The 55,979-nt window shown below is 72.9% G+C and carries 52 protein-coding genes, 1 tRNA gene, 1 pseudogene and 1 riboswitch (2 of these 55 cut by a window edge); of the genes and pseudogenes, 22 read left to right on the top strand and 32 right to left on the bottom strand.

Annotated features, from left to right (window positions below):
* A protein-coding gene (locus ACIP37_RS03095) for a transglycosylase domain-containing protein (RefSeq protein WP_363581556.1) crosses the window boundary here: on the top strand, positions 1-744 show its 3' end. The gene continues 1,416 nt to the left of window position 1, outside the view; only the last 744 of its 2,160 coding nucleotides appear in the window; the start codon falls outside the window, past its left edge; its stop codon occupies positions 742-744.
* Positions 745-802: 58 nt separating this feature from the next.
* On the opposite strand, the gene ACIP37_RS03090 is transcribed toward ACIP37_RS03095, so the two are convergent.
* Together ACIP37_RS03090 and ACIP37_RS03085 are read right to left on the bottom strand one after the other, a co-directional pair.
* Positions 803-1,003, bottom strand: coding sequence for a DUF397 domain-containing protein (locus ACIP37_RS03090; protein ID WP_400804386.1), 201 nt, complete (start codon positions 1,001-1,003; stop codon positions 803-805).
* A 1-nt stretch (position 1,004) separates the two neighbouring features.
* Positions 1,005-1,865, bottom strand: a complete 861-nt coding sequence (locus tag ACIP37_RS03085) for a helix-turn-helix transcriptional regulator (RefSeq protein ID WP_363581560.1) — start codon at positions 1,863-1,865, stop codon at positions 1,005-1,007.
* Between the two features lie 240 nt (positions 1,866-2,105).
* Here ACIP37_RS03085 and ACIP37_RS03080 point away from each other — a divergent pair, with 240 nt between their 5' ends.
* Genes ACIP37_RS03080 through ACIP37_RS03070 form a run of 3 tightly spaced genes read left to right on the top strand, consistent with a single transcriptional unit; the run spans position 2,106 to position 2,844 of the window.
* A complete protein-coding gene (locus ACIP37_RS03080; protein WP_363581562.1) occupies positions 2,106-2,468 on the top strand; it encodes an ATP-binding protein in 363 nt (120 codons plus the stop codon).
* Complete coding sequence (locus tag ACIP37_RS03075) at positions 2,465-2,719, top strand: hypothetical protein (RefSeq protein ID WP_363581564.1); 255 nt, start codon at positions 2,465-2,467, stop codon at positions 2,717-2,719. Before ACIP37_RS03080 ends, ACIP37_RS03075 begins: the two co-directional genes overlap by 4 nt.
* Complete coding sequence (locus ACIP37_RS03070) at positions 2,719-2,844, top strand: hypothetical protein (RefSeq protein ID WP_363581566.1); 126 nt, start codon at positions 2,719-2,721, stop codon at positions 2,842-2,844. Before ACIP37_RS03075 ends, ACIP37_RS03070 begins: the two co-directional genes overlap by 1 nt.
* 64 nt (positions 2,845-2,908) lie before the next feature.
* Here the strand turns inward: ACIP37_RS03070 and ACIP37_RS03065 are convergent, their stop codons facing one another.
* The 5 genes from ACIP37_RS03065 to hisC form a co-directional block, all read right to left on the bottom strand.
* Positions 2,909-3,586, bottom strand: a complete 678-nt coding sequence (locus ACIP37_RS03065) for a hypothetical protein (RefSeq protein ID WP_363581568.1) — start codon at positions 3,584-3,586, stop codon at positions 2,909-2,911.
* 7 nt (positions 3,587-3,593) lie between these two features.
* Positions 3,594-4,805 carry an ABC transporter permease gene (locus ACIP37_RS03060; protein ID WP_363581570.1) on the bottom strand — a complete coding sequence of 404 codons (1,212 nt, stop codon included), beginning with the start codon at positions 4,803-4,805 and terminating at the stop codon, positions 3,594-3,596.
* Positions 4,802-5,605 carry an ABC transporter ATP-binding protein gene (locus ACIP37_RS03055; RefSeq protein ID WP_350876857.1) on the bottom strand — a complete coding sequence of 268 codons (804 nt, stop codon included), beginning with the start codon at positions 5,603-5,605 and terminating at the stop codon, positions 4,802-4,804. The genes ACIP37_RS03060 and ACIP37_RS03055 overlap by 4 nt, the downstream gene beginning before the upstream one ends.
* Positions 5,606-5,607: 2 nt before the next feature.
* Entirely contained in the window at positions 5,608-7,014 is a 1,407-nt protein-coding gene (locus tag ACIP37_RS03050; protein WP_400804379.1) for an efflux RND transporter periplasmic adaptor subunit, read from the bottom strand.
* Positions 7,015-7,306: 292 nt separating this feature from the next.
* Positions 7,307-8,383, bottom strand: a complete 1,077-nt coding sequence (hisC, locus tag ACIP37_RS03045; protein WP_371517822.1) for a histidinol-phosphate transaminase — start codon at positions 8,381-8,383, stop codon at positions 7,307-7,309.
* A gap of 383 nt (positions 8,384-8,766) precedes the next feature.
* On the opposite strand from hisC, the gene ACIP37_RS03040 reads away from it, so the two are divergent.
* The 3 genes from ACIP37_RS03040 to ACIP37_RS03030 all read left to right on the top strand — a co-directional run bounded on the left by ACIP37_RS03040 (position 8,767) and on the right by ACIP37_RS03030 (position 12,378).
* Positions 8,767-9,924, top strand: a complete 1,158-nt coding sequence (locus ACIP37_RS03040) for a LacI family DNA-binding transcriptional regulator (RefSeq protein ID WP_387807453.1) — start codon at positions 8,767-8,769, stop codon at positions 9,922-9,924.
* A gap of 114 nt (positions 9,925-10,038) precedes the next feature.
* Positions 10,039-11,304: a metallophosphoesterase gene (locus ACIP37_RS03035; RefSeq protein WP_400804374.1), complete on the top strand. Its 1,266-nt coding sequence runs from the start codon at positions 10,039-10,041 to the stop codon at positions 11,302-11,304.
* Between the two features lie 240 nt (positions 11,305-11,544).
* Entirely contained in the window at positions 11,545-12,378 is an 834-nt protein-coding gene (locus ACIP37_RS03030; protein ID WP_400804371.1) for a hypothetical protein, read from the top strand.
* On the opposite strand, the gene ACIP37_RS03025 is transcribed toward ACIP37_RS03030, so the two are convergent.
* The gene (locus ACIP37_RS03025) at positions 12,336-12,779 is read right to left on the bottom strand and encodes a DUF5994 family protein (RefSeq protein ID WP_400804368.1); all 444 of its coding nucleotides are present in this window, start codon (positions 12,777-12,779) and stop codon (positions 12,336-12,338) included. The two genes, ACIP37_RS03030 and ACIP37_RS03025, sit on opposite strands and share 43 nt — an antisense overlap.
* Positions 12,780-13,098: 319 nt before the next feature.
* On the opposite strand from ACIP37_RS03025, the gene ACIP37_RS03020 reads away from it, so the two are divergent.
* Complete coding sequence (locus ACIP37_RS03020; protein WP_363581584.1) at positions 13,099-13,530, top strand: CBS domain-containing protein; 432 nt, start codon at positions 13,099-13,101, stop codon at positions 13,528-13,530.
* 62 nt (positions 13,531-13,592) lie between these two features.
* Here ACIP37_RS03020 and ACIP37_RS03015 read toward each other — a convergent pair whose 3' ends face one another.
* From ACIP37_RS03015 to ACIP37_RS02980, 8 genes and pseudogenes are all read right to left on the bottom strand, one after another.
* Complete coding sequence (locus ACIP37_RS03015; protein WP_363581586.1) at positions 13,593-14,000, bottom strand: type II toxin-antitoxin system VapC family toxin; 408 nt, start codon at positions 13,998-14,000, stop codon at positions 13,593-13,595.
* Positions 13,997-14,227 (bottom strand): FitA-like ribbon-helix-helix domain-containing protein, encoded by a 231-nt coding sequence (locus tag ACIP37_RS03010; protein ID WP_363581588.1) that lies wholly within the window; start codon positions 14,225-14,227, stop codon positions 13,997-13,999. Before ACIP37_RS03010 ends, ACIP37_RS03015 begins: the two co-directional genes overlap by 4 nt.
* Positions 14,228-14,493: 266 nt before the next feature.
* Positions 14,494-14,676 (bottom strand): annotated as a pseudogene (locus ACIP37_RS03005) (phosphomethylpyrimidine synthase ThiC); the annotation flags it as partial.
* Positions 14,677-14,725: 49 nt separating this feature from the next.
* The gene (locus ACIP37_RS03000; RefSeq protein ID WP_363581590.1) at positions 14,726-15,271 is read right to left on the bottom strand and encodes a Uma2 family endonuclease; all 546 of its coding nucleotides are present in this window, start codon (positions 15,269-15,271) and stop codon (positions 14,726-14,728) included.
* Between the two features lie 107 nt (positions 15,272-15,378).
* Positions 15,379-17,271 carry a phosphomethylpyrimidine synthase ThiC gene (thiC, locus tag ACIP37_RS02995; protein ID WP_400804363.1) on the bottom strand — a complete coding sequence of 631 codons (1,893 nt, stop codon included), beginning with the start codon at positions 17,269-17,271 and terminating at the stop codon, positions 15,379-15,381.
* Positions 17,267-17,401: riboswitch (TPP riboswitch) on the bottom strand. (Overlaps the previous gene by 5 nt.)
* A 138-nt stretch (positions 17,402-17,539) precedes the next feature.
* Complete coding sequence (locus tag ACIP37_RS02990; RefSeq protein WP_063348421.1) at positions 17,540-17,740, bottom strand: DUF5326 family protein; 201 nt, start codon at positions 17,738-17,740, stop codon at positions 17,540-17,542.
* Positions 17,741-17,956: 216 nt separating this feature from the next.
* Positions 17,957-18,625, bottom strand: a complete 669-nt coding sequence (gene tenA, locus ACIP37_RS02985) for a thiaminase II (RefSeq protein WP_063348422.1) — start codon at positions 18,623-18,625, stop codon at positions 17,957-17,959.
* A 33-nt stretch (positions 18,626-18,658) separates the two neighbouring features.
* Positions 18,659-18,976, bottom strand: a complete 318-nt coding sequence (locus tag ACIP37_RS02980) for a cupin domain-containing protein (RefSeq protein WP_363581594.1) — start codon at positions 18,974-18,976, stop codon at positions 18,659-18,661.
* A 153-nt stretch (positions 18,977-19,129) separates the two neighbouring features.
* On the opposite strand from ACIP37_RS02980, the gene ACIP37_RS02975 reads away from it, so the two are divergent.
* Positions 19,130-19,510: a phage holin family protein gene (locus tag ACIP37_RS02975; protein WP_363581596.1), complete on the top strand. Its 381-nt coding sequence runs from the start codon at positions 19,130-19,132 to the stop codon at positions 19,508-19,510.
* Positions 19,511-19,676: 166 nt separating this feature from the next.
* Here the strand turns inward: ACIP37_RS02975 and ACIP37_RS02970 are convergent, their stop codons facing one another.
* On the bottom strand, positions 19,677-20,102 hold the full coding sequence (locus ACIP37_RS02970) for an SsgA family sporulation/cell division regulator (RefSeq protein WP_363581598.1): 426 nt from the start codon (positions 20,100-20,102) through the stop codon (positions 19,677-19,679).
* Positions 20,103-20,359: 257 nt separating this feature from the next.
* Entirely contained in the window at positions 20,360-21,223 is an 864-nt protein-coding gene (locus ACIP37_RS02965) for a helix-turn-helix domain-containing protein (protein ID WP_363628020.1), read from the bottom strand.
* Between the two features lie 327 nt (positions 21,224-21,550).
* On the opposite strand from ACIP37_RS02965, the gene ACIP37_RS02960 reads away from it, so the two are divergent.
* Entirely contained in the window at positions 21,551-22,093 is a 543-nt protein-coding gene (locus ACIP37_RS02960) for an NUDIX domain-containing protein (RefSeq protein ID WP_363581602.1), read from the top strand.
* Between the two features lie 106 nt (positions 22,094-22,199).
* Here the strand turns inward: ACIP37_RS02960 and ACIP37_RS02955 are convergent, their stop codons facing one another.
* The 4 genes from ACIP37_RS02955 to pdhA form a co-directional block, all read right to left on the bottom strand.
* A complete protein-coding gene (locus ACIP37_RS02955; RefSeq protein ID WP_400804356.1) occupies positions 22,200-23,885 on the bottom strand; it encodes a globin domain-containing protein in 1,686 nt (561 codons plus the stop codon).
* Between the two features lie 223 nt (positions 23,886-24,108).
* Complete coding sequence (locus tag ACIP37_RS02950) at positions 24,109-25,452, bottom strand: dihydrolipoamide acetyltransferase family protein (RefSeq protein ID WP_400804585.1); 1,344 nt, start codon at positions 25,450-25,452, stop codon at positions 24,109-24,111.
* Positions 25,452-26,456 (bottom strand): alpha-ketoacid dehydrogenase subunit beta, encoded by a 1,005-nt coding sequence (locus ACIP37_RS02945; RefSeq protein WP_350876812.1) that lies wholly within the window; start codon positions 26,454-26,456, stop codon positions 25,452-25,454. Before ACIP37_RS02945 ends, ACIP37_RS02950 begins: the two co-directional genes overlap by 1 nt.
* Positions 26,456-27,595, bottom strand: coding sequence for a pyruvate dehydrogenase (acetyl-transferring) E1 component subunit alpha (pdhA, locus tag ACIP37_RS02940; protein ID WP_063348428.1), 1,140 nt, complete (start codon positions 27,593-27,595; stop codon positions 26,456-26,458). Before pdhA ends, ACIP37_RS02945 begins: the two co-directional genes overlap by 1 nt.
* A gap of 164 nt (positions 27,596-27,759) precedes the next feature.
* On the opposite strand from pdhA, the gene ACIP37_RS02935 reads away from it, so the two are divergent.
* Entirely contained in the window at positions 27,760-28,206 is a 447-nt protein-coding gene (locus ACIP37_RS02935) for an Lrp/AsnC family transcriptional regulator (RefSeq protein WP_363581606.1), read from the top strand.
* A gap of 49 nt (positions 28,207-28,255) precedes the next feature.
* On the opposite strand, the gene ACIP37_RS02930 is transcribed toward ACIP37_RS02935, so the two are convergent.
* Positions 28,256-28,840 (bottom strand): TetR/AcrR family transcriptional regulator, encoded by a 585-nt coding sequence (locus tag ACIP37_RS02930; RefSeq protein WP_400804351.1) that lies wholly within the window; start codon positions 28,838-28,840, stop codon positions 28,256-28,258.
* Positions 28,841-28,998: 158 nt separating this feature from the next.
* Between ACIP37_RS02930 and ACIP37_RS02925 the strand changes: the two genes are divergently transcribed.
* From ACIP37_RS02925 to ACIP37_RS02900, 6 genes are all read left to right on the top strand, one after another.
* On the top strand, positions 28,999-30,267 hold the full coding sequence (locus ACIP37_RS02925) for a hypothetical protein (protein ID WP_363581610.1): 1,269 nt from the start codon (positions 28,999-29,001) through the stop codon (positions 30,265-30,267).
* 173 nt (positions 30,268-30,440) lie between these two features.
* On the top strand, positions 30,441-32,141 hold the full coding sequence (gene paaN / locus ACIP37_RS02920; protein ID WP_363626233.1) for a phenylacetic acid degradation protein PaaN: 1,701 nt from the start codon (positions 30,441-30,443) through the stop codon (positions 32,139-32,141).
* A gap of 156 nt (positions 32,142-32,297) precedes the next feature.
* Entirely contained in the window at positions 32,298-33,785 is a 1,488-nt protein-coding gene (locus ACIP37_RS02915; RefSeq protein ID WP_400804346.1) for an FAD-dependent monooxygenase, read from the top strand.
* Positions 33,786-34,234: 449 nt separating this feature from the next.
* On the top strand, positions 34,235-36,385 hold the full coding sequence (locus ACIP37_RS02910; protein WP_363588010.1) for a protease pro-enzyme activation domain-containing protein: 2,151 nt from the start codon (positions 34,235-34,237) through the stop codon (positions 36,383-36,385).
* Positions 36,386-36,684: 299 nt separating this feature from the next.
* Complete coding sequence (locus ACIP37_RS02905; protein WP_363588008.1) at positions 36,685-37,698, top strand: XRE family transcriptional regulator; 1,014 nt, start codon at positions 36,685-36,687, stop codon at positions 37,696-37,698.
* A 314-nt stretch (positions 37,699-38,012) separates the two neighbouring features.
* Positions 38,013-39,353 carry a peptidoglycan-binding protein gene (locus tag ACIP37_RS02900; RefSeq protein WP_400804342.1) on the top strand — a complete coding sequence of 447 codons (1,341 nt, stop codon included), beginning with the start codon at positions 38,013-38,015 and terminating at the stop codon, positions 39,351-39,353.
* 43 nt (positions 39,354-39,396) lie between these two features.
* Here the strand turns inward: ACIP37_RS02900 and ACIP37_RS02895 are convergent, their stop codons facing one another.
* Complete coding sequence (locus tag ACIP37_RS02895) at positions 39,397-40,152, bottom strand: RNA methyltransferase (RefSeq protein WP_363588022.1); 756 nt, start codon at positions 40,150-40,152, stop codon at positions 39,397-39,399.
* Positions 40,153-40,166: 14 nt separating this feature from the next.
* Positions 40,167-40,889, bottom strand: coding sequence for a TetR/AcrR family transcriptional regulator (locus ACIP37_RS02890; RefSeq protein WP_400804340.1), 723 nt, complete (start codon positions 40,887-40,889; stop codon positions 40,167-40,169).
* 99 nt (positions 40,890-40,988) lie between these two features.
* Here ACIP37_RS02890 and ACIP37_RS02885 point away from each other — a divergent pair, with 99 nt between their 5' ends.
* Positions 40,989-41,657 carry a hypothetical protein gene (locus tag ACIP37_RS02885; RefSeq protein ID WP_400804337.1) on the top strand — a complete coding sequence of 223 codons (669 nt, stop codon included), beginning with the start codon at positions 40,989-40,991 and terminating at the stop codon, positions 41,655-41,657.
* A 66-nt stretch (positions 41,658-41,723) separates the two neighbouring features.
* Here ACIP37_RS02885 and ACIP37_RS02880 read toward each other — a convergent pair whose 3' ends face one another.
* The 4 genes from ACIP37_RS02880 to ACIP37_RS02865 form a co-directional block, all read right to left on the bottom strand.
* Positions 41,724-43,844, bottom strand: a complete 2,121-nt coding sequence (locus ACIP37_RS02880) for an FUSC family protein (protein WP_363588000.1) — start codon at positions 43,842-43,844, stop codon at positions 41,724-41,726.
* A gap of 10 nt (positions 43,845-43,854) precedes the next feature.
* Positions 43,855-45,180 (bottom strand): HTTM domain-containing protein, encoded by a 1,326-nt coding sequence (locus ACIP37_RS02875; protein WP_400804334.1) that lies wholly within the window; start codon positions 45,178-45,180, stop codon positions 43,855-43,857.
* Complete coding sequence (locus tag ACIP37_RS02870; RefSeq protein WP_400804331.1) at positions 45,177-45,836, bottom strand: DUF5819 family protein; 660 nt, start codon at positions 45,834-45,836, stop codon at positions 45,177-45,179. Before ACIP37_RS02870 ends, ACIP37_RS02875 begins: the two co-directional genes overlap by 4 nt.
* Positions 45,837-45,975: 139 nt before the next feature.
* Positions 45,976-47,166 (bottom strand): rhodanese-like domain-containing protein, encoded by a 1,191-nt coding sequence (locus ACIP37_RS02865; protein ID WP_400804328.1) that lies wholly within the window; start codon positions 47,164-47,166, stop codon positions 45,976-45,978.
* A gap of 356 nt (positions 47,167-47,522) precedes the next feature.
* Here ACIP37_RS02865 and ACIP37_RS02860 point away from each other — a divergent pair, with 356 nt between their 5' ends.
* Positions 47,523-50,345, top strand: coding sequence for a SpoIIE family protein phosphatase (locus ACIP37_RS02860; protein WP_400804325.1), 2,823 nt, complete (start codon positions 47,523-47,525; stop codon positions 50,343-50,345).
* 37 nt (positions 50,346-50,382) lie between these two features.
* On the opposite strand, the gene ACIP37_RS02855 is transcribed toward ACIP37_RS02860, so the two are convergent.
* Entirely contained in the window at positions 50,383-51,180 is a 798-nt protein-coding gene (locus ACIP37_RS02855) for a hypothetical protein (protein ID WP_363587992.1), read from the bottom strand.
* Between the two features lie 172 nt (positions 51,181-51,352).
* Positions 51,353-53,182, bottom strand: a complete 1,830-nt coding sequence (locus ACIP37_RS02850; RefSeq protein ID WP_400327283.1) for a phosphatidylglycerol lysyltransferase domain-containing protein — start codon at positions 53,180-53,182, stop codon at positions 51,353-51,355.
* Positions 53,183-53,503: 321 nt separating this feature from the next.
* Here ACIP37_RS02850 and ACIP37_RS02845 point away from each other — a divergent pair, with 321 nt between their 5' ends.
* Positions 53,504-54,175: a response regulator transcription factor gene (locus tag ACIP37_RS02845; RefSeq protein ID WP_363588016.1), complete on the top strand. Its 672-nt coding sequence runs from the start codon at positions 53,504-53,506 to the stop codon at positions 54,173-54,175.
* On the top strand, positions 54,172-55,320 hold the full coding sequence (locus ACIP37_RS02840; protein WP_363628010.1) for a histidine kinase: 1,149 nt from the start codon (positions 54,172-54,174) through the stop codon (positions 55,318-55,320). Before ACIP37_RS02845 ends, ACIP37_RS02840 begins: the two co-directional genes overlap by 4 nt.
* Positions 55,321-55,371: 51 nt before the next feature.
* On the opposite strand, the gene ACIP37_RS02835 is transcribed toward ACIP37_RS02840, so the two are convergent.
* Positions 55,372-55,455 (bottom strand) — tRNA-Leu (locus ACIP37_RS02835).
* A gap of 418 nt (positions 55,456-55,873) precedes the next feature.
* Here ACIP37_RS02835 and ACIP37_RS02830 point away from each other — a divergent pair.
* Positions 55,874-55,979, top strand: partial view of a DUF3662 and FHA domain-containing protein gene (locus ACIP37_RS02830; RefSeq protein ID WP_363587988.1) — the 5' portion only. 752 nt of this gene lie beyond the right edge of the window; only the first 106 of its 858 coding nucleotides appear in the window; its start codon is at positions 55,874-55,876; its stop codon lies off the right edge, out of view.

The following is a 55,979-nucleotide window of genomic DNA, read 5'->3' as shown; positions in this document are numbered from 1 at the left end:
CCCTACCAGCTGAAGCAGGCGATGGCGCTCTCGGTCAACACCTACTTCGTGCAGATGGAGCAGGAGATCGGCCTCTGCGCGGTCAAGCAGATGGCCAACAAGCTGGGCGTCACCGGCAAGGCCAGCGGCAAGCCGCTGGAGGAGGTCCCCGCGATGGCGCTGGGAGTGGAGGAGATGAGCCCGCTGACCATGGCCAACATCTACGCGACCTTCGCCGCCCAGGGCACGCACTGCGCCCCGATCGCCATCAACAAGATCACCACCGTGGACGGCAAGGACGTCCCCGTCCCGGCCGGCCAGTGCGAGAAGGCGTTCTCCGATGACACGGCGCGGGCGATGAACACCGTCCTGAACGGCGTGACCGAGAACAAGGGCACCGGCGCGGCGCTCAACCTGGACGACAACCGGCAGATCGCCGGCAAGACCGGCACCTCGGACCGCAAGCGGGCCGCCTGGTTCAACGGCTACACCCCGCAGCTCGCCACCGCCGTCTGGCTCGGCGGCCCCAACGGCGGCGTCGAGATGCGCAACATCACCATCAACGGGAAGTACCACAGCGAGGTGTTCGGCGCCGACGGCCCCGGCCCGATCTGGCAGGACGCCATGAACCAGGCCCTGCGCGGCACGCCCAAGAAGTCCCTGCCGATGGCCGACATCCCCGACCCGGCACCCAAGTCCGACCCCAACAACACCGGCACCGGCACGGGCGCCCCCGCCACCACCCCGCCCGGCCCGCAGCACTGACAGCAGTCACCCCGGCGGCCCCTTGCGAGAGCAGCAAGGGGCCGCCGGATCGTTTCGCTCAGGCGTCGGCGGTGAAGTGGTCGAACTCCCCGGCCTTCGCGCCCCGGAGGAACGCGGCGAACTTGAGGGCGGTGGTGCGGACGATGACCTCGCCCTCGTCGGACTCCCGGAGTTCGATCAGTCCGGCGACCGCGCGGACCTCCACACAGTTGTCGCTGGAGCTACTGAAGGACGACTTCTGCCATTGGTCTTGAGACATCTCAGCCTTTCAGGTTCTTGGCCGTGCGATGGATCAGATCTCGCGAATCCTCGCCATTGAGAGCAGCCTTCTCGATGCGGTTGAAGACTTCACGATAGGACTCAAGCTCGCTCGGGGCGTCGAAGAAAATCGGGCCCTGCGATGACTCCACCTCGGCCGTATCAAGCTCGGGTACCTCCCCGGAGGTGTAGATGAGGCTCTCGACCGGTCCGGGATAGGTGTGGGCGGTGAAGGGGATGACGCGGATGCTTATGTCATCCCTGAGGGAGTCATCGATCAGGCTGTGAAGCTGCCCTCGCAGCACGTCGGTGCCACCGAAGCGTGTGAGCAGACTGGACTCATGTAGATAGGCTTCGAGCTTCTTCCGAGGGCCCTGAAGGACCCTTGTTCTGCGCTCCGAACGGAACGCGACATGCAGATCGAGTTCGTCGGCAGGAAGTCGAGGGATCCGTCGACTGAAGATTCCTCGTGTGTAGTCGTCTGTCTGCAGAAGTCCCGGAAGGAACGTCGACGCGCAAACCCTGATCGTCGTTGCCGCGAAGTCCTCGTGCTCGGCGGATTCGAGGAAGACGTCGGGGATGTGGTTGCGGTACTGCTCCCACCAACCCTTGTCTCGCACTGTGATGATGCCGTTGAGGGCGTCGATGAGCGGCTGGTTGTAGCACTCGCAGGCATCGGCGACTGTACGGAGCCGGTCCACACTGACGCTGGTCTTCCCGCTCTCCATCTGCGTCACCTGGGCAGGGCTCACTCCGAGCACGCGAGCAAGTTGGCTGCCCCCGAGGCCCGCTTGCTCTCTCATCTTTCTCAGTTCAGCGCCCAGGCGACGCTGACGAAGGGTTGGGTTGTGGCGACCTGGCATGGCGTCCTCTCAACATCCTGTGGGATCAGTGTGCCGCGTCGGCTACGGCAAGGACCATCCGTCCCCCGGGAGAGGGATCTTCCTCGCAACTACCTAAATTTAAGTTCCGATGCGCTATCGTCAACCCCAGATCGATCCGACGGATCGTCAGCAATGCCTGTTCGCCGGGTAGTAGGCGCCTGCTGCCCGCACGCTGAAGGCATCCCCCCTCCCCACACCAGCAGCCTCGCGGAGGTTCCCGTGTGCACCCTCAACACCCCCTCGCTCGCGCTCGCCCGGCAGTCCCTGCGGGACGCCCTGACCCGCTCCGGGTGGGACGCCGAGACCATCTTCTTCGCCGAACTCGCCCTGGCCGAACTGGTCGTCAACGCGTGGCGACACGGTAAGACCGCCTCCCCCGTCGTCCTCCTCTCCCTCCTCGGCGGCACCCTCCGGGTCTCCGTCTCGGACGAGAGCGACGTCCTCCCCGAGCGACACCAGCTCCCCGACCTGGCCACCGCCGGCCGGGGGCTCCAGCTCATCGAGGGGCTCACGCACCGCTGGGGCGTGGACACCCAGGAGCGCGGCAAAACGGTCTGGTACGAGCTGGACTTCGCCGCGTGAGCGCCGCCCGCGAACCCGTCGCGCCGGACGACCCCCGGATGCGCGACTACACCCCGCCCCAGATCGTCGCCCTGCTCGGCGAGGTGCACCAGCGCGGACGCTCCTACGGTCTCCTCTGGGGCTCCGCCTTCCCCCACGAGACCACCCTCGACGGCCGGATCCTCGTCGACTTCGGCAACGCCCCCGTGAGCACTCTGCTCAACCTCCTCCACCTCCTCCGCGACGTGGAACGGGACGAGGCGTGGGGGTGATGAGCTTCTTCGTCGGCGCGGCCCTGGTCTTCCTCCTCGCGCCCGCGATCGTCATCGTGGCCCTCGGTGCCATCGCGACCCTCAAAACGCCACACCCCGGCGACGAACGCGACAACCAGCGCTGACCACATGCGAAGGCCCTCGCCCCAGGGATGGGCGAGGGCCTCGCGGCGTCCGGGAGCTACGGGGTCAGCCCCCGGACGGGTTCCTGGGAGCACCGCCACCGCCGAAGCCACCGCCGCCGAAGCCACCCGCGCCACCCGCACCGGCGGCCGCGCCTTCGACGAGCTGGCTGGCCGCGTAGCCGCCGTTGGCGTCGGGGGTGCCGACGACGGTCACGCTCTGGCCGGGCTGGAGGTCGGCGACCTTGCCCTCCTTGTTGAGCTGGACCTTCGTCGCGTCGCCGGTGGTGACCTTGACGGTGTTGCCGTTGGCGTCTGTCAGGTAGACGGTGGTGCCGTCGACGGCCTTGACCGTGCCCCGGGTGAGCCCGGCCTGCCCGCCCTGGCTCTGACCAGTGCCCTGGCCCTGACCACCACCCTGACCACCCCGGCGGGAGCCGCCCTGCCCGTACCCGCCACCGCTCGCCCCGGCCGCCCCGGCCGCCCGCTGCTGCGGCACAGCGCCAGAGGCCGTCGCGTGCGAGGAGCCGCTCTTCGTCCCGTGGTTCTGCTGGTACCAGACCCCGCCCGCGAAGGCCCCGCTGGCGATGACGCCCCCCGCCAGCACCAGGCTGAGCCAGGGCAGCTTGCGCCGCGGCGGGGCGGCGAGCTCGGCGGTGACGTCGCGGGCGTCCGGCGGGGTGGCGAGCAGGGCGACCTGCTCGGCCGGCGTGCTGCTGCTGACCGTGGCGATCTCGTTGCTCATGGGAGTCCTACTCGTGCCGGAGGGCGTCGATCGGCCGCAGCGAGGCGGCCCGGTTGGCGGGGTAGCTGCCGAAGAACAGCCCGATGGCGACGGCGATGCCGAACGCGCCGATCACGGATTCGGGGATCACCACCGGTTTGATGCCGACGATGCTGAAGTGCGAGCCGGCGATCCCGGCGGCCACCCCGAGACCGGCGCCTAGCACGGAGAGCAGGGTCGACTCGGTCAGGAACTGCCCGAGGATCACCGCGCGCGGGGCGCCGAGCGCCTTGCGGATGCCGATCTCCCTGGTCCGCTCGGTGACCGTCACCAGCATGATGTTGGTGATCCCGATCCCGCCGACGAGCAGCGAGATCGCCGCCACCGCGCCGAGCAGCACGGTGAAGGTCTTCGTGGTGCTCTCCCTCGCCGTGAGCAGCGAGGACTGGCTGGTGATCCGGAAGTCGGCCTTGGTCGGGTCGGCGATCGCGTGGGTGCCGAGCAGCACCCGGGTGATCTCGGCCTGGGCCGCGGTCGTGCTGTCGGCCGAACTGGCCTGCACCAGGATCTGGTTGACGGCCCCGAAGCCGGTGAAGGCGTTCTGCACGGTCGGCAGCGGGGCGATCACCACGTCGTCCGGGTCGGTGAAGCCACTGCCGCCCTTGGCCTGGAGCACGCCGACCACGGTGAACGGGGTGCCGCCGAGGACGATCTTCTTGCCGACCGGGTCCACGGTGTCGAACAGCTGCTTGGCCGTCGTGGCGCCGAGCACCGCGACCTTGCGCGAGCCGAGCACGTCGTCGTCGGTGAAGTACTCGCCGTGCGCGACCTTCTGGTTGGCGGTCTCGAAGTACGCCGGGTAGGTGCCGACGATCGAGCCGGGGCTGTACGAGATGTCCCCGTACAGCGCCGTCCCGCTGGTGGTGACCACCGGGGCGACCGACCTGATCGCGGTCGAGTCGGTGTCGGCGGCCAGTGCCTTGGCGTCGGCGACCGTCAGCTTCTTCACCGAGGAGGTGGCACGGGCGCCGCCGCTGGCCGAACCGGAGCTGACCGTGAGCGAGTTGGTGCCGAGCGAGGTGATCGACTCCTTCACCGCCACCGACGAACCGTTGCCGACGGCCAGCAGCAGGATCACCGAGGCGACGCCGATCAGCACCCCGAGCATGGTGAGCGCCGAGCGCACCTTGTTGGCGGCCAGGCCGCCGACCGCGAAGCGGAGCATCTGCCAGAGGATCACGCCGACACCCCCAGCTCGCGCAGCAGCGGCGGCGGCCCGTCCACCGGGGCCTGCCGGACGTCGCTGACGATCCGGCCGTCGACCAGCCGGAGCACCCGCTTGGCGTGCCGCGCGACTTCGTCCTCGTGGGTGATCAGGACGACGGTGCGGCCGGTGGCGTTGAGCGCGTCGACGAGGTCGAGGACCTCCTCGGTGGAGCGGCTGTCCAGGTTGCCGGTGGGCTCGTCGGCGAGCAGCATCGCCGGTGCGGTGACCAGTGCCCGGGCGACCGCGACGCGCTGCTGCTGGCCGCCGGAGAGCTGGTTGGGCCGGTGCCCGGCGCGCTCGGCGAGGCCGACCAGGGAGAGCGCGGCCAGGGCTCGGCGGCGCCGCTCCGAGGCCCGGACGCCCGCGTAGGCGAGCGGCAGCTCGACCTGGGCGAGCGCGGTGGTGCGCGGGATCAGGTTGAAGGACTGGAAGACGAAGCCGATCTTGCGGTTGCGGACCAGCGCGAGCTGCCCCTCGTCGAGGTGGCCGACGTCGATGCCGTCCAGCAGGTAGCGGCCGGCGGTCGGGACGTCCAGGCAGCCGAGGATGTTCATCATGGTGGACTTGCCGGAGCCGGAGCTGCCCATCACCGCGACGTAGTCGCCCTGGTGGATGTTCAGGCTGACGCCGAGCGGGCCGCCGGTGTCCGGGTCCTCCGGGCCGTGCAGCGCGTGCACGACGGCGTCGCCGTGCCCGTACGCCTTGGTGATCCGGCGCAGCTGGATGACGGGCGGGGGCGCCGCCGGGACGCGCTTGTCGATGACGTGACGCATGCTCAGCCCTTACCGCCCCGGCCGGCCCCGCCGCCGCCGGCGGCACCGCCGCCACCGCCGACGCCCGCCAGGCCGGCGCCGCCGCCCTGGCCGCCACGACCCTGGCCGCCGCCGATCCCCGGGAAGGAGGCGTTCGGGAAGCCGTTGCCGCCGCTGGTGGTGGGGAGTTCGACCTTGTCGCCCTCCTTCAGCCCGGAGACCACCTGCACCGTGCTGTCGCCCTCGACGCCGACCCCGACGCTGACCCGCTCGCTGGAGCCGTCCGGGTGCACCACGGTCGCGGTGCGGCTGGCGCCGGTGCCGGAGAGCGCGGAGGTCGGCAGTGACAGCGCGCTGTCCGCCTCGCCGGTGATCACCTGGACGGTGGCGCTGAGGCCGGTGCGCAGCGCGCTGGTGTCACCGCTGAGCTGGAGCGTGGCGGCGTACTGGACGGCCGTCGAGCCGGCGCTGCCGCCGCTGCTGCTGGGCAGCGAACTGACGGACAGGACACTGGCGTTGAGCTTGGTGTCGGACTGCGCGTTCAGGGTGACGGTGGCCGCCTCGCCCTTCTTGAGCTTGAGCGAGTCCAGTTCGGAGAAGTTGGCGGTGACCTGCATCCCGGTCGGGTTGGTCAGCACGATGAAGCCGCTCGGCGCGCCGCCCGAGGCGGTGCTGCCGGTGGACGACTTGCCGGTCGACCCGGTCGATCCGGTGGAGCCCGACGAGCCGGACGAGCCGCCGGAGCTCGCGCCCACGGTGTCGCCGACCTTCGCCGAGACGGACGCGACCGTCCCGTCCACCGAGGCGGTCAGGGTGGTGCCGGTCAGCGCCGCCTGGGCGTTGGCGAGGGTGGTCTGCGCGGTGGCGACCTGCTGCTGGGCCTGGGCGACGGCCGCGTCGTCGACCTTGGTGGTGGTGATGGTGGTGGTCTGCGGAGCGGGCGTGCTGTTCGCGCCCGCTCCGCGGTCCCCACCACCGCCGCCGTTGCCGCCGGCGCCGGAGGTCGCACCCGGCAGCGGCTGGGTGGTCGTGGTGGTGACACCGGCCTGCGCCTTGGTGAGGTTGGCGTTGGCCGTGGTGAGGGACGCCTGGGCGGCGTCCACCTGCTGCTGGGCGGCCGTGGTGTCGACGGTGGCGAGCACCTGGCCCTTCTTGACGGCGTCCCCCACCGCGACCTTGACCGAGGTGAGCCGGCCGCCGGTGGCGAAGTCCTGGGCCGCGTCGGTCGGTGAGACCAGGGTGCCGGTTCCGGACACGGTGGCCAGGACCGTTCCCTTGGCCACGGTCGCCGTACGGATCTGGGTCTTGCCGGCGGCGGCACTGGTGCCGCTGTTCACTGTGGCGTACACCAGGGCGGCACCGCCCAGGAGCGCCACGCCGAGCGCGGAGTTGACGAGGACGACGCCTCGCCGTCGCGGGAGCACCTTCATGCCGGACAGCTTTCCTGGGCGCTCTTGCGGAGCCCTGGGCGCGGGCTGGGAGAAGACTGACCGGGCGGATCCGGGCATTCCGGTCACACCGCCCGGTTCGCGCGGGCGCCTTGGCCGTGCCGTGGGCCGTCGTTGGCCGAACTCCCAGCGGGCTCCCAGTGAGTTCCGGTGAGTTCCGGTGATCTCCAGCCATCCGGCAGCGCCCCGGGTCCCACCGCCGACCGGCCCCAGACCCCCGGGAACGCCGTAGGGGCGCACCGTGAACGGCGCGCCCCTACGGAGAAGGGAGGGATCAGAGCGTCTTGCGGAACGCCTCGGCCACCGAGAGGAAGATCGAGTTGCCCTCGGTCTCGCCGATCGAGATCCGGACGCCCTCCGGGAACGGCCGGACGATCACCCCGGCCTCGGCGCACGCGACGGCGAACTCCTGCGAGCGCTCGCCGAGCCCCAGCCAGACGAAGTTGGCCTGCGAGTCCGGGATCTCCCAGCCCTGGGCGCGCAGCCCGGCCACCACCCGGGTGCGCTCCTCGACCAGCGCGTCCACCCGTTCCAGCAGCGCCTGCTCGGCGCGCACCGAGGCGACGGCGGCGTTCTGGGCGAGCTGGCTGACGCCGAACGGGACGGCGGTCTTGCGCAGCGCGTTGGCCACCGGCTCGTGCGCGATCGCGAAGCCGACCCGCATGCCCGCGAGGCCGTACGCCTTGGAGAAGGTGCGCAGCACGCAGACGTTGGGGCGGTCCCGGTAGAGGTCGATGCCGTTGGGCACCTCGGGGTCGCGGATGAACTCGATGTACGCCTCGTCGACGACCACCAGGACGTCGGACGGGACGGCGTCCAGGAAGCGCTCCAGCTCGGCGCGGTGGATCACGTTGCCGGTGGGGTTGTTGGGGTTGCAGACGAACACCAGCCGGGTCTTCGGGGTGATCGCGGCGAGCATCGCGTCCAGGTCGTGGTCGCCGGCCTCGGTGATCGGCACCGGGACGGGGGTCGCGCCGGCGACCTGGGTGATGATCGGGTACGCCTCGAAGGAGCGCCAGGCGAAGACCACCTCGTCGCCGGGGCCCGCCGTGGCGAGGATCAGCGACTGGGCGACGCCGACCGAGCCGGTGCCGGTGGCGATGTGCTCGACGGGCACGCCGAAGCGCTCGGCCAGCACCTCGCTGAGCTCGCCGACGGCCATGTCGGGGTAGCGGTTGAGCGAGCCGGCCGCCGCGACCGCCGCCTCCAGCACGCCGGGCAGCGGGTCGTACGGGTTCTCGTTGGAGGACAGCTTGTACGCGTCGGCGCCGGCCGGCTTGCCGGGCTTGTAGGTGGGGATGCCGTCCAGGGTCGGCCGCAGCCGCGGGCCCTGCGCTGACGTACTCGTCACGGTCCTACTCCTTCTCGATGCTGTCCGCGCGCGTTCGGCACGCGTTCGGCGCGTGTTCGGCGCGTGTTCTCCGGTGCGGTCGCCCCCGCCACCTGTGGGATCGCCACCGTGCCCGGGATCTCGGAACGCGTCCGGGGCACCCCGGTCGGGTGCCTTGAACGATACCGACCGCGCTCACCCGTAGGGGTGAGATGCCCGGTCGGGTGACAGGCGCAGATCAGCCATTCTGCCGGGTTCCTTTGGCACATGTCAGAGGTAAGACGGCTGGTTTCGTGCGGGTATCGAAGGAGCGCACCCCGGCTCACTCTTGGAGAAACGTATCTCCGAGGGCTCCCGATGCGCCGGTCACAGACCCTTGTCAGGAGCCATACGATCGGTCCGCCATGACAGCAGCAGCCAACCAGAGCGGTCGGCGTCCCACCACCTCACGGCGTCTGGAACGGGCCGGCATCCGGGATGTGGCAGCAGCCGCCGGAGTGTCGATCACCACCGTCTCCGACGCGCTGAACGGAAAGGGCCGCCTGCCCGACGAGACCCGCAGCCGGGTGCGCGAGGTCGCCGAGCGCCTCGGCTACCGGCCCTCCGCGGCCGCCCGCACCCTGCGCACCGGACGGTCCGGCCTGATCGGGCTGACCGTCACGACCTACGGTGAAGAACCGTTCACCTTCACGGAGTTCGCGTACTTCGCCGAGATGGCCCGGGCCGCCACCAGCGCCGCCCTCGGCCGCGGCTACGCGCTGGTGGTGCTGCCCGCCTCCTCCCGCCACGACGTCTGGGGCAACATCGCCCTGGACGGCACCGTGGTGATCGACCCGCCCGACCAGGACCCCCTGGTCAGCGAGCTGTACCGGTCCGGCGTCCCGGTCGTCAGCGACGGCAAGCCCGGCAACTGCCCGGTCACCGCCTGGGTCGACAACGACCACGAGGCCGCCGTGCTCGGCATCCTCGACCACCTCTCCGAGGCCGGTGCCCGCCGCATCGGCCTGCTCACCGGCACCAGCACCGACACCTACACCCGGCTCTCCACCGAGGCCTACCTCGGCTGGTGCGCCAAGGTCGGCCAGGAGCCCGTCTACGAGGCCTACCCCGCGCACGACCCGGCCGCCGGCGCCGTCGCCGCCGACCGGCTGCTCGCCCGCCCCGACCGGCCCGACGCCGTCTACGGCCTGTTCGACCCCAACGGCACCGACCTGCTCGCCGCCGCCCGCCGCTACGGCCTGCGGGTCCCCGACGACCTGCTGCTGGTCTGCTGCAGCGAGAGCGACGTCTACGCCACCACCGAACCGCCGATCACCACGCTCTCCCTCAAGCCCCGCCGGATCGGCACCACCGTGGTCAACCTGCTCATCGACGCCATCGAGGGCGTCGACTCCGGGACGGGCGTCGACATCGCCCGGCTCTTCCCGCCGCGCTTCCGCACCGCCGGCACCGGCCCGCCACCGGGCACCCTGATGCCGACCGAGCTGATCGTCCGCGCGTCCTCCCAGCGCCGGAGCCCGCGCACCACCGTCAGCCCTCCCCGACTCCCGGGCGAGGTCTAGACCATACCGAGCCGGGACAAAACGGACCTTGCGGGACGGCCCGGCTGACGCTCCGGAGGATTGGATACCCACCAGGTGACGACGCCGGGAGAGTGGTCTTCCTATGATGGGCGAATGACACCCGAGGACCGCTTCCCCGGGCCTGAACACCCCGACTCAGGCCCCCGCCACCAGCCGGACCTCGACGTGCTGCCGTACGGCACCTACTACGAACCGGAGCCCGCCACCGGCTACCCCGGCACGCCGTACGAAGCGGAGACCTACAGCGGCTACGGCGGAGCCCGCTACCTGGAGCAGCACTGGCCCGCCGACGGGCAGGACCACACCGTGCACGCCCCGGAGAACGCCCCGCTCTTCTCCCACCAGGACCACCCCGGTTCCCACCAGGACCACCCCGGCTACGAGCCGACCCTGCCCGACCAGCAGTCCCCCGCCCACCAGGACCACGCCCACCAGGACCACGCCCACCAGGCCCCCGGCCGCGACGACCCGCCGACCATCGAACTCGGCCCGCCGCTGCCCGACCCCTCCGCGCCCAGCTACCCGTACCCCGCCCCCGGCCCCGGCGAGCCCCCCGGCCCGCTCTACGTCGTCGGCGACGTGCACGGCTACCTGGAGGAGCTGCGCGCCGAGCTGCGCCACCAGGGCCTGATCGACGCCGAAGGCCACTGGTCCGCCGGCCGCTCCCGGATCTGGTTCCTCGGCGACTTCACCGACCGCGGCCCCGACGGCATCGGCGTCATCGACCTCGTGATGCAGCTCGCCGCCGAAGCCGCCGCCGCCGGCGGCTACTGCCGCGCCCTGATGGGCAATCACGAGCTGCTCTTCCTCGGCGCCGCCCGGTACGGCGACGAACCCGTCCAGTCCACCGCCGGCACCGCCTCCTTCCTCGCCGCCTGGCGGCTCAACGGCGGCCAGCAGCACGACCTGGACCGGCTGGAGGGCCACCACATCAGCTGGCTCTCCCGGCTGCCCGCCATCGCGCTGGAGGACGGCCACCTGCTGCTGCACTCCGACACCACCGCGTACCTGGAGTACGGCGAGTCCATCCCCGACGTCAACGACGCCGTCCACAGCCTGCTCGCCGACGAGGGCGTCGACGAGTGGTGGGACTGCTTCCGCCGCTTCACCAAGCGCTTCGCCTTCCGCGGCGACGCCGGCCCGACGGCCGTCCACGAACTCCTCGACACCTACGGCGGCACCCGCATCGTGCACGGGCACAGCCCCATCCCGTACCTCACCGGCGCGGTGCACGCCGACGACGGCCAGCCGCCGCACATCCCCGGCCCCTACGTCTACGCCGACGACCTCGCGGTGGCCATGGACGGCGGCGTCACCATGGAAGGGCGCCTGCTCGTCGCCCGACTCCCCGTCAGCTGAGGCCCGCGGACCGGGGCCGGTCGAACGGGCGTTCCCGGCGCCCGGGCCACCGCACGCGCGCGGGCCGGGGCGCGAAATTCCGGAAACCGACTGTCAGCACGGCCGCGCCCGCCCCTAACATGAGGCACACCACACCCGGCCGCCCGTCCGGCGGCCCGCCTCCGCGCCCGTTTCGGCGCCCCTGAGGGTCCCGCGGCCCCTGGGGCGGAGCGAACCGGGGTCCGCATGAACGGGGTCCCCATGACCAACCCCCCGCCGCTGCTCGCCGAGGACCGCCCGGAATACGAGCGCCTCCTCGCCGAAGCCCTGCGCGACCACACCGTCCTCACCGCCCTGCGCGCCCCCGGCGCGCTCACCACCGACCAGCTGCGCGTCCGCGCCCTGCGCGACGCCGACGCCATCGCCGCCGCGGCCGCCACCGAGTACACGCACTACACCCGGCTGCGCGAGACCCTGCGCACCACACCCCCGCCGCCCCCGGGCGCCGAACCCATCGCCCCCGGACTGCTCACCCAACTGCGCTCCGCCAACGGCGGCGCCGGGCTCTTCCCCGTCCTCACCGTGCTCACCCCGGTCCTCGCCTGGACCGCCGCCCTGGTCCTGCTGCTCATCGGCTACCTGCTGCGCGCCGCCAACCCCGACCTCACCCTCGCCCGCAGCCTCGTCACCGCCGGCTGGGTCGCCCTCGCCGCCGGAGTCGCCGCAATGGCCATCGGCATCATCGGACTCGTCCTCACCGCCATACGCGACGGCGGCGCCGCCGCCCCGGCCGGCACCGACCCGGAACTCGCCGCCGAACTCGCCGACGCCCGCCGCGAATGGCGCACCGCGCTGCGCGACCGCGGCCTGCTCCCCTACCTGCACACCCACCTGCCCGCCGTCCCCGCCGGCGCCCTCGAGTTCACCAGCCCGGGGTACACCTCACCCGACTTCTCCAGCCCGGGCCCCGTCCCCACCGCCGACTACACCTCACCCGACTTCACCAGCCCCGGCGCCGTCCCCACCCCGGCCCCCGACTTCACCGCCCCCGGCTACACCAGCCCCGCCTTCACCAGCCCCGACGACGTCACCTGACACCCGAACCCCGGCCAGTCCAGCAGGAGTTCGGCCGCCGGGGTGCGGTTGCCGGTCGCCGACGCCGCCGCCATGGCCGTGGAGGCCGTCTCCGGGTCGGTGCGGGGCGGCACGACCAGGAGGAGGAAGTGGTCCTGGAAGCCGCGGGTGACGCTGATCGTCGCGCTGCTGCTGGTGAGCCAGTTGATCCTGATCAGGAGGCCGTTCACCACGACGGAACGGGGCACGCCGTCCCAGGCCGAGGTGTCCAGGCCCACCCGGATGATGCGCCCCAGGTGGGCGCCGAGCGCGGTGACCAGGTCCGGCAGTTCGGCCAGCACCCGGTTCGAACGCGGCCACCAGGCACCGTCGAACACCCCGCCCCGCGCCATCGTCGGCTCCAGCACCAGACGTGGCAGCAACGGGACTCCGGGCACGGACCACGGCCCGGGAGTGGTGGGAACGGGGAGGGGGATCGGCAGCATCAGAAGCCGCCCGTCCGGTCCGCAAGGACCTGTCATGACCCAGGGCGACACCAGCGCCGGTACCGGTATACGGAATGTCCTCGGTTGTCTCCCAACGGTACTCCGCGGCACCCCCCGGCGGGCCTGCCGTCACAGGAGTAGGCTCGAAGACATCCAGGGCATTCCGCATCCCGGTACCCGTTCCGGCTTCGTTCTGGGTGAAGGGTCGTCCGGGCCGTTCCGGCCGGACACCCGGGGACGGGAAGCGGTGACCACCGTGACCACTCACACCCCGCAGGCGGCACGCACCGGCCACGGCCTCACGGTCGCCGACGCGATGGAGCCCTGCGAGTACCAGATAGCCGACGACAGCACCGTCGACCAGGCCAACGACATCCTGCGCGGCGCCCACGTCGAATACCTGCTCGTCCGCGGCCACGACGGCCGGTGCGAGGGGCTGGTCACCCGCACCGGGCTCCACACCTTCCTGGAGCACCCCCGGACCACCGAGCGGACCTCGATCAGCGCCACGGCGCACCAGCGCGGCCCGTTCGCCTGGCCGGGCCTGGGCCTGGCCCTGGCCGCGATCGCGATGCGGGTCAAGCGCATGGCGGTCTGGCCCGTCGTCGACGACGACGGCTACATCCTCGGCATCCTCACCGCCGACCGCGCCACCGTCCTCCTCGAACCCGCCCCCGCCCTCGCCTGACCCGCCCCGCCCCGCCCCGCCGGGACGCCAGGACGCCGCGCCACTACGAAGAGTTGCGTCGGTCAGGGATGGCTCGCGGCGAAGACCTCAACCTCGCACTTTGCCGCACCGCTGCGTTTGATCCTCGCGTCGCTCGTGACCAGCGGTGCGCCGAGGGCTTCCGCCAGGGCGACGTACTGGGCATCGTAGGAGCTGAGGTTGGCGTGCAGCTTCTTCACCCTGTCCCAGAACGGCAGCGTCTCCCGTTTGGCGATGGGAAGCATCCGGTAGGCGACGACCGCTCTTTCCACCTCCTTCTCGGTCAACTTGCCGCCACGCTGCATGCCGAGCAGGGCCGACTGGATCTCGTAGTCCAGGAGAGTGGGGGCGTAGACGTCCCCCGCCTCGGCCACACGGCTCCGGATGAGCTCTCCGTTCGAGCTGTGGGCCGTGAGGACCAGAACCAGAGCGGAGCAGTCGATGACGATCAACGCCCGGCTCGCCCCTCGTCAATGGCAGAAACGATGTCGGCGGCGCTGACGCGAGCGGTGGTCTCCCGGTTCAGCCGCTCCATCATCTCCGCCATCGTGGGCTTGGACGTTTCTCTTGCGATCAGGTCCTGCATGAATGCCTGGAGCGACTTGCCGGCCTGGGCCGCGCGGACCTTCAGGGTCTGGATCTGGTCGTCCGGGACATCTCGGATGGTGAGTGCCGTCATATCTGCACTCTAGCACCACTAGCTGCAAAATGCAGAACTCCATCCGGCCGGATCACGCCTCTTTCATGGGCTTGATCAGCAACGGCGAGTACGGCATACCGGCTCCTCACTGAGCGTGATTGAACAAGCGCTCAGCGTAGTACGCCGGATGTGCCCGCGTCCGAAGTCCGGACAAGTGTGTTGCCGTCCGCCTTCCGTGCGCGGACACGGTGCCGCCCCGGCAAGCGTCGAAGCTCACCGGGGCGGCAGCGAGGTGCAGCTGGACGTCAGTCGGCCAGCGGGAGATAGACCCGGTTGCCCTGGGCGGCGAACTCGGCGGACTTCTCCGCCATCCCGGCCAGCGCCTCGGCGTCGAACTCGGTCTCCACGGCACTGGAACCGTCACCGTGCTCAGCGCGGATCTTCTGGCTGATCTTCATCGAGCAGAGCTTCAACCCAGAACCAGCACATTCACGCTGGCCAACCACACTGGCGCACCGCCCGGACCGGACGAGACCGTCAGTACGGGAGCAGAACCGTGGTGTCGAGGGTGAAGCCGAACGGCTCGGGGATGTGGATGACCTCCCCGAAATCGGCGTCTTCCCTCATCCGATAGCGACCGGCCTCGGGCTCCCTGAAGAGCGTGACGGTCTTCTGCGCGGCGTCCACCAAGAGGTAGAGCGGGATCTGCATCAGCGGGTAGTCACGGAGCTTGCCGACCCAGTCGTTCTCCGGGTTCGACGGCGAGACGATCTCGACTGCGATGAGAGCCAGCTCGGCCGGAACCCTGTTCTCCGTGGTCGTCATGGCGTCTTCGGGGAGATACGTGAGGTCTGGGTTTCGCAGCTTCGACACCTGAGGAGAGGTCAGGTCCATGTTTCCCGTGGAGAGGTATCCAGCCGGAGCACGGGCCTCGAACTGTCGGCGGACAACGGAGAGGTTCCGCTCGTGGATGGCCGAGGGCGACGCCTGCATGATGACGATGTCACCAGAGAACTCGATCTTGAAGTTCGCCGGGGCGGACCTGCGGAACTCCTCGATCAGGGCGAGGTGCTCAGGGTTCATCTGTCCTCCTGGGGTATGGCCCAGCACCACGCTACCGGCTGATGAGGAGACGCTGCCCCAGGACAGCCTCTTCGGTGTCAAGGGACAGCGCCATCGTCAGACCTTCGTCAGTCGGCCAGCGGGAGGTAGACCTTGTTGCCCTGGGCCTTGAACTCCTCGGACATGGCCTTCATGCCCTCGACGGCTTCCTCGTCGTACTCGGGCGAGGCCGCACCGTTGCCGAACTTCTCATTGATGCTTTTGCTGATCTTCATCGAGCAGAACTTCGGGCCGCACATGGAGCAGAAGTGGGCCGTCTTGGCGGGTTCGGCGGGGAGGGTCTCGTCGTGGAAGGAGCGGGCGGTCTCCGGGTCGAGGGCCAGGTTGAACTGGTCCTCCCAGCGGAACTCGAAGCGGGCGTCGGAGAGGGCGTCGTCCCAGTCCTGGGCGCCGGGGTGGCCCTTGGCGAGGTCGGCGGCGTGGGCGGCGATCTTGTAGGTGATCACGCCGGTCTTGACGTCGTCGCGGTTGGGCAGGCCCAGGTGCTCCTTGGGCGTGACGTAGCAGAGCATCGCGGTGCCCCACCAGGCGATCATCGCGGCGCCGATGCCCGAGGTGATGTGGTCGTAGCCGGGGGCGACGTCGGTGGTGAGCGGGCCGAGGGTGTAGAACGGCGCCTCGTCACAGATCTCCTTCTGGAGATCCATGTTCTCCTTGATCTTGTGCATCGGGACGTGGCCCGGGCCCTCGATCATCACCTGGACGTCGCGCTCGCGGGCGATCCGGCCGAGTTCGCCGAGGGTCTGCAGTTCGGCGAACTGCGCCTCGTCGTTGGCGTCCGCGATGGAGCCGGGGCGCAGGCCGTCGCCGAGCGAGAAGGTGACGTCGTAGCGCGCGAGGATGTCGCAGAGCTCCTCGAAGTTGGTGTAGAGGAAGTTCTCCTGGTGGTGCGCCAGGCACCAGGCGGCCATGATCGAGCCGCCGCGCGAGACGATGCCGGTCTTGCGGCGGGCGGTCAGCGGGACGTACCGGAGCAGGACGCCGGCGTGGACGGTCATGTAGTCGACGCCCTGCTCGCACTGCTCGACGACGGTGTCCCGGTACACCTCCCAGCTCAGGTCCTCGGCCTTGCCGTCGACCTTCTCCAGGGCCTGGTAGAGCGGCACGGTGCCGATCGGCACGGGGGAGTTGCGCAGGATCCACTCGCGGGTGGTGTGGATGTTGCGGCCGGTGGAGAGGTCCATGACGGTGTCGGCGCCCCAACGGGTGGCCCAGGTCATCTTCTCCACCTCCTCCTCGATCGAGGAGGTGACGGCGGAGTTGCCGATGTTGGCGTTGATCTTCACCAGGAAGTTGGTGCCGATGATCGCCGGCTCCACCTCGGGGTGGTTCACGTTGACCGGGATGACGGCCCGGCCGCGGGCCACCTCGGCCCGCACGTACTCGGGGGCGAGGCCCTCGCGCAGCGCCACGAACTCCATCTCGGGGGTGACCACGCCCCGCTTGGCGTAGGCGAGTTGGGTGACGGCGGCACCGCCGCGGCCGCGCAGCGGGCGACGCGGGCGGCCCGGGAAGACGGCGTCCAGGTTGCGCAGGTTTCCGCCGCGCGGCGAGGTGTGCTTGATCCCGTCGTCCTCGGGGCGCGCCTCGCGGCCGTCGTACTCCTCGACGTCGCCGCGCTGGCGGATCCAGGCGTCGCGCAGGGCGGGCAGGCCGCGCCGCACGTCGGGTTCGTAGGCCTGGTCGGTGTACGGGCCGGAGGTGTCGTACAGCGGGACGGTCCTGCCGTTGGTGAGCTGCACCTCGCGGTACGGGACCCGCAGGTCGGGCCGGGACCCTTCGCGGTAGGCCTTGCGCCAGGCCGGGGTGGGGTAGCCGGTGCCGGCGCTGGTGACGGTGGCGGTGACGGTGGCCGTGGCGGTGGCGGTGGCGGTGGCGGTGGCGGCCTCGGTGCTGCCGGCCTCGGTGCCGCTGTTCCCGGTGCTGCGGGCAGGCTGCGGCTGTGCTTCGAACGTGGTCATCTGACCTCATACTCCCTACGCCGGCATTACCCGGTCAGGTTCCTGCGGTCGACGCAGCCGTCGGTCCGTCCGTCGACGTCCCGGTCAGCGCCCTCTCAGCCCGGTGCTCCGAGCTCCCGCGTCGGCAGGCGGTGTTGCCTGCACATGACGCCCAACACCGTAGCGAGCCGATCGCCGCAGGTCCAGCACGCCTCCGGCCGGCCGGACCCCGCGCCAGGAACGCCGAAGGCCCGGCCCCCTGGACGGGGGCCGGGCCTCGGGCGGTTGCTCAGCCCTTGGCGGCCTTCTTCACCAGGACCACCACGGCGGCGGCGATGCCGGCGACGACCAGCACCTTGATCATGATGCTCAGCAGGGCGCCGACGACACCGAAGACGAATCCCACGATGTTCCAGAGCAGCACCAGGACCAGCACCGGGATGACGATGTTCCGCACCCAGGAGGGCAGCGACTTCCAGAGCTCAGCCATGACCGTTCCTTCTCTCCCCGTGGGGTCGGCTGCCGTCCGGTGCCGCATCCCGCTTGCTTTCGGTACTTCGATCGTACGGGGACACGAGTGCCGGAACGAGGCCCGTCGGCCCGGAGAGAACCCCTAGATCACCCCGACCCGGGGCCCCGGGGAGACCCGGGTGCGGACCTCGGGGACGACCCCCGGCAAGGGCCCCGCACCCCCTGCGACCAGCGGTCAGACCGGCCAGCGCTCGCCGCGCCAGGCGGCGTCCCAGAACATCCACTCGTAGCGCGAGGTGGTCGTGAAGTGCTCGACGACCCGGCGCCGTTCGGCCGGGGAGATCTCCTCGCCGAGGCGGTCGGTGAGCGCCAGCACCCGGCGGACGACGGACTGGAACGCCTCGTCGCCGTAGGTGGCGATCCACTTGGCGTACAGCGGGTCGGGGGAGCCCTGGGCGAGCAGCGCCTCGCCGACCCGGGCGTAGATCCAGTAGCAGGGCAGCACCGCGCCGACGGCCTCGGCGAAGGAGCCGCCGTAGACGGTGGCCAGCAGGTAGCTGGTGTAGGCCCGGGTGGTGGGCAGCACCGGTTCGGCGGCGGCCTGCTCGGCGCTGCCGCCGAAGGCGGTCAGGAACTCGGCGTGCATGCCCTGTTCCGCGGCCAGCGCGCCGACCGCGTCGTCGGCGAAGGCCCGCACGTCCTCCTCGCCGGGCGCCTTGGCGGCGCAGACGGCGAGCGCGCGGGCGTAGTCGCGCAGGTAGTGCGAGTCCTGGACGACGAAGTGGCGGAAGGCCGCACGCGGCAGGGTGCCGTCGGTGAGGCCACCGATGAAGGGGTGGGCGAGGATCTCGGCGTACACCGGCTCGATGGCCGCCCAGAGTTCTTCCGTCAGGCTCTTGCTCATGCCCAGGACCCTAGACGGTCGGTCCGCGGGCGGTCAGCCCTCGGGCGGGGAGAACACCACCAGGACCCGCAGCTCCTCGGTGACGTGGTGGAAGCGGTGCGGGGTGCCGGCCGGGACGTAGACGACGGTGCCGCGCCCGACCGTGGCGGTCTCGGCGCCGACGGTCAGTTCGGCGCGACCGCTGATCACCTGGTAGATCTCGTCCTGGTCGTGCGCGGTCTGCGGGTCGGTGTCGCCGGGGGAGAGCGCGTAGAGCCCGGCGGACATCCGCGGTTCGCACAGGAAGCGCAGGTACGCGCCGTCGTTCGCCGCGCGTTCGACGTCCAGTTCGTCCAACCGGAACAGCTTCACCGCTACTCCCCTCCTTCGTCCATCCACCGTGCGGGCCACGGGCATTCAACACCACGGGCACCGGACCGGGGGCGCCAGGATGTCCGGCGGGAGCGCCAACATGTCCGAGGAGAGCTTCCCCCGGGACGGCGGGGCCTGCCAGGCTTGGGCGTCATGAAGGGTTTCCTCATCAAGACAGTGATCAACGCGGTGGCCATCTGGGTCGCCGCCTGGATCGTCAACGGTATCCAACTCGCGAGCGGCAAGGCCGACCTGGGCCACAAGGCCCTGACGGTGGTCGCCGTCGCCCTGGTCTTCGGCCTGGTCAACTTCCTGATCAAGCCGCTGGTCAAGCTGTTCTCGTTCCCGCTGTTCATCCTCACCCTGGGGCTGATCACCTTCGTGATCAACGCCCTGATGCTGTGGCTGACCTCCTGGGCCGCGGGGAAGCTGCACCTGGACTTCAACGTCACGGGCTTCGTGCCGGCGCTGCTCGGCTCGCTGATCATCAGCCTGGTCTCGTGGGGGCTGCACCTGGCCCTGGACGACGACTGACCTCGGCCGTGGCCGGGCACCGACTGGCCGAACCCGACCCGGCCGGTCACGAGGCGGCCGGACACCATCAGGCCGAACACCGTCAGGCCGAACACGAGAGGGGCCCGCGCCCGGGTGGTTCACCCGGCGCGGGCCCCTTCGTCGGTGGCAGCGGCGCGGCCACCGCTCACCCCGCGTTCTCACATCCCCGGAGGATGTCCGCGAGCTCGGCGTCGAGTTCCTGCCCGGTGATCTCCTGGCCCATCGGCACCAGCCGGTCGGTGCGTGCCAGGAAGGCGACCAGCGGCGGCGCCGAGGCCCGCAGCAGGGCGTCCCCCTCGGGGGAGTGCAGCACGATGCAGACCTCGGTGAGCTCCTCGCCGACCGGGTGGATGTGCACGTCGCCCTCGCCGGAGGGCCGGCTGATGCCGTCGAGCAGCAGCTCGCGCGCGAACACCCAGGTGACGGGTTCGTCGCCGGGCAGGTGGAAGGTGAACCGGACGGCGTACGGGTCGTCGGGCTCGTACTCCAGGTCCACCACGATGCGGAAGGAGAGCTCGTGCGAGACCACGAGGTTCATCACCAGGTGTCCCTGGACTGTGCTGTGCTGCATGGCGCCAGTACCTCTCGTGGGGCCGGCCGGGTGGGCCGTGGGGTGGGGGGGGTAGGGGCAGGGCTGGGGGGCGGGGGCAGGGCTGGGGGCTTCGGGCGCGGGGCCGGGGTCGTCAATTGCTGCGTGCGGGGCGTTTTCTGACGGTTTTGTGCAACCAATCCCCGTTAGGTCACCATCGTCCATGTTTGGGGACGTAGTGGACAAGGTGTGCTTTTTCAAATGGTGAACGAACGGGATCCGTGACGGCGCGAGGAGCGTCAGAGGACGAACGACGGGCCCATCGCGCCCACGCTGCGCCGCAGTTGGCCGGCGACGACGGTCAGCCGGTCGGCCTGTTCGACGGGCAGCGAGAGGGCCATGGTGGCGACCATCGGCCCGACGGTGATGGGGACGGCCGCGCAGACGGTGCCGAGCGCGTACTCCTGACGTTCCAGGACGGGCATGGTCGGTCGCAGGGAGGCGAGCCGGCGCAGGACGGCAGCCTCGCCGGTGACGGTGGAGGGGGTGAGCCCGACCGGCGGGTGGCGGGCGAGGTGGTCACGGCGCTCCTCCTCGGACAGTTGGCCGAGCAGGCACTGGCCGATGGCGTGCGCGTGGCCGGTGGCGCGGAGGTCGGCCCAGGGCTGGACGGCGGGGCGGCCGGGGTCGTCGGCGACGTCCACCACGTGGATCTCGCCGTCCCGGTAGAGCGCGAAGTAGACGGGGGCCCCGAGTTCGTCCCGTAACCGCTGCATCCGCGTGCGCAGGTCGTGCCGGTCGGACTGCCGGTCGTCGGCCCGGCCTATGCCGTTGACCGACTCCCCGTAGAAGAACCGGCCGTCGGAGCGCCGGAGGTAGCCCTCGTGGGTGAGGGTGCGCAGCAGGTGGTAGGCGGTGCCGAGCGGCAGTCCGGCGGCGCGGGCCAGTTGTTTGGCGGTGGCGCCCTGCCGGAATCCCCCGACGGCCTCCAGCAGCCGCAGCGCCCGCTGGACGGAGCCGATCAGGGTGGGGCCGCGACCCTTGCCCGGCGAGGTGGACGGCGAGGTGGACGGCGGCGGGCTGCCGGGCGGCGAGGTGGGCGTCGGCGACCTGGTGACGCGCCCGGTGCGGACCGTCCTGGACGGCTCTGCGATCTGATCCATGGCCACGTCCATCCCCCAGCCCGAGTCAATGCACAGAAAGGGCATCCGGAGCGAAGCCCTCCGATCTGCCCGATAGTGGCTCATTGCAGCACAGGGATGACCTCCCTGCAATCACTCTTACACCGATCACTCGGCAAAATCCTTCGATTCGAAGGTGAGAATCAGAATCGACCAATATTTGGAAGATCAGTTCAAGATTCACCTTCGCTATCCAAGATCTATCCGCAGTTACTCCCCGCCCCCGAACGGACGCACCGGTTCGGGCGGGTTTCGGCCGGACCGTCCCGCGGGAGACTCCCGCACAACGCTCCAGCCCCGGAGGTCGCCATGGGCCCCGACAACCGAACCCCGCCGCCCCGCCCGGTGGTGAAGCGCACCGCGCGGGCGATCCTGCTGGAGCTCGACCCGGACGACCCGTACGGCCCGGCCTCGATCGTGCTGATCCGGCGGGTCCGGCCCGGCGCGCCCCAGCCGTACTGGATCACTCCCGGCGGCGGGGTCGAGCGCGGCGACCGCACCGTGGTCGAGGCGCTGCACCGCGAGGTGGACGAGGAACTCGGCGGCAAGATCGTCGACGTGGTGCCCGCCTTCGTCGACACCATCAGCCACACGCACCATGACGACGGCACCCTGCTCCACCCGCACGGGGTCAAGGTGCAGCACTTCTTCGCCTGCCGACTCGCCTCGATGGACCTCAGCCGGCGGCACGGCCCCGAGGTGGACGAGCCCAACGGCGAGTACCAGGTGGTCCGGCTGCCGTTCACCCGCGAGGGGGTGACCTCCGTCAACGTCGTCCCGCCCCGGCTGCGGGCGTACCTGGCGGCCAACATCGAGGGCGTCCGCGCGCTGCTCGCCCCGGACCTCGGCTGACCGGCTGAGCCGCCGACCCGCTGACCAGCTGACCCGCCGACCCGCTGGCCACTCCCGATCCCGGCTGATTCTCCCGCCGGGGCCACCCGATCACCCCGCCGCCCGATCACCCCGCCGCGAGGTCGCCCACCAGGTCGTGCCGGATCCGCTCGGCCGCCACGCCCGAGCGCAGCAGCACCCCGACGCCCCGGCGGACCATCGCGGGCGGCCCGCTGAGGAACGCCTCCCGCCCGGCCCACGGCCCGAACCGGCCCACCACCTCGGGGAGTTCGCCGGTCAGCGCACCCTCGGCCGACCCGGTGCCGGAGAGCACCGGCCGCACCGTGAGCCACGGCAGCCGCCGGGCCAACTCGTCCAGCCCGTCCAGCTCGTACAGGTCGGCGGCGCGGCGGGCCCCGTAGAACACGTCGACGGCGCCGACCGGCGTGCCGCGCTCGGCCACCTCCTCGACCAGCGCGCGGATCGGCGCGATGCCGGTACCGCCGCCGAGGCAGAGCAGGTCCGCGCCGGCGACGTGGTCGGCGGTCATCGTGCCGGCCGCCGGGCCCAGCCGCAGGACGTCCCCGGGCGCGGCCCGGTGGACGAGCGCGTTGCTCACCCAGCCCGCCTGGACGGCCTTCACGTGGAAGGTCAGCAGCCCGTCCGGCCGGGGGGCCGAGGCGAACGAGAAGTGCCGCCAGACCCGCGGCCACCAGGGCGTCTCCAGACTGGTGTACTGCCCGGCCCGGTACGGGTACGCCTGGTCCGGCCGGACGGTGATCACCGCGACGTCCCGGGTGCGGCGCTCGTGCCGGACCACCTCGCCCTGCCACCAGGGCGGCGAGGTGCGGGCGGCGTCCTCGGCGGCCTCGATCATGATCGAGGAGACCAGCCGGTAGACCCTGCGCCAGGCCAGCTCGGTCTCGGCGTCCCACCGGCTGCCCGCGTACCTGGCCAGCGCCTGTACCAGGCACTCGCCGACCGGGCCGTAGTGGCCGGTCAGCGTGCCGTACCGGCGGTGGCCGCGACCGAGCGCGCCGAGGTGGACGCGCAGGCCGGCCGGGTCGTCGGCGGCGCGGGCGGCGGCCAGCAGCGCGCGGAACAGGCGGTCCCGCTGGACGTCCATGGCGGCCGGGAAGAGCGCCCGGACCTCGGGGTGGTGCAGGAAGATCAGCGCGTAGAAGTGCGCGGTGGCGCGGTCGGCGACCGGCTCGACGACCGCCAGGCTGGCCCGGATCAGCTCGACGTCCCGTACGGTGAGCGGCTGTTCGACGGGGGAGGCGCTGCGGTCGGGGGCGCTGCGGTCGGGGGCGGGCAGCGGGACGGGCAGCCGGGCCGACAGTTGGGCCGGACGGCCCTCGGCGGGCTCCTGCACGGCCCAAGCCCTGGTCCAACTGTCCCCGGGGCCCGCCCAGTTGAGGCCGGGAGCATCGGTGAACAGCGGCCGGAACGCGGGGGCGGCAGACGGCACGGCGGGCGACTCGGCCGGCGGCTCCGGGTAGTTGGGCGCGGGGACGGCCGGCGGCCCCACCGGCGGAGCGGGCACCGCCGGGAGGACGGCTGTCGGCGCCTCGGCCGGGATCTGCGGCGGGAGGTCCGGCGGGTCCAGCGGCATCGGCGGCCGTTCGGGCCCCGCCCCGGCCGCCCTCGCGGCTGTCACCCCGGCCGCCATCCCGGCCGCCGTCACCTCGGCCGTCACGTGCGCCATCGTGTCCGCCGCCGCGTCCGCCGGGAGCTCCGGCAGGCCCGGGACGGAGGCGGCACCCGCCGAGCCGTGCCCGGTGCGGACCAGAAGTGTTCTGCGGGACTTCACCGCAACGTTTCGAGTACCCAAGAGAATCGTTTCGCCTCCGGCCGCCCTGCGCCACCACCTGGCTTGTCTCTGCTGACGCCTAGGCAGCGTGGCACGCCCGAACTGCTCATCCGACAAATCACGCGAAGCCCGGACACCCGGGCCCGGGACGCGCTACTCTCCCTCGATTCGCGCCCCGTCGCCCTGGGTGCGGAGCACGCCACCCAGGGCGACCGAGTCGTGCTCAGAGCTGCCGCAGCAGCGTCCCCGGCCGCTCCACGCAGTCCGCGACGAACCGCAGGAAACCGCCCGCCGTCCCGCCGTCGCAGACCCGGTGGTCGAAGGTGAACGACAGCTGCACGACCTCGCGCACCGCCAACTCCCCCTCGTGCACCCAGGGTTTGGCGACGATCCGGCCGACCCCGAGCATCGCCGCCTCGGGGTGGTTCAGGATCGGGGTGGAGCCGTCCACGCCGAACACCCCGTAGTTGTTCAACGTGAAGGTGCCACCGGTCAGTTCGGCCGGGGTGAGCGAGCCGTCGCGCGCCGCCTCGGTCAACCGGCCCAACTCCTCGCCGAGTTGCTCGGTGGTGCGGGCGTGGGCGTCCCGCACCACCGGGACGACCAGACCTCGCTCGCCCTGCGCGGCGAAGCCCAGGTGCACCGCCGAGTGTCGGATGATGCCCGAACCGTCCTCCGTCATACTGGAGTTGAGCTCCGGGAAACGGGCCAGCGCGACCGTGCAGATCCGGGCGAGCAGCGCCAGCACGCTCACCTTCGGGCCCGGGGTAGCATTCAACTGCCGCCGCATCACCATCAGTTCGGTGGCATCGGTGTCCACCCAGCAGGTCACTGCGGGGATCTCCCGGTGGCTGCGGCTGAGCTTCTCGGCCACCGCCTTGCGCAGCCCGCGCAGCGGGACGACGCCCTCCCGCGCCACCGGCGCCGGAGCCGTCGGTGCCGCCGCCTTCGCCGCGACCGCCCGTTCGACGTCCGCGCGCATGATCAGCCCGTCCGGGCCGCTGCCGGAGAGCGCGGCCAGATCGACCCCCTGTTCCCGGGCCAGCCGCCGCACCAGCGGCGAGATCACCGGCACCACGCCCGGAACGGTCCGCACCACCAGCGCGGGAGCCGGAACAACAACCGGAACAGCAGCAGGAACAGGAGCCGGATCAACAGCAGCAACAACAGCAGGAACAGCAGCCGCACCCCCCACCCGGCGCCGCCGCCCGCCCTTCCCCGGCTCGGCGACCCCGTACCCGACCAGCGGCCGCTCCACCTCCGCCGCCGCCTCGACCAGCATCCCGGCCGCCGCCTCGGCCAGCAGCGAAGCCCCTTCCGCCGGAGCCACCGCGACCGTCACCAGCGGCGCGCCCACGGCGATCTCCTCGCCCTCCTCGCCGTACCGGGCGGTGACCACCCCGCCGTACGGGCAGGGCACCTCCACCACGGCCTTGGCGGTCTCCACCTCCACCACCGGCTGGTCGACCGCGATCACCTCGCCGACCTCGACCAGCCACCGCACCACCTCGGCCCCGGTGAGTCCCTCACCGAGGTCGGGCAGCCGGAACTCGCGCACGACGGGCATCATCCTCGGTCCTCCCACTGCAACCGGGCGACCGCGTCCAGGATCCGGTCCACCCCGGGCAGGTGGTGGTGCTCCAGCATCGGCGGCGGGTACGGGATGTCGAAGCCGGTCACCCGCAGCACGGGCGCGGCCAGGTGGTGGAAGCAGCGCTCGGTGACCCGGGCCGCGATCTCCGCGCCGGTGCCGCCGAAGCCGCTCGCCTCGTGCACCACCACGGCCCGGCCGAGCGAGCGCACCACCCGGCAGACCGTCTCGTCGTCGAACGGAACCAGGGTGCGCAGGTCCAGCACCGCGAGGTCCCAGCCCTCGGCCTTCGCCGTCTCGGCCGCCTCCAGGCAGACCGGCAGCGAGGGCCCGTAGGTGATCAGCACGGCGGAGGTGCCGGGCCGCCGCAGCACGGCCCGGCCGATCGGCTCGACCGGCGCGGCCGGGTCGAACCCGTCCTTGCCCCAGTAGAGCCGCTTGGGCTCCAGGAAGACCACCGGGTCGTCGGAGGCGATCGAGGCCCGCAGCAGCCCGTACGCGTCGGCGACCGTCGCCGGGGTGACCACGTGCAGGCCGGGGGTGGCCGCGTAGTACGCCTCGGAGGCGTCGCTGTGGTGCTCGACCCCGCCGATGCCACCGCCGTACGGGATGCGGACGGTGATCGGCAGCGGGAGCCGGCCGGCCGTGCGGTTGCGCATCTTGGCGACGTGCGAGAACAGCTGCTCCAGCGCCGGGTAGGCGAAGGCGTCGAACTGCATCTCGACGACCGGGCGCAGCCCGTACATCGCCATGCCGATCGCGGTGCCGAGGATGCCGGCCTCGGCCAGCGGGGTGTCCAGGCAGCGGTCGGGGCCGAACTCGGCGGTCAGCCCGTCGGTGATCCGGAAGACGCCGCCGAGCGCGCCGACGTCCTCGCCGAGCACGTGCACCGCGGGGTCCTCGCGCAGGGCGTCGCGCAGCGCCGCGTTGAGCGCCTGCGCCATGCTCGCCGTACGGGTCGGTGTGGCCGTCTGGTTCATCAGTGCTGCACCTCGGCCTCGGCGGCCAGCTCGGCGGACAACTGGGCGGCCTGTTCCCGCAGTTGCGGGGTCGGCTCGGCGAAGACATGGGTGAACAGGGCCATCGGGTCCAGCTCGGGGTCGGCGTGGAACTCGGCCCGCATCCGGGCCGCCAGCGCCTCCGCCTCGTCGGCCGCCGACTGCACCAGCGCGTCGTCCAGGACGCCGAGTTCGCGCAGCGAGCGGTCCATCAGCAGGATCGGGTCGTACTCCCGCCAGGCGGCCACCTCCGGGTCGGTGCGGTAACGGGTGGCGTCGTCGGCGTTGGTGTGCGCCTCGACCCGGTAGGTGAGCGCCTCGACCAGGGTCGGGCCGCCGCCGGTCCTGGCCCGCTCGACCGCCTCGGTCAGGACGCCGTGCACGGCGGGCGCGTCGTTGCCGTCCACCAGCCGGCCCGGCATGCCGTAGCCGACGGCCTTGTGGGCGAGGGTGGGCGCGGCGGACTGCGCGCTGAGCGGGACGGATATCGCGTAGCCGTTGTTCTGCACCAGGAAGACCACCGGCGCCTGGAGCACCGCGGCGAAGTTCAGCGCCTCGTGGAAGTCGCCCTCGCTGGTGCCGCCGTCGCCGAGCATGGCCAGCGCGACCACCGGCTCGCCGGCCAGCCGGGCGGCGTGCGCCAGCCCGACGGCGTGCGGGGCCTGGGTGGCGAGTGGGGTGCAGAGCGGGGCGGTGCGGGTGGCGCGCGGGTCGTAGCCGGTGTGGGCGGTGCCGCGCAGCAGGGTCAGCGCCTCCAGCGGGTCGACGCCCCGGGAGACCACCGCGAGGGTGTCGCGGTAGCTGGGGAACAGCCAGTCGGCCTCGCCGAGCACCAGCGCGGCGGCGACCTGGCAGGCCTCCTGGCCGGTGGACGCCGGGTAGACGGCCAGCCGGCCCTGCTTGGTCAGGGTGGTGGCCTGCTGGTTGAAGCGGCGGCCGACCACCAGGCGGCGGTACAGCTCGCGCAGCAGTGCGGGGTCGTACTTCTCCAGCGCGGGGGTGCCGAGCACCCGGACCGGTGAGGCGTCCGGGAGCAGGGGGGCCGGGTCGGTCCGCGGGGCGGTGGCCCCGGGGGTCCAGCCGGGCACCGCCGTGTGGTGTCTGTGGTCGAGAACGGTCATCTCGGGGCACCTCCTGGGGTGGCGGGGGCTCCCTACCGATTGTTCGGTCGTCTGTTCATCTTGACCAGAAGCGTGACAAGGTGGTGGACATTCGGCCTGAGCGGCGGTCGACTGGTGGCAGTGCGTCCAATCGGCGAGGGTGGGGGGTCATGTCGGCTGAACAGATGTCCAGACTCGACCGGGTCGACCGTTCGATCCTGCGGCTGCTGCAGCAGGACGGCCGCGCCTCGATCCGCTCGGTGGCCGAGCGGGTGCACGTGTCCCGGGCGAACGCCTACGCCCGGATATCCAGGATGGTCGAGGACGGCATCATTCGCGGCTTCACCGCCCGCGTCGACCACGAACGGGCAGGTCAGGGCGCGTCCGCGTACATCACCCTGAAGATCGTCCAGAACTCCTGGCGCACGGTCCGGGAGCAGCTGCTGGAGCTCCCCGGGGTCGCCCACATCGCCCTGGTCGGCGGAGACTTCGACGTCCTGCTGCTGGTGCACACCGCGGACAACCACGCGCTGCGGGAGCTGGTGCTGGGCAGCATCCAGTCCATCCCCCAGGTGCTCGGCACCCGGACCATGCTGATCTTCGAGGAGACCGACCAGGTCCCCCCGGACTGACCAGGTCCCCCGGACCGACCGGCAGGCCCCGGCCACCGGCCGGCGGCGGCTACCGCGCGCGCAGCCCGTCGAAGGCCAGGTGGACGACCGCGTCCGCGAGGCCGTCGGTGCCCTTGAGGCCCGGCCGGTACCACTCCACGATCGAGTTGATCATCCCGAACAGCAGCCGGGTGGCCAGCCGCGGCTCGACGTCCGCGCGCAGCGCACCGTCCGTGACCGCCGCCCGCAGCAGCTCGGCGACCTGGTGGTCGAACTCCCGGCGCCGCTCCAGCGCCCACTGCTCGGTGACCGTGTTCCCGCGCACCCGCAGCAGCAGCGTCACGTACGGCAGTTCCGCGAGCAGCACCTCGGCGGTGCGGCGCACCACGTGCTCCAGCCGCTCCACCGCCGGGCCCCGCACCGCCGCCGGCTCGGCCAGGATCGCGAACAGCCCGTCCAGCGCCCGCCCGACGGCCAGCCGCAGCAGCTCCTCCTTGCCCCGGACGTGGTGGTAGATGGACGACTTGGAGATCCCGGCCGCCCGGGACAGGTCCTCCATCGAGGTGCCGTCGTAGCCGCGCTCGTTGAACACGTCGACGGTCACCGCGAGCAGTGACTCCACGGTGTAGGCGGTACGCGTGCTGTGATCGGCCATCCTCCGAGTATCCCCGGCCGCCCCGCGCCGTACGCGGTCGGGTCCGGTCGGGTCCGGTCGGGTCCGCGGCAGCGCACTGGTCCACACCAGGCCCCGATGCGCAGGCCCTAGACTCGGCGGACGATCGTCCACGTCCAGCAGGGTGGGGTCCAGTCCGAATGAACGCAATACCGGCCGTCGCCTCCGACGTGCCCGAGCAGCGCAGCGATGATCCGGAGGGCGTGCCCGGCGGCGGCTGGCGGGAAGGCGCCCGCGCCCTGGTGGTCCGGTTCGGGCCGGCGGTGTGGTGCTACGCGGTGCTGAAACTGATCGGCTTCACCGTCTTCATGAAGCTGCTCTCCTTCTCCGGGGACTACCTCAAGAAGCCGGCCCGGTTCGGCGGCGGCGCCAACCCCTGGGACGTGCTGGCCACCTGGGACGGCTGGTGGTACCAGCAGGTGGCCCAGTTCGGCTACCACCCGGCGCTGGTCACGATCCCCAACGGCCCGGTCGGCTTCTCCGTCGAGCAGAACTCCGCCGCGTTCTTCCCGCTCTACCCGGGCCTGATGCGGATGACCTCGGACGTCACCGGCCTCGGCCTGTACGGCGCCGGGATGCTGGTGTCGGTGGTGGCCTCGCTGTTCGCCGCCGCCGGGATCTACGCCGTGGTGGACCGGATGGCCGGCCCCAGGGCGGGCGTGATCGCGGCCGGGATCTGGGCGATCGCCCCGGGCTCGGGCGCCGAGTGGGCGGTCTACTCGGACTCCACCTTCGTCGCACTGGCCGCCTGGGCCTGCTACTGCGTGATGACCAAGCAGTGGGTCGCCGCCGGGGTGATCACCCTGGTCACCGGGCTCAACCGGCCGACCGCCGCGGCGCTGATAGGCGCGGTCGGCCTGGCCGCGCTGGTGGAGCTGTACCGGCGCGAGAGCGGCGTCCTGCGCCCGCTGACCGCGATGCTGCTGGCCCCGGTCGGCCTGCTCGGCTACGTGGCCTGGGTGGGCTGGCGGATGGGCGAGTGGGGCGGCTACTTCCGGCTCCAGCACGACGCCTGGCTGCACTACTTCGACTGGGGCCAGGGCACCTGGCACGCGATCCGCGGCGTGCTGCTCGGCCGCAACGACTACCCGTTCGCGTTCCCGGTGCCGGACCTCTTCGCCACCCTGATCGTGCTCACCCTGCCGGTGCTGATCGTGCTGCTGATCCGGCTGCGCCCGCCGCTGGTGCTGACCGCCTACACGCTGGCCACGATCGTCTCGGTGCTGGGGAGCCTCGGCATCTTCGGCAACGTCTCGCGCTACCTGCTGCCGGCGTTCCCGCTGCTGATCGCGCTCGCGGTGGCGATGCGCAAGCTCAGTTGGCCGGTGCTGGCCGCGGTGCTGGGTTTCGGCGCGGTCGCCTCCGGCTGGTACGCGGGGTACGTCATCTTCGAGCTGGGCGTGCCGTAGGCCCTGCCCCGCACCGGCCCGCGGGGGCGCGTCCGCCACGGACGCGTCCCCGCGCGCTTTCCGGCCACCGCCCCGCGCGTCTTCCCGGATTCCGTCCCCTGCACCCTCTTGAGCCGACCGATCGTTCGGTTACCCTGTGACGTGTCCCGTCCTCCCTCCTGAGGAGCGCACAGATGTCCGCAGCGGTCACCCACCCCCTCGTCGGCGAGCTGGTCGAGCGCCACCAGGCCACCCTGGACGCCGCCCTCGACGCCGCCGCCAAGCGCGACTACTGGTCGCCCTACCCCGAGTTCCCGAAGGCGTACGGCGAGAGCGGCCCGGCGGACGGCAAGGCCGCCTTCGACGCCCTGCTCGGCCAGCCGTTCACCCTCGACGGCCACCCCGCCGACGGCGACCTGGTCGGCGGCGAGGCCTCCCCGTACGGCATCGAGCTGGGCATCGGCTACCCGCACGCCGAGCCGGACGCGCTGATCGCCGCGCTGAGCGCCGCCCGGCCCGGCTGGGCCGCCGCCACCCCGCTGGAGCGCGCCGCCGTCTGCCTGGAGATCCTGCACCGGATCAACGCCCGCTCCCACGAGTTCGGCCAGGCCGTCATGCACACCACCGGCCAGGCCTACGGCATGGCCTTCCAGGCCGGCGGCCCGCACGCCCAGGACCGCGGCCTGGAGGCGGTCACCTACGCCTACGCCGAGCAGACCCGGCTGCCCCGCCGGGCCGGCTGGACCAAGCCCCAGGGCAAGCGCGAACCGCTGGTGATGACCAAGGAGTTCACCGTCGTCCCGCGCGGCCTCGCGCTGCTGGTCGGCTGCAACACCTTCCCCACCTGGAACGGCTACCCCGGCCTGTTCGCCTCGCTGGCCACCGGCAACCCGGTGCTGGTCAAGCCGCACCCGCGCGCCGTGCTGCCGCTCGCGCTGACCGTCCGGACCGCCCGCGAGGTGCTCGCCGAGGCCGGCTACGACCCCAACCTGGTCTGCCTGGCCGTCGAGCACGAGGGCGGCACCGTCGCCCAGACCCTCGCCGTCCGCCCCGAGATCCGGCTGATCGACTACACCGGCTCCACCGCCTTCGGCGACTGGCTGGAGGAGCACGCCAAGCAGGCCGAGGTGTACACCGAGAAGGCCGGCGTCAACGCGGTCGTCATCGACTCCACCGACGACTACAAGGGCATGCTCGGCAACCTGGCCTTCGCCCTCTCGCTCTACAGCGGCCAGATGTGCACCACCCCGCAGAACCTGCTGATCCCGCGCGGCGGCATCGCCACCGACCAGGGCGACAAGTCCTACGACCAGGTCGTCGCCGACCTCGCCGCCGCCATCGACGGCCTGCTCTCCGACGACGCCCGCGCCGCCGCCATCCTCGGCGCCGTGGTCAACCCGGGCGTGCTGCAGCGCTCGGCCGCCGCGGCCGGCGGCGAGTACGGCGAGCTCGCCCTCGCCCCGCGCGCGGTGACCTCGCCGGACTTCCCCGGCGCGACCGTCCGCACCCCCGCGCTGGTCAAGCTGGACGCCGACAAGCCGGACGACCGCGCGGTCTTCCGCACCGAGTGCTTCGGCCCGGTCTCCTTCGCCGTCGCCGTCGAGTCCACCCCCGCCGCCGTCGAGCTGCTGCGCACCACGGTCCGCGACAAGGGCGCCATGACGGCCTCCGGCTACACCACCTCGCCCGAGGTGGAGGGCCTGCTGGTGGCGGCCGCGCTCGACGCCGGCGTCTCGCTCTCGCTCAACCTGACCGGCGGCGTCTACCCCAACCAGACCGCCGCCTTCTCCGACCTGCACGGCACCGGCGCCAACCCGGCCGCCAACTCGGCCTACTGCGACGGCGCGTTCGTCGCCAACCGGTTCCGCACCGTGGAGGTCCGCCGGCACGGCTGAGCGCCGTCCCGGCCCCGTCCGATCCGCTCCGGGCCCCGGCGGTCACCCACCGCCGGGGCCCGGCGGTTCACAGCTCCCCGCGGGCCCGGGATGATGGAGTCTGGGAGAACGCCGGACACGGCGTCCAACCGCCCTCCGAACACCGGGAGCTGACACATGACCGCGAAGCCGACGACCGCCACCGACATCCTGATCGTCGGTGCCGGACCGACCGGACTGCTACTGGCCGGCGACCTCGCCGCGGCCGGGGTCGGCGTCACCGTCCTGGAGAAGCGCGGCGCCGAGTCCAACCTGACCCGGGCCTTCGCCGTGCACGCCCGCACTCTGGAGCTCCTGGACGCCCGCGGCCTCGCCGACGACCTCATCGCCACCGGCCGCCCGGTCACCGGCCTGAGGATGTTCGACCGCTTCGGCATCGACCTGAGCTCGCTGCCCACCCGCTTCCCGTTCGTCCTGATCACGCCGCAGTACCACGTCGAACGGCTGCTCCAGGACCGCGCCGAGCAGGCCGGCGCGACCATCCTGCGCGGCGCCGAGGTCACCGCCCTGCGCCAGGACGCCGAGGGCGTCACCCTGGAGACCCGCGACGGGAACGCCTTCACCGCCCGGTACGCGGTCGGCACCGACGGCGTCCGCTCCACCGTGCGCGACCTGCTCGGCATCCCGTTCCCCGGCGAGTCCGTGGTCGACTCCGTGATGCTCGCCGACGTCCGGCTGGAGCGCGAGCCCGCCGACACCATCACCGTCGGCGCCAACGAGACCGGCTTCTCCTTCCTCGCCCCCTTCGGCGACGGCTGGTACCGGCTGATCGCCTGGGACCGCAAGGAGCGGCAGCCTGACGGCACCACCCCCTCGCCGGAGCGCCTCGCCGCCATCGCCCGGACCACCCTCGGCGAGGACTACGGCCTGCACGACGTCCGCTGGAGCTCCACCTTCCACAGCGACGAGCGCCAGGCCCCCAACTACCGCTCCGGCCGGGTCTTCCTGGCCGGCGACGCCGCGCACTGTCACTCCCCGGCCGGCGGCCAGGGCATGAACACCGGCCTCCAGGACGCCGCCAACCTGTCCTGGAAGCTCGCCGCCGCCCTCCAGGGCCACGCCACCGACGCCCTGCTCGACACCTACCAGGGCGAACGGCACCCGGTCGGCCGGACGGTGCTGCGCACCTCCGGCGCGCTGATCCGGCTCGCCCTCGCCGAGTCCGCCCCCACCCGCGCCCTGCGCGGGGCGCTCACCACGCTCGGCGGCCACCTCGACCCGGTCACCGAGCGCGGCGCCCGGATGGTCTCCGGCATCGACATCTCCTACCCGGCCCCGAAGGACGCCCACCCGCAGGTCGGCAAGCGCGTCCCGGACCTGCGGCTGACGGCGCTGCGCAAGCCCGTCGAGGGCGCCCCGGCCGCCCCCGAGCGGCTCTACGAGGCGCTGCGCGAGGGGAAGTTCGTCCTGGTCAGCAACGACGAACTGGCCGCCGCCGAACCCTGGGCGGACCGCATGGTCACCGCCGCCCCGGCCGACCCGCACGGCAAGCTGCGCGACACCGTCCTGCTGATCCGCCCGGACGGCTACGCCGCCTGGGGCGCCGTCGACCCCGGTCAGGGCGAGCTCCGCACCGCCCTGACCGCCTGGCTCGGCACCCCCTGACCCCCGCCGGCGGGTGCGCGGCCTCCCCGCGCACCCGCCCGGCCCGCCGCCGGTCCCTCCCGGCCCGCCCTCAGCCCCTTCCGGTCCACCGTCGGGGAAGCCGTCAGAGCAGCCGCCGGGCCGTGCCGTTCACATAGTTCCGCGCCACCCGCGCCCGATTCCCGCGCGTCGCCGTGCGGCCCACGCCGGTCATGCTTCCCGCGCGGCTCCACCCGGTTCCACGTCCGTCCCTTCCGCCCCCCACCGGTAGGGACCGGTTCCGGAATCCGGGCTATTCACTGTATGGAATCCCCGCATTCCGGGTGTCCACAGTTGACTGTTTTTTAGCAACGAATTGCTTGACCATGAGCCACTTTGCGCACTGGTTCTGTCATGTTCTAGACAGCGTTTTCGACTCCGGAACGCTCTGGCCCCTTGCCGGCCCCCACAGCCGGCCAGAGGAGGATCCGTTGCGCCCCCGCTCCCTTGCCCTCGCCGCGGCGATAGCCGTGCTGCCGCTGACCGCCGTCTCGCTCGGTGTCTCCACCGCGCAGGCCGCCCCCGCTCCCCGTGTCGCGCTCCCGAACACCGTCAACCCGGCGGTGGCCCACTCGGAGAAGAAGGGCGACGTCCCGGCCGAGCAGCAGATCTCGGTGGCCGTCAGCCTGAAGCTGCGTGACACCGCCGCCCTCGACCGCTTCCTCGCCGCGGTCGCCACCCCCGGCACCCCCGAGTTCGGCAAGTACCTGACGCCGGAGCAGTTCACCGCCCGGTTCGGGCCGACCCAGGCCGCCGTCGACCAGGTCAAGACCTACCTGGCCGCCCAGGGCCTGACCGTCACCGAGGTGAGCGCCAACCGCCAGGTGGTCAGCGCCCACGGCACCAACGCGCAGATCTCGCAGGCCTTCGGCACCCACGAGAGCTCCTACGTCGACCCGCAGCTACAGCGCGCCTTCTTCGCCAACGACGCCGCCGCCTCCGTCCCGGCCGACCTGGCCGACGTGGTCCAGGGCGTGAGCGGCCTGGACAACCACGCGGTCCGCAAGAACCGCCTGGCCAAGCCGAACTCGGTCACCCCGCACACGGCCTCCTCGACCCCGAGCGGCTTCGGCCCGTCGCAGTACGACGGCGCCTACAACCTGAACAAGACCGGCGCCGACGGCACCGGCACGACGGTCGCCCTCTGGGAGTTCGACGGCTACTCGTCCTCCAACCTGACCACCTACGACTCGCAGTACGGCCTGTCCGGCCCGGCCGTCTCCACGGTCTCGGTGGACGGCGCCAACTACGACTCCGCCCCCGGCGGGGGCCAGGGCGAGGTCGAGCTGGACAGCGAGATCGTCCGCGGCGCGGCGCCGAAGGCGACCCAGCTGGTCTACGAGGCGCCCAACAGCGACCAGGGCGAGATCGACATGGCCAACAAGATCGTGGCCGACAACCAGGTCTCGGTCATCTCGATCTCGTGGGGCTCCTGCGAGCCGGACACCACCGCCGCCTCGATGACGGCCGTGGACAACGCCTTCAAGCAGGCCGCCGCCCAGGGCATCTCGATCTTCTCCGCCTCCGGTGACGACGGCTCCCGCGACTGCACCCGCTCCACCAGCGGCTCGTCGGTCAAGGCGGTCGACTTCCCGGCGTCCAGCCCGCACCAGACCGGCGTCGGCGGCACCAACCTCCAGGTGTCCGGCACCTCGTACTCCTCGGAGAGCGCCTGGAGCAGCGCCGGCGGCGGCGTCTCCACCGTGTTCGGCAAGCCGACCTGGCAGACCGGCACCGGCACCGGCAGCGGCACCATGCGCACCGTCCCGGACGTCTCCTCCAACGCCGACCCGGCGAGCGGCTTCGCGATCTACACGGCCGGCTCCTGGCAGGTCTACGGCGGCACCAGCGCGGCGGCGCCGCTGTGGGCCGGCTACGCGGCCCAGTTCAACCAGAAGGCCAAGGCGGCCGGCCAGCCGGTCCTGGGCGAGGCGAACCCGAAGCTGTACGCGGTCGCGAACAGCAGCAACTACTCCGGCGCCTTCCACGACGTGACCAGCGGCTCCAACCAGGACTTCCCGGCCGGGACGGGCTACGACCAGGTCACCGGCTGGGGCACCCCGATCGCCGACGGCCTGACCACCGCCCTGCTCGGCGGCGGCTCCACCACCCCGCCCACCGGCGGCTGCACCGCGGCCCAGCTGATCGGCAACGGCGGCTTCGAGACCGGCACCGCCGCCCCGTGGACCACCTCCAGCGGCGTGGTCGACAACAGCTCCTCGCAGGCGGCCCACTCGGGCAGCTGGAAGGCCTGGCTGGACGGCTACGGCAGCGCCCACACCGACACCCTGTCGCAGACCATCTCGGTGCCGGCCGGCTGCAAGTCCGCCAGCCTCACCTTCTGGCTGCACATCGACACCGCGGAGACCGGCTCCACCGCGTACGACAAGCTGACCGTCCAGGCCAACGGCACCACGCTGGCGACGTACTCCAACGTCAACGCCGCCGCCGGCTACGTGAAGCGCACCCTGGACCTCTCCTCCTTCGCCGGCAAGAACGTGACCGTCAAGTTCACCGGCACCGAGGACGGCTCCAACCAGACCAGCTTCGTGATCGACGACATCGCGCTGAACGTCAACTGACCACCAGCGGGTAGCACCACCTGACCCCCGCCGGGGCGGCGCCGACAGGGCCCGCCCCGGCGGTGTGCGTCCGCCCGTCGCGACGGGCGGCGCGGGCGCGCGGCGAGGGCGTGTGTTTCCGAACTGTTTCAAGATCACCAACCCTTCGGTTCACCTGCCGTGACCCCTGTCATACGCACGACTGATGACGTAGCCTCTCGACCGTGCATAGGGTTCCCCAAAGCTCGGTGAAGCCGTCGGCGGCGAGCCTCGGCGCCGGCCAGGCCCCTCCGAACTCACCTGGCGGGGAGGGTCACCGCATGGCCGCACAGCAGCCTCAGGACTCCGCGCGACTCCGGCTGGTCGGACTGCGCCCGGAGCGCCCCGGCCCGTCCGTACCCGCACCGCCTCCGGCACCCGCGCACGCCGGGCGGGCCACCGCCCCCGGCGGCTTCGCGGACACCCTGCACCTGGCCATCGAGGCCAGCGGCCTCAGCCTGGACCGGATCAGAGCCGCCCTCACCCAGCGCGGCGTCAGAGTCAGCGTCACGACGCTGAGTTACTGGCGGCGCGGACGCAGCCAGCCCGAACGGGCCAGCTCGCTGAGAGCCGTCCACCTGCTGGAGGAACTGCTCGGACTGCCGCACAGCGCGCTCACCTCGCTGCTCGGCCCGCCCCGCCCGCGCGGCCGCTGGGCCGCCGTCGCGAACACCTGCCACCTCGGCCTGGAGGACGTCTGGCCGGGCGAACGGCAGATCGCGGACATCTTCGCCGAGCTGGACGCCCCGCCGCAGGGCGAACTGGAGCGGCTGAGCATCCACGACTCGTACTACGTGGACGCCGAGCGGCGCGGCAACCTGCTGCGGATGCGCCAGGTGGTGCGCGCCACCGTCGGCGGCGTGGGCCGCTGCCTGGTCGTGCACAAGGCCGACGAGGAGGCGACGGGCTGCCCGGAGATCACCTCGGTGCGGCACGGCCGGCTGGGCCGGGTCCGGCGCCGTCCGGAGGCCGGCCTGACCGTCGGCGAGCTGATGCTGGACCGCCCGCTGGCGCTCGGCGACAGCACGGTCTTCGAGTACGAGGTGGAGATCCCGCCGGGCGGCCCGACGCTGGAGTACAGCCGCCGCTTCGCCACCCCGGTGCGCGAGTACGTGCTCCAGGTGCACTTCGACCCGGCGGCCGTCCCGGCGCACTGCGAGCGCTACGACCGCGAGCCGGGCGCGGACGTCGACCACCGCCGCGAGCAGCTCTGGGTCGGCGCCTCCGCGAGTGCCCACGTGCTCGCGCCGGACCAGCAGCCCGGGCACATCGGCATCCGCTGGGAGTGGCAGTAGCCGCCCCCGGCGTCCAGTCGTCCCCGACATCCGGCCGCCCCGGCGTCCGACCGCCCCCGCCGTCCTCGAACCGGCCCGCGCACCCCCGCCACACCTGACCATCCGCCAGGCCCCGCACCGGCACTAGCGCCTCCTCCTCGCCCCCGCCACGCCCGGGCCGCCGAACGGTTGTCACCCGTCCGGCGCAACCCGCCGTGCCACCTTCCGCCCGCTTTGGGACTTTGGTCCCGATAACACGCGGGGCCGGCCCGGGAAGGCCAGTCCTGTCACGCCGTCAGGCGTCGACCAGGAAGACCGCAGGAAAGAGGCGGAGCATGACCCGTACCGACCACCTGTCCCCGCTGCTGGAATTCGACGAGGTCGAACCGGACGAGGACTGCATATGCGGGGGCTGCAGCGCCCGCCGCCGCGCCCGGCGGCACGCCACACCGGTGCACGAGGGCGGGCACGCCGCGGCCCGCAGCATCCGCCGCCGGGCCGCCGTGCTGATGGCCGCCGTCGGCACCGCGGTGGGCGGCGGGACGGCCGCCGCCGGGCACGCCACCGCGGCCCCCACCCCCGGCCCCACCCCGGGCGGCAGCAGCACCGCCCAGCCCCCGCAGACCCCGCAGGGCGAGGTCAGCGGCCTCTACGGCCAAGCACCCGGCGCCCGCGCCTTCGCCGCCCCGCGCGCCGCCGCCCAGCCGCCCACCCGGGCGCAGATCATCCAGCGCGCCCAGGGCTGGGTCGACCAGCAGGTGCCGTACGGCATGGGCAGCTACTGGTCGGACGGCTACCGCCAGGACTGCTCCGGCTTCGTCTCGATGGCCTGGGGCCTCGGCAGCAGCCAGACCACCTGGACCCTGCCGAACTTCGCCGAGCGGATCGGCAAGGCCGACCTCCAGCCCGGCGACGTGCTGATCTACAACAACCCGGCCAGCCCGCAGTCCGGGTCGCACGTGACGATCTTCGGCGGCTGGACGGACTCCTCCCTCACCCGCTACCTCGCCTACGAGCAGACCTCCCCCGGCACCAAGAAGCGCGACACCCCGTACGCCTACTGGAACAACTCCGGCGCCTACGTCCCGTACCGCTACACCGGCCTGTCCGGCGGCAGCAACGACGGCACCCCGGCCACCGCCTTCCCGGGCGCGGACAAGTTCGGCCCCGGCGCGAACAACGCGTACGTCACCGAGCTCGGCCGGCTGCTGGTGCAGCGCGGCGGCGCCCGGTTCTACTCCGAGGGCCCCGACCCGCGCTGGGGCGAGGCCGACCGGCGGGCCACCCAGGCCTTCCAGGAGGCCCAGGGCTGGCGCGGCGCCGAGGCCGACGGCATCCCCGGCAAGGACACCTGGGACTACCTGGTCAACGGCAAGGGCCGCGCCATCGGCGCCGGCACCACCCCGCTACCGCCGCCGGTCCGGCCCGGCACCGGGGCGCCCGCCTTCCCCGGCCGGCAGTACTTCGGGCCGGGTCAGAACAACGACCAGGTCCGTCTGCTGGGCGAGCAGCTGGTGCGCAAGGGCTTCGGCGGCTCGTACGGCGTCGGCCCCGGCCCGCGCTGGAGCGAGAGCGACCGGCGGGCCGTCCAGGCCTTCCAGCAGGCCCAGGGCTGGCGCGGCGCCGAGGCCGACGGCTACCCCGGCCCGGACACCTGGCGCCGGCTCTTCGCCTGACGCACGCCGACGGCGTGGTGCCCGCCCCGGCGGGCGCCACGCCTCACCCCTGAGGCTTCGACGACATCCAGTGGAAGAGGCCCATCGCCACGCTGGTGGCCAGGTTGAAGCTGGACACCCCCGGCTGCATCGGCACCGAGACCAGGTGGTCCGCCCGCGCCTTGAGCTCCGCCGAGACGCCGTGCCGCTCGGTGCCGAAGGCGAGCAGCGCGTCGTCCGGGAACGGCAGCGTCCGGATGTCCGCGCCCTCGGGGTCCAGCACGTACAGCGGCCCGGCGGGCAGCTCCGGCAGGGCCAGCCGCTCCACCGCGGTGGCGAAGTGCAGGCCCGCGCTGCCGCGCAGCACGGTCGGGTGCCAGGGGTCCAGATCTCCGGTGGTCACCACGCCGGTGGCGCCGAAGCCGGCCGCCAGCCGGATCACCGCCCCGACGTTGCCCAGGTTGCGCGGGTTCTCCAGCAGCACCACCGGGGCCGGGCGCGGGCGGCGGGCCAGGGCCGCCAGGTTCGCCCCGACGGACGGCCGCGCGGCCAGGGCGACCACCCCGGTCGGGTGCAGCCGGGGTGCCAGCGTCCGCAGCCGTTCCTCGGGCAGCTCCACCGCCAGCGCGTCCAGCGCCGGCGCGACGTCCGGCGCCAGTTCCCCGGCCAGGGCCAGCAGCGCCGCCCGGTCGGCGGTCAGCACCCGCCGGACGTCCCCGCCGAAGCGCAGCGCGTGCTTCAGCGGGTGGAACCCGTCCAGCAGGACGGCCCCCGGCTCCCGCTCCGCCGCCCGCCACGCCCGCAGCACCTCGTCGTCCATGGCGTTCATGGCGTTCACTCTGCCACCTCGTCCGAGGCCGTCTGATCCGAGGCCACCTGATCCAGGACCGTCTGATCCAGGGCCACCCCGCCTGGGGCGGCCCCGCCCGGGCCGGGCTCGCCGGGGCGGCCCGCAGCGGCGATCACCTCGTCGAAGCCGAGCGGCCGGCCGGTCGGACCGTCCGGATCGGCGGCGAGCCCCGCGAGCGCGAGGTCGAGGTGCCGGTGGACCAGCGAGCCGTCCGCGTCGAGCGCGGCCAGCGCGCCCGGCAGCGGGCGGGACACCCGGACGCAGAGCAGCACCAGGTCGCCCATCCCCACGTCGGCCCGCAGCCGCCCGGCATCCTGGGCGGCGCGCAGCAGCGCCTCGACGGCGGTGACGGCTTCGCGGCGGACGGCGACCAGGTCCTCGTCCACCACCAGCCGCTCCAGCAGCACCACGATCGCCGCGCCCATCCGCAGGTCGGCGGCGGCGTGCACGAAGCGGCGCAGCGCCCGGTACGGGTCGGTCTCGTCGCGGCGGGCCCGTTCGGCGGCCTCGGCGAGCCGGGCCAGCAGGTCGGTGACCAGGGCGCGGACCAGGGCCTCCCGGTCGGGGAAGCGCCGGTAGAGGGTGGCCGGGCCGACGCCGGCCCGCCGGACCACGGCGTCCAGCGGGGCGTCCGGGCCCCGTTCCAGGAACACCTCGCAGGCGGCGTCCAGGATCCTGCGCCGGCTGCGTTCCGCGTCGGCCCTCATCGGCAACTCCCTAACCGGAGAAATTCTCTCCCCCTATGCTAGCGTCCAGTGAAGCGGAGAAAATCTCTCCGCATCGTTGAGGAGCCGAGGAGTGACGCCGTGACCACCACCGCGCTCACCGTCCACACCGACATCGACGGCACCAGCCACCCGCGCGAGGCCGTCCTCGCCTGGGAGCTCGACCGCGCCCGCGCCGCCCTGCGCCTGCTCAAGCAGCGCCTCGGCGACGACCGGACGCGCGAACTGCTCACCCCCGACACCACCGCCGCCGACACCGCCCTGGCCGCCTGGGCCCACGCCTCCGGCGGCCGGTGGAGCACCGCCGTCACCGAGCTCACCGCCGCCGGCATCGACGCCGACCGCTTCCTCACCTGGTGGCAGGGCCGCCTGCACGCCCCCGACCGGGACGCCCTGCTCGCCGCCAACCCCGAGCACTACCTGGCCGACTCCACCGGCGAACGGGTCGAGATCATCGAGACCCTCGGCACCGGCCCGGCCCGCTTCTTCCTGCGCTTCCACGACGACGTCCCGATCGCCGGGCCCGGCCACCAGGCCTTCCCGGTCCGCATCGGCGGCACCGGCACCCTCGCCGACGGCACCGAGGTGCTGCGGGTGATGCACGAGTTCGCCGACACCCCGGACGGCCTGCGGATCCGCCTCACCGTCCAGTTCCCCGAGGCCGCCCCCGCCCTCCTCGGCGCCGGCCACCAGTGGCACTTCGCCTGCGAGTTCGCCAACTGGCTGGAGGCCGCCGCCCGCGCCGCCTGACGCCCCGGCGCCGTTCGGCCCCGACGTTCGCCCGACGTTCGCCCTTCCAGGAGGGGCGAACGTCGCCTACTGCGGCCCCCGCACGTCCTCCCGCCCCCGCAGCGCCCGCTCCAGGTCCTTCAGCGCCTGCCCCAGCAGCCGCGTCCCCGCCCGCACCACGTCCCGCTGCACCCCCGCCGGCGCCTGCGCCAGCCGTTCCTCCAGCCGCGCCTGCGCCTCCCGCACGGCGCCGAACTCCACCGGCTGCCCGGTGAGCAGCGCCGCCCCCGCGAGCGCGGTGGCCAGCCGCAGCTCCTCCGCGTACTCCGCCGTCCCCGGCACCGGGTCGGCGTCGGCGGCCGGCAGGTGCGCCTCCAGCAGGACGGCGACCCGTCCGAGGTGCCCGACGGCCGCCCGGGCCCGGTCGACCTGGCGCCGGGACACCCCGGGCAGCCCGGAGGCGTGCCGGCCCGGTTCGGCGTCGGCGCGCTGCATGGCCTGGAGCAGTTCCGAGCGGGCCTCCCGGGAGTCCAGCAACGCGGTCCGCACCGCCCGCCCGCGCGGCGCGGCCGGGTCCTCGTAGCAGGCGACCACCGCGGCCGCGTACCGCCCGGCGGCGGCGAGCCACTCGGCCAGCCGCTCCCCGAGCCGGGCGGTCTGCCAGGTCGGGAAGAGCGCGTACGTCACCAGCGCCACCGACCCGCCGAGCAGGGTGAGCCCGACCCGTTCGAAGGCCGTCGTGAGCGGGTTCCCGGCCTGGAGCCCGAGCAGGAACACCACGTACGTCGAGATCCCGACCGTCGTCAGCGCGTATCCGGTCCGGAACGCGAGGTACGAGCCGCCGATGCACAGCACGGCCAGCGCGGCCAGCACCCACTCCCCGGGGTGGGTGAGCTGCACCACCAGCGTCGAGACGGCGACCCCGACGACCGTCCCGGCCAGCCGGGCGACACCCCGGCTGTAGGTCTGGGCGAAGTCCGGCCGCATCACCATCGCGGCGGTCATCGGCGCCCAGTAGCCGTGGTGGAACCCGACCAGCCGGGCCAGCAGGTAGGCGACGGTGACCACCCCGGCGAGCCGGACGGCGTGCTGGAAGATCGCCGAGCGCGGCCGCAGCTGCCGGCGCACCGTCCGCAGCGCGACCGGCAGCATCCGGAGGATCGACGGCTTGTGCAGCGCCCCGCCCGCGCCGATCACGGGCGTGGTGATGGTGTCCGCGTCGCCCCGCTCCAGCGTGTCCGCGGCCTTGCGCAGCAGCCCGCCCAGTCGGCGGGCCGACCGCCGGGCCGCCCCCTGCAACCGCGGCCCCTCGTCCGGCGGGACCAGGGTGAGCGTGGGCGCCGAGCGGGGCAGCCGGACGGGGTCGCCGGTGCGGACGGCCCGGGCCAGGGCGTCCATGACCTCGGCGGCGGCCGCCAGCACCTCACGGGCCCGGTCGCGTTCGGGCCCCTCCTCCGGGGCGCCCACCTTGGGATCGGCGAGCGCGGCCAGGGTGGGCCGGATGCGCTCGGCGAGGCCGCGCAGGCCGCGCAGTTCGGCCGGCCGGTGGCGGTCCTGCCAGGGGGTCAGGGCGGCGGCGTGCCGGGCCGTCATGAACGGCGCCGGGTCGACGTGCGCGGTCGGATCCTGCCTCAACCTGCGCGCGTAGTCGGCGAGTTCCGCGTAGGTGTCGGCGAGGGCGTCCCGCTGGGCACTCCAGCTCCCGATCGGCCACAGGGTGATGACGACGGCTTGGACGACCCCGCCGAGGGCGGCGACCAGCCCGTGTCCGAGCGCGGCGGTCGCGCTGACCGGCAGTTGGACGACGATCAGCATCACCGAGACGGTGTTGGTCGCGACCACCCCGGCGGTCGGCCCGATCGCCCAGGCGAGCCCGGCGCCGAAGGCCCACACCGCGAGCAGCACCGGGAACAACCCGGGGACCCCGGCCGCCAGGTAGCCGAGGAAGGTGCTGATCCCGAGCCCGGCCCCGGCCGCGACAGCGAGACTGGCCCGGGGCCGGAAGCTGCGCTGGAAGGTGGCCGTGCCGGCGATGAAGGCGCCCATCGCGGCCGAGGTGGCGAGCGCGACCCCGCCGAGCGCGAGGGTGGGGAAGAGCACCAACGCCACCGCGACGGCCCCGCGCAGGGCCCGCTTGGGGTCGGTGAGCGCCCGGTCGAGGGTGAGTCCGGTCCGCGCGGTGTCGCGAAGGGCGGCGAACCAGGACATACGGGTCAGCCTAGGGCACGCCCTCCGTGACCGGCGCTCGCGACCGCCGGATCCGCCGCAGCCGCGCCGCCACCCAGAGCAGCGCGCCGGTCGGCAGGAACACCGCGTCCGCCGCGATCATCGCGAGCGAGAACACCGGCAGCCCGAGCAGCAGTGCGATCCCCAGGTGCTCGGCCAGCAGCACCGCCAGCAGCACGTTCTTGACCCGCCGGTTGAGCAGCGTGAACGGGAACGCGACCTGCACGACCACCGTGCCGTACGAGATCAGGAAGACCGGCAGCAGCGCCGAGCCGACCAGCCCGGACAGCCACGGCCAGGGCGTGAAGTAGTCCAGGTGCAGCGGGTAGTACAGCGCGGTGCCGTCCTGCCAGCGCGAGCCCTGCACCTTGTACCAGCCGGCCGTCGCGTAGATCAGCACCACCTCGACGGCGATCACCAGCATCGCGCAGTTGTGCACCATGTTCGCCAGCGCGTCGAGCACCGCGCGCGGTTCGCCGTCCGGCCGCAGCCGTCCCAGCGTCCACCAGAGCCCGGCCACCGCCCAGAGCCCCCAGAACAGCGGCGCCCAGCCGGCGTACGGGAAGGTCCGGACCGTCCAGGTGAGGCTCTCGCCGGAGAAGCCGCCGACCTGGCAGGCCGCCAGGACGGCGCCGAGCAGCACCCAGAGCACCGCCCCGGCCCGCCCCGGCCGGGACCGCCGGGCGTCCAGCGACCACACCTCGGCGCAGCGGGTGAAGACCAGGTAGACCGCCATCAGGTGGACGACGTTGTCGCCGCCGTCGCCGAGGAAGACGTTGCGGTTCTGCAGCGACAGCACGGTGACCAGGAACAGCACCGTGCTCGCCCTGGTCCGCCAGCCCAGCACCACCGCGACGGCGGCCAGCACCGCCAGGTGGTAGACCAGCTCGAACCAGGGCCGCCCGCCGAACCACGGCAGCACCGTGAACGCCCCGTTGTCGGTCAGCAGCCGCTCGGCCAGGTCCATCGACCAGGGCGACCGGTCCCCGTACAGCACCCGCCGGTTGGGCCACTCGCGCAGCAGGTAGGCGAGCCAGACCAGCCCGAAGCCGATCCGCACCACGGCGGCCTGGTGGCGGCCCAGCGCACGCCCGGTGAAGGCCGCCATCGCCCGGGCGGCCAGGTCGGCCGGGCCGGGCCCGCGCGGCGCCGGGTCGGGCCGGGGCCCGGGGGCCGAGCCGGCGGCGGGCGGTTGCCCGGCCTGGCGCGGGATGCCCTCCGACCACCGTGGCTCGGCCGCCGGCGAGCGCTCGGGCGACACCTCCGGCGAGAGCTCGGACGCCACGTCGGACGACACCTCCGGCGACACCTCGCTCACCCGAGCTCCCGGTAGTCCTCGTCGTCCACCGGCCACCAGGGCAGCTCCCGCACCTTCGGCGCCGGTGGCGCGGCCTCGCCGCTCCAGGACGGCGGCGGGACGGTCACCGCGGTGGCCCGGAACTCGACCTCCAGGATCCGCTCGCCGTCCACCTCCCGGCCGATCCGTTGCAGGGCGATCCGCTTGAGGTACTGCTCGGCGAGCCTGCCGCGGGTGTTGGTCAGCGCCTCGTCCTGCGGGTTGTGCGAGCCGTCGTAGAAGTCCCAGGCCCGGCGCAGCACGTTCTGGTCGACGTGGCTGGGGGCGGGGTTGTGCCGGATCGCGGCGAGGTCCCGCGCGGTCAGCCCGGTCCAGTCGCGGGTGCGGGTGGTGCCGTCGGCGGCGGCGGTGCGCACCCGGGCGTCCAGGCTGACGTTCTGCTGCAGCGGATTCGGCGCGAACAGCCGCCAGTTCTGCTCGAACTCCGGGTACACCAGGCCGTCGACCTCGTCCCGGTACTGCCGGGACAGCGAGTTGGCCGGCGCGACGTGCAGGAACACCGCCGCGAGGAAGAACCCGGTGCCGACCACCAGCACCGCCGCGGTCAGGCCGAGCACGAGCTGCGCGGGCGTCGACCAGACCCGTCCGGCGGCCGGGCGGTCCGTCGTCTCCGTCATGGCCTCCCCGGCCCGGTCGGCGCGCCGCCCGGGTCCCGTCCCGGCGCGGTCGCGCGCCCATCCTGCCCTACCGGGCGAACACGACGGTGCCGGACGGGGCCACCGGGCCACCGTCCTACAGGCCTACAGGCCTACAGGCCTACAGGACGAAGGCGTCCTGGTCGGTGCTGCTGACCATCGGACGGCCCGCGCCCTCCCAGGCGTACATGCCGCCGTCCACGTTCACCGCGTCCCGGCCCTGCTGCACCAGGTACTGGACGACCTGCGCGGAGCGTCCGCCGACCCGGCAGAGCACGTACAGCTTCCCGTCCGGCAGCTCGTCGATCCGGGCGATCACCTCGCCGAGCGGGATGTGCAGCGCGCCGTCCACGTGGCCGGCGTCCCACTCGTCCTGCTCGCGCACGTCCAGCAGGGCTGCGTCGGCGGGCACTGCGGCGGCGGTGGTGGAGGGGATCTGGGCGAACATCGTGTGGCTCTCCTGGGGCTGGGTCGGGTCGGTGCCATTGTCGCCCACCGGCTGCCGGTGGCCGTCGCCCGCCGCGGCCGGGGCGCCGAGCAGCCGCTCCAGTTCGGCCTGCTGGGCGGCGGCCTTGGCGAGCAGTTCCTCGGCGAGCTGCTCCAGCAGCCGGTCCGGGTCCTGCGGGGCCAGCGCGAGCAGCTGACCCATCGGGGTCTGTTCCAGCCGGACCTGCTCGGTGGCGGTCTCGGTGATCTTGCCGGTCAGCCACTCCAGCCGGCGGCGCAGCCACTCCAGCCGGTCGGGGGAGTCGGTGCCGGGCGCGGCCTCGGGCGCGGTGGACCACTCGGCGGACAGGCCCTCCAGCGCGGCGGCGTCGCCGACCGCGTAGGCCTCGTTCACCCGGGCCAGGAATGCGGCCCGGCGCTGCTGCTCGGCCGGGTCGGTGCTGAGGTCGGGGTGGGCCCGGCGGACCAGCTCGCGGTAGATCCGCTGGGCGTCCCGCCCGGGGCGCACCCGGGCCGGCGCGGCGGGCGGCGGCGGGGCCGCCTCCTGCTCCCGGACGGAGTCGAACAGCGCGTCGAGGTCGGGCAGTTCGTCGACCTGCCGGCGGGCCTCGGCGGCCCGGCGGAGGTCCTCGGGGTGCCCGGTCCTGGCCGCGACCGCCTCGGCGACCAGCGCCTCCAGCTCGTCCAGCCGGGCGTAGAGCGGGCCCAGCAGCTGATGGTGGATCAGCGCGAAGTTGTCGATCTCGACCCGCAGCGTCTGCACGTCGACGTCCATGCTGAGCCAGGCGAGTTCGGCGGCGGCGACCCGCTCCTCCAGCTCCTGCTGCTGCGGGTCCGTCCAGCGGACGGGGCTCTGCGCGGTCACTTCTCGCCTCTGTCTCGTCCGGCCGGCTGCGTCCATGCGGAGCCGCCCCGCGGGGTGGCCCGGCCTGCCACCCTACCCTCGCGCGCGAAGGCCCGGTCCGGGTGAACGGGGAGTGCGAACCGGCGCGCGCCGCACGGCACGCAACCGATCCTGAGGAATCTCCCCGTTTCGCTATCACGCCCGGGCCGGTCCGTGCTTCGCTAGGGCGTGTCTGATGATTCGCGTCGGATCAGCACGCGGCGTCGGGCGCCCGGCGGACTCGTTCAGACACGCCCTCAAGCCCGGCACGATCCACAAGACACGCCCCGGGGTTCCGCACAGCGTGCCTTCCTCCGGAGAGACGGCCGCCTCCAGGCGTGGCGGCCAGGCGGGAGCAGACCGAATCCATGGTGGCCGAGTCCAACTCCACACCGCGTCCGGCGGGCGCCGAGGCCGTACCGGGTGACCACCCGGCCGGCGTGGCCGCCCTGGTCCGGCTCGCCCTCGTCCTGGTCGACCGGACCGGACGGATCGCCCAGTGGAGCCGGGCCGCCGAGGAACTGTTCGGGCACCGCGCCGAAGTCGCCCACGACCGGCCGGCCAGCGGACTGCTGCCCGCCGTGGAACCGCTCGCCGCCCCCGGCCAGGCCGCCGGGTCCGTCGTGCGCCGCCGCTGCGACGCCCTGGACACCCTGGCCGCGCTGACCGCCGACGGGCGCCCCTGGGCCGGCCAGCTGGCCGTCATCGACCGCGAGGAGCACCTGCGCGACGTGCTCTGGTGGGCCTGGCCGCTGCCCGACCCGTTCGGCGGCCTGCTCGCCCTCGCCGCCGACGCCCGGCCGCTGCGCACCGCCGGCCCCCGGCTCGCACTCGGCGAGCGGCTGCTGCCGTTCGCCGCCGCCCCGCCCGCCCGGGGCGGCTTCCACCGGCTGGGCGCGGCCCTGACCCCGCCCGGCCGGCTGCGCGCCGGTCTGCTGTCGGCCGACCGGCTGGCCGGGCTGCTGCCGGCCGGTTCGGCCGACCGCCGGGCGCTGCTGCTCGACGTGCTGGACCAGGCCGGTCTGCCCGCTCTGCGGCTGGACCCGGCCACCGTGCTGCCGGTCCTGCCCGCCGACCCGCAGGCCGCCGCCGCGCACGCCGCCGCCGGACTCGGCCGCCGCTACCCGACCGCCCAGCAGCGCGCCGCCCGGGTCGGCCCGCCGCCGCAGCCCGAGCAGTCCGCGCCCCCGGCCCGGACGGTCCGGGGGCGGCCGACCGGCCCGCTGCCGGCCCAGCGCGAGACCGCCGAGCGGTCCGCGGCCGCCCAGCCGTCCGGCGCCGCCGGCGCCCCGGCAGGCGTCCCACCGACCACCCCGGCCCCGACCACCCCCTCCCCGACCGCCCCGTCCCCGACCGGAGGAGGAGCCGCCATCGAGCCGGCCGCCGCCGAACCGTCCGCCCACGGCCGTCCACCCCGCCGCACCGGCCGGGCCCCTTCCGCCCCCGCCGGCGCCGAGGGCGCCCAGTCCGGTCGGCTGAGCCCGTTCCTGACCAACGGGCAGGCCGGCGAGCAGCTGGCGCTGCTGAACGAGGTCGGCGGCAAGGTCGGCACCACCCTGGACCTCGGCTTCACCGCGCACGAGCTCTGCCAGGTGCTGGTCCCCCGGGTCGCCGACTTCGCCTGCGTGGACCTGGTGGACGGGCTGATCTCCGAATCCGAACTGCCGGCCGCCCGCCCGGACGACGACACCATGCTCCGCCGGGTCGCCCTGGTCTACAACGAGACCGGCGGCGCCTGGGACCACGTGCTGTCCGAGGGCTCGCTGGTCAGCATGCCGCGCCGCACCCCGCCGGGGATGGCCCTGCAGCTGAACCAGCCGGTCCTGGTCCCGGTGATCAGCGCGGACGTCGCGGTCGACTACGCGATCGCGCTCGGCGGAGCCCGGCTGGCCCCGGTGGTCTCCGGCCGCTCGATGCTGGTGGTGCCGCTGTCCGCCCGGGGCACCGTGCTGGGCATCCTCAAGCTGCTCCGGCTGCCGGACCGCGCCCCCTTCGACGAGAGCGACGCCGCCACGCTCAAGGAGCTGGCCGTCCGCGCCGCGCTCTCCCTGGACAACGCCCGGCTGCACCGCGCCGAGGCCAGGGTGGCCACCACCCTCCAGCGCTCGATGATCCCGACCCGCCCGCCGCAGATCCCCGGCGTCCAGATCGCCCACCGCTACCTGCCGGGCGACCCGAAGGCCGAGGTCGGCGGCGACTGGTTCGACGCGATCCAGCTGCCCGGCAGCCGGGTCGCCCTGGTGGTCGGCGACGTGATGGGCCACGGCCTGCACTCGGCGGCCGCGATGGGGCGCTTCCGGACGGCCATGCAGACCCTCGCCGCGCTCGACCTGCCGCCCGGCCAACTGCTGCGGCACCTGGACAACCTGGCCCACAAGCTCGGCGACGACCACCTCGCCACCTGCCTGTACGCGGTCTACGACCCGATCAACCGGACCTGCGAGCTGGCCAGCGCCGGCCACGTCCCGCCGGTGCTGGTGCACCCGGACGGCTCCGGCGAGCTGCTGGAGATCCCGGCCGGCGCGCCGATCGGGGTCGGCGGGGTGCCGTTCGTCGCCAAGACCATCGACGTCTCGGACGGCTCGATGCTGGTGCTGTGCACCGACGGCCTGGTCGAGGTCCGGGGCGGCGACATAGGAGCGGGCCTGGCAGCGCTCTGCGGCAATCTGATCGACCCACTGCAGAGCCCCGAGCAGGCCTGCGACGTGGTGCTCAAGCGGCTGCACTCGGACGACCGGAAGGACGACGTCGCCCTGCTGGTGGCCCGCTTCGACGGGGTCGCCCCGTCCGAGGTGGCCACCTGGGACCTCAGGGTGGACCACCGCGAGGTGCGCCGGGCCCGCTCGCTGGTCCGCGAGCAGCTGGCCGGCTGGCACCTGGAGGCGCTCAGCGACATCACCGAGCTGCTGGTCAGCGAGCTGGTCACGAACGCCGTCCGGGTGGCCCGGGACCGCGTCCAGCTCCAGCTGATCCGGGTGGACAAGCTGCTGGTGGAGGTCAGCGACGACAACCACAACCTGCCGTCGCTGGAACCGGCCGAACAGTTGGGCGAGACCGGCCGCGGTCTCACCCTGGTGACCAAGCTCGCCGAACGCTGGGGCACCGCCCGCAAGGCGGTCGGCAAGGTGGTCTGGTTCGAACTCCCCCTGCCGCACGCCTGACGGCTGGCTGCCCGACGGCCGTCAGACGGTGTGTGGATCAGGGGACGAGCGCGCCCGCCGGGCGCCGCCGGGCCTCCACCGCGACCTCCCGCGACGCGGCCGCGGCCACCGAGGTGGCGGCCCCGACCCCGGCCAGCACCCGCGGCCAGAAGTCCCCGAACACCTCGACCGAGACGGCGAGCAGCAGCGCGGTGGTCACCGCGACCACGTGCTCCAGCCCGGCGAGGTTCGGCAGCACGACCGCCTCGCCGACCATCATGACCACCACCAGGCCGGCGGTGAACCAGGCCCGGCAGCGGAACGCGATGCAGATCGCCAGCGCCACCACCGCGGCCGACGGCCCGGTGTCCCGCACGTAGGCGACCCACTTCGGGAAGCCGAACAGGTGGCCCGGGCCGAGCGCCACGCCGATCCGGGCGAACAGCGTGCCCGCCAGGGTGCAGGTGTAGGCCACCACCAGGGTCATCCGCCGGCCGAGCACGATCTCGGCGACGCCGAAGACCACGAACACCTGGGCCAGCGCGCCCCAGACCGGCAGGTCCAGCGCCGGCACGTACAGCGAGAGCGGGGTCCGCAGCAGCGAGACGTCCAGCGGCAGCGCCGCCTTCACCACCCCGATGCGGTTGACGAAGTGCTCGCCGCCCGGCAGGTGCTGGGTGATGCTGAACAGGAGGATCAGAAACGTCGCCGCCGTGGCCATCGGAACGGCGGCGAACTTCTTGCGCACCACCGCGTCCCGCACCGTCGCGTACAACGTCCCCCACTCGGCGACAGCGGCCGATCTGGCCAGTGCCAGCGACCCCTCCCGCACGCCCCCCGCGTGGGTCCTGTCCATCACAACCGTTACTCCCGAATCCCCGAACTTTCTGAGCTACTCCCACATTAGAAGCCTCTTAACAAATCCACATCGGCATAGATGCGGATCAGGGTCATCCTCTGGGGGGAGGGATACCCCTGACGTCACCCCCTATCCGACCGCCCGGTCCCCTCCGCCCCCCGGCGGAGGGCTACCCCTTCCCGTCCCGCGCCGCGACCGGGAGCCGGGGCGCCACCACGGCGGCCCCGGAGTGCCGGCGGCGGAACAGGGCGGGCAGGCTCGGCGCGACGATGAAGCCCTCGGCCCGCGCGCTGGCGATGCCGATCCGCGGGATCTCGCTGCTCTTCTCGAACAGCAGGTAGCGGGGCTCCCAGATCGGCCGGTACTTGGCGTTCGCGCGGTACAGCGACTCGATCTGCCACCAGCGCGAGAAGAAGCCCAGGACGGAACGCCACAACCGCAGCACCGGGCCGGCCCCGAGCCGCGAACCGCGCTCGAAGACCGAGCGGAACATCGCGAAGTTCAGCGACACCCGCTTCAGCCCGACCTCCTCGGCACGCTGCAGCAGCTCGATGACCATGAACTCCATCAGGCCGTTCTCGGTGTCCCGGGCCCGGCGCATCAGGTCCAGCGAGAGCCCGTCCGGGCCCCACGGGACGAAGCTCAGCAGCGCCTTGAGCTCGCCGTCGCCGTCGTGGCACTCCAGCATCACGCAGCGGCCGTCGCCCGGGTCGCCGAGCCGGCCGAGCGCCATCGAGAAGCCGCGCTCGGTCGCCCCGTCGCGCCACTGGTCGGCCTTGGCCACCAGTTCGGCCATCTCGCACTCGGGGATGTCCTCGTGCCGGCGGATCCGCACCGTGTACCCGGCCCGCTTGACCCGGTTGTACGCCTGGCGGACCACCCGCATCGCCCGGCCGTCCAGCGAGAACTCGTCCAGCTCGACGATCGCCTCGTCGCCCAGCTCCAGCGCGTCCAGCCCGTGCCGGGCGTAGATCACGCCGGCCTCCTCGGAGGCGCCCATCACGGCCGGCGCCCAGGCGTGCTCGCGGGCCTCGGCCAGCCAGGAGTCGATCGCACCCGGCCAGGCCTCCGGGTCGCCGATCGGGTCGCCCGAGGCCAGCGAGACCCCGCCGATCACCCGGTAGGTCACCGCCGCCTTGCCGCTGGGGGAGAAGATCACCGCCTTGTCCCGGCGCAGCGCGAAGTAGCCGAGCGAGTCCCGCTCGCCCTGCTTGTCCAGCAGCGAGCGCAGCTTCGCCTCGTCCTCGGGGTTCAGCAGCTCCTTGCCGCGCGGGCTGCGGAAGGCCACGTAGAGCACCAGCAGGAAGAGCACCGCGCCCATCGCGTTGATCGCCGCGTTGACCCAGGTCGGCGAGGAGATCACCGAGCGCAGGTGCTCCGAGGGGTTGATCGTGATCATCCGGCCGACGGAGTAGCGGAAGAGGTCCCAGAAGCCCGCGCCGCCGAGCCCGTTGGTCGCCCAGACCAGCAGCGCGCCGACGACCCCGCCGAACAGCAGCCCGCCGACGAAGGTGGCCGCCGCGGTCTTCGGGTTGGAGCGGTCGCCCTTGGACGTGAAGTCCTTCCGCCCGATGACCAGCGCCAGGACGAACAGGCAGGTCAGCACGGTGGAGATGTAGTTGAGCGGGTGGTCCTTGAACCGCTCGCCGGGCATCACCATGGCCAGCAGGTACAGCACCGCGAACATGCTGGCCAGGGCCGCGTTGAAGATCCAGGCGGCCCGCTTGCGCCGCCGCATCGCGATGGCCAGGAAGACCGCCAGCACCGCGCTGGCCAGACCCGAGGTCATCAGGTACGGGGTGAAGTACTCACCCTCGTTGTGCTCGTTGACCTGGTTCCCCCACGGCACCAGCAGCACCGTCGCCACGTTCAGCAGCGCCAGCAGCCGGAGGTACCACACGGAGACGGCGGCGGCCCGCGGGCGCCAGCGGTCGAGCACGCCGACGGGCCGGGGCCCGGTGGACGTGGCGGAAGGCTCCGACTTCACAGTGGACGACACAGCTCAATTCCAAACGATCAGATGGTGGGGCGCATCCGCACACGGCCCGGCGACGGGTGCCCGCAGGGGGCCCGACGGACTGACCGGCGGCCCTCACCTCGACCGGGCGCCCACTGAATGGAGCAGGCCGACAAAGGGCAGCCAACTCCATGGTTCCCCACCCGGCCTGAGAATTGCGTGAACCGGGTAGCGGATTCCGACCCCCGCCATGTGGCGGGGGTGAGGACCGCCATCCGTTCGGCGCCCCACCCCGGCTACCCCTACCCTCGAAACGACCCGCGCGGACCGCCCGACCCCGGCCGCCAGAACCGAGGAGGCACCATCACCGACACCCGCGTGCTGATCGTGGACGACGAGATCCTGGTCCGCTCCGGCCTGGGCCTCATCGTCGGCTCCGCCCCCGACCTGGACGTCGTCGGCGACTGCTCCGGCGGCCAGGCCGAGGAGCACGTCCAGCGCCTGCGCCCGCACGTGGTGCTCCTCGACATCCGGATGCCGGACCTCGACGGCATCTCGGTGCTGCGCCGGCTGCGCGCCCTGCCGGACCCGCCCGCCGTGGCGATGCTCACCACCTTCGACAGCGACGAGTACATCGGCACCGCGCTGCGGGCCGGCGCCGCCGGCTTCCTGCTCAAGGACACCGCCCCCGAGCAGCTGGTCCACGCCGTCCGGGTGCTCGCGGCCGGCGGCAACATCCTGTCCCCGACCGTGACCCGCACCGTGATCGGCGGCTACGTGGACGGCGGCGGCCCGGACGCCGAGGCCACCTCGCTCGCCCGCACCCTCACCGGCCGGGAGCTCGACGTGCTGGCCCTGCTCGGCGAGGGACTGTCCAACGCCGAGATCGCCGACCGGCTCTTCCTCGGCACCGGCACCGTCAAGGACCACATCAGCGCGATCCTCGGCAAGCTCGGCGCGGCCAACCGGGTCCAGGCGGCGGTGCTCGCCCACCGGGCCGGGCTGGTCCGGCCGAAACCCGGCGACGGGGCATGACGGCCACCGAACAGCTGCCGTCCAGACGGCTCCCGGCCTGGTGCACCGCCCCCTGGCTGATGCTGCTGCTGCCCGCCCTCTACTCCCTCCTGGACGCCGCCCTGGTGGCCCGGAACTCCCCGTGGTGGCAGATTGCGCTCTCCACGCTGGCCGCCGTCGCCCTGCTCTGGCGCCGCCGCTTCCCGGTGGCGGCGCTGCTGCTCACCATGCCCGGCAGCTACGTCGACGACATCTGGCTGGCCCCGATCACCGCCGTCTACACGGTGGCCGCCGAGCGCCCCCGCCCGCGGATCGTCATCCCCTGCGCGACCCTGTTCACGCTGGTCGAGTTCTTCCACTGGCCGCTGTCCGAACAGACCCTCGAACTCAGCCGGGACACCGCGCTCTACGCCATCCAGTCGGTGATGCTGGCCGCCGGCCCGGCCGCCACCGGGCTGCTCGCCCGCACCCGGCGGGAGCTGGCCGCCCGGCTCGACGAGCTGACCCGCGGCCAGGAGCGGGAGAGCCGGCTGCTCGCCGAACGGGTGCTGATCAGCGAGCGCGGCCGGCTCGCCCGGGAGATGCACGACGTGGTCTCGCACCAGGTCAGCCTGATCAGCATCCAGGCCGGCGCGCTCCAGGTGAGCACCGGCGACCCGGCCGCCGCGGCCACCGCCCGCACCATCCGCGAACTGGCCGTCCGCACCCTCGACGAGCTGCGCCAGATGGTCGGGGTGCTGCGCAGCACCGCGAGCCCGCGCCCGGACGCCCCGCTCGCCCCGCAGCCCCGGCTGGCCGACCTGCCCCGGCTGATCGCGGAGAGCGGGCTGGCCGCCGACACCGAACTGAACCCCGGTGACCGCCCGTGGCCGGAGGCGGTCGAGCGGGCCGCCTACCGCACCGTCCAGGAGGCGCTCACCAACATCACCAAGTACGCCCCGGAGGCGGCGGTGCACGTGAAGGTCCGGGCGAAGGGGCGCCGACTGCGGGTCGAGGTGCGCAACGACGCGCCCCCGGTCCACCCGGACGAGATCCTGCCGGGCGGCGGCCACGGCCTGGTCGGCCTGCGCGAGCGCGCGCAGTTGCTGGGCGGCTCGCTCAGCGCCGGCCCCACCCAGGACGGCGGCTTCGAGGTCCGCGCCGAGCTGCCCGCCACCCGTTCCTGACCGGGACAACGAGAAAGCCCCGCAGATCCGTAGATCTGCGGGGCTTCGCTGTGCGCGAGGGGGGAGTTGAACCCCCACGCCCTTTCGGGCACTGGAACCTGAATCCAGCGCGTCTGCCTATTCCGCCACCCGCGCATGGGTGTCGTCTTCGTTGCCGACCGATCTTCCGAACCGCTCGGTACCATGTGGTCTTCGCGTTCCCTTGGACCGGCCTCCCTGGTGGGCGGCCCTTCCGACGTGGAAAACAGTAGCACGACCCGGGGGGCCGCTCCGAATCCGTTCTCCGGCGGGACGAAGCGCATCCGAACGGATGCACGACGAACGGGCGAGCGAGTGACGGGAGCCCATCCGGGCGGGCACACCTGGCGTGCCGTACCCGGTATGCGTCACCCTGTGTGTCCGAGCCCACCCCCGGGCACCACGCTGTCCGGGAACCGTACGGAAGGGCCCGGCGTGGATACGATCAGTACGGAAGTACCGCAAGTAGGCACGACCGACTCCCGGCGGGATCCGGTCGGCAGGCAGGCGAACGAACCCTGGAAGGGGGTGTCCCATGGGAGTGCTGAAGAAGTTCGAACAGCGGCTTGAGGGTCTCGTCAACGGCACCTTCGCCAAGGTGTTCAAGTCCGAGGTCCAGCCCGTGGAGATCGCCGGTGCGC

It is taken from the genome of Kitasatospora sp. NPDC088861 (assembly GCF_044750105.1).
Taxonomy (GTDB): Bacteria; Actinomycetota; Actinomycetes; order Streptomycetales; family Streptomycetaceae; genus Kitasatospora.
The sequence above is the reverse complement of the archived record's forward strand: the minus strand, read 5'-3'. Positions and strand labels throughout refer to the sequence as shown.

What these genes read in the sequence shown, in the direction of transcription:
- ACIP37_RS03090 (WP_400804386.1), bottom strand. Translation starts at nt 1,003, where the DNA reads ATGTCTCAAGACCAATGGCAGAAGTCGTCCTTCAGTAGCTCCAGCGAC.
- ACIP37_RS03085 (WP_363581560.1), bottom strand. Translation starts at nt 1,865, where the DNA reads ATGCCAGGTCGCCACAACCCAACCCTTCGTCAGCGTCGCCTGGGCGCT.
- ACIP37_RS03070 (WP_363581566.1), top strand. Translation starts at nt 2,719, where the DNA reads ATGAGCTTCTTCGTCGGCGCGGCCCTGGTCTTCCTCCTCGCGCCCGCG.
- ACIP37_RS03065 (WP_363581568.1), bottom strand. Translation starts at nt 3,586, where the DNA reads ATGAGCAACGAGATCGCCACGGTCAGCAGCAGCACGCCGGCCGAGCAG.
- ACIP37_RS03055 (WP_350876857.1), bottom strand. Translation starts at nt 5,605, where the DNA reads ATGCGTCACGTCATCGACAAGCGCGTCCCGGCGGCGCCCCCGCCCGTC.
- ACIP37_RS03050 (WP_400804379.1), bottom strand. Translation starts at nt 7,014, where the DNA reads ATGAAGGTGCTCCCGCGACGGCGAGGCGTCGTCCTCGTCAACTCCGCG.
- ACIP37_RS03040 (WP_387807453.1), top strand. Translation starts at nt 8,767, where the DNA reads ATGACAGCAGCAGCCAACCAGAGCGGTCGGCGTCCCACCACCTCACGG.
- ACIP37_RS03035 (WP_400804374.1), top strand. Translation starts at nt 10,039, where the DNA reads ATGACACCCGAGGACCGCTTCCCCGGGCCTGAACACCCCGACTCAGGC.
- ACIP37_RS03030 (WP_400804371.1), top strand. Translation starts at nt 11,545, where the DNA reads ATGACCAACCCCCCGCCGCTGCTCGCCGAGGACCGCCCGGAATACGAG.
- ACIP37_RS03010 (WP_363581588.1), bottom strand. Translation starts at nt 14,227, where the DNA reads ATGACGGCACTCACCATCCGAGATGTCCCGGACGACCAGATCCAGACC.
- ACIP37_RS03000 (WP_363581590.1), bottom strand. Translation starts at nt 15,271, where the DNA reads ATGAACCCTGAGCACCTCGCCCTGATCGAGGAGTTCCGCAGGTCCGCC.
- thiC (WP_400804363.1), bottom strand. Translation starts at nt 17,271, where the DNA reads ATGACCACGTTCGAAGCACAGCCGCAGCCTGCCCGCAGCACCGGGAAC.
- ACIP37_RS02990 (WP_063348421.1), bottom strand. Translation starts at nt 17,740, where the DNA reads ATGGCTGAGCTCTGGAAGTCGCTGCCCTCCTGGGTGCGGAACATCGTC.
- tenA (WP_063348422.1), bottom strand. Translation starts at nt 18,625, where the DNA reads ATGAGCAAGAGCCTGACGGAAGAACTCTGGGCGGCCATCGAGCCGGTG.
- ACIP37_RS02975 (WP_363581596.1), top strand. Translation starts at nt 19,130, where the DNA reads ATGAAGGGTTTCCTCATCAAGACAGTGATCAACGCGGTGGCCATCTGG.
- ACIP37_RS02970 (WP_363581598.1), bottom strand. Translation starts at nt 20,102, where the DNA reads ATGCAGCACAGCACAGTCCAGGGACACCTGGTGATGAACCTCGTGGTC.
- ACIP37_RS02965 (WP_363628020.1), bottom strand. Translation starts at nt 21,223, where the DNA reads ATGGATCAGATCGCAGAGCCGTCCAGGACGGTCCGCACCGGGCGCGTC.
- ACIP37_RS02960 (WP_363581602.1), top strand. Translation starts at nt 21,551, where the DNA reads ATGGGCCCCGACAACCGAACCCCGCCGCCCCGCCCGGTGGTGAAGCGC.
- ACIP37_RS02950 (WP_400804585.1), bottom strand. Translation starts at nt 25,452, where the DNA reads ATGCCCGTCGTGCGCGAGTTCCGGCTGCCCGACCTCGGTGAGGGACTC.
- ACIP37_RS02945 (WP_350876812.1), bottom strand. Translation starts at nt 26,456, where the DNA reads ATGAACCAGACGGCCACACCGACCCGTACGGCGAGCATGGCGCAGGCG.
- pdhA (WP_063348428.1), bottom strand. Translation starts at nt 27,595, where the DNA reads ATGACCGTTCTCGACCACAGACACCACACGGCGGTGCCCGGCTGGACC.
- ACIP37_RS02935 (WP_363581606.1), top strand. Translation starts at nt 27,760, where the DNA reads ATGTCCAGACTCGACCGGGTCGACCGTTCGATCCTGCGGCTGCTGCAG.
- ACIP37_RS02930 (WP_400804351.1), bottom strand. Translation starts at nt 28,840, where the DNA reads ATGGCCGATCACAGCACGCGTACCGCCTACACCGTGGAGTCACTGCTC.
- ACIP37_RS02925 (WP_363581610.1), top strand. Translation starts at nt 28,999, where the DNA reads ATGAACGCAATACCGGCCGTCGCCTCCGACGTGCCCGAGCAGCGCAGC.
- paaN (WP_363626233.1), top strand. Translation starts at nt 30,441, where the DNA reads ATGTCCGCAGCGGTCACCCACCCCCTCGTCGGCGAGCTGGTCGAGCGC.
- ACIP37_RS02915 (WP_400804346.1), top strand. Translation starts at nt 32,298, where the DNA reads ATGACCGCGAAGCCGACGACCGCCACCGACATCCTGATCGTCGGTGCC.
- ACIP37_RS02905 (WP_363588008.1), top strand. Translation starts at nt 36,685, where the DNA reads ATGGCCGCACAGCAGCCTCAGGACTCCGCGCGACTCCGGCTGGTCGGA.
- ACIP37_RS02900 (WP_400804342.1), top strand. Translation starts at nt 38,013, where the DNA reads ATGACCCGTACCGACCACCTGTCCCCGCTGCTGGAATTCGACGAGGTC.
- ACIP37_RS02895 (WP_363588022.1), bottom strand. Translation starts at nt 40,152, where the DNA reads ATGGACGACGAGGTGCTGCGGGCGTGGCGGGCGGCGGAGCGGGAGCCG.
- ACIP37_RS02890 (WP_400804340.1), bottom strand. Translation starts at nt 40,889, where the DNA reads ATGAGGGCCGACGCGGAACGCAGCCGGCGCAGGATCCTGGACGCCGCC.
- ACIP37_RS02880 (WP_363588000.1), bottom strand. Translation starts at nt 43,844, where the DNA reads ATGTCCTGGTTCGCCGCCCTTCGCGACACCGCGCGGACCGGACTCACC.
- ACIP37_RS02870 (WP_400804331.1), bottom strand. Translation starts at nt 45,836, where the DNA reads ATGACGGAGACGACGGACCGCCCGGCCGCCGGACGGGTCTGGTCGACG.
- ACIP37_RS02855 (WP_363587992.1), bottom strand. Translation starts at nt 51,180, where the DNA reads ATGGACAGGACCCACGCGGGGGGCGTGCGGGAGGGGTCGCTGGCACTG.
- ACIP37_RS02840 (WP_363628010.1), top strand. Translation starts at nt 54,172, where the DNA reads ATGACGGCCACCGAACAGCTGCCGTCCAGACGGCTCCCGGCCTGGTGC.